The organism is Novosphingobium sp. AAP1 (assembly GCF_001295765.1).
In the GTDB taxonomy this organism is placed as follows: domain Bacteria; phylum Pseudomonadota; class Alphaproteobacteria; order Sphingomonadales; family Sphingomonadaceae; genus Novosphingobium; species Novosphingobium capsulatum.
The window spans coordinates 114,250-170,383 of record NZ_LJHO01000007.1; the positions used below are offsets into that span (position 1 = coordinate 114,250).

General features: G+C 65.8%; 54 protein-coding genes, 1 tRNA gene and 1 pseudogene (2 of these 56 running past the window's edge). 30 read left to right on the forward strand and 26 right to left on the reverse strand.

Going from position 1 to position 56,134, the window contains the following annotated elements; genetic code table 11:
• On the reverse strand, positions 1–670 hold the 5' portion of the coding sequence (gene cobS / locus IP65_RS14475) for a cobaltochelatase subunit CobS (protein ID WP_022677190.1). The gene continues 323 nt to the left of window position 1, outside the view; the window shows 670 of its 993 coding nt (coding positions 1–670); the start codon lies at positions 668–670; the stop codon falls past the left edge of the window.
• 202 nt (positions 671–872) lie between these two features.
• Here cobS and IP65_RS14480 point away from each other — a divergent pair, with 202 nt between their 5' ends.
• The 7 genes from IP65_RS14480 (at position 873) to IP65_RS14510 (ending at position 6,162) form a co-directional block, all read left to right on the forward strand.
• Positions 873–1,679, forward strand: a complete 807-nt coding sequence (locus tag IP65_RS14480; RefSeq protein ID WP_022677191.1) for a VOC family protein — start codon at positions 873–875, stop codon at positions 1,677–1,679.
• A 31-nt stretch (positions 1,680–1,710) separates the two neighbouring features.
• Entirely contained in the window at positions 1,711–2,247 is a 537-nt protein-coding gene (locus tag IP65_RS14485; protein ID WP_022677192.1) for a GFA family protein, read from the forward strand.
• A 212-nt stretch (positions 2,248–2,459) separates the two neighbouring features.
• A complete protein-coding gene (locus IP65_RS14490) occupies positions 2,460–3,599 on the forward strand; it encodes an acyltransferase (protein ID WP_022677194.1) in 1,140 nt (379 codons plus the stop codon).
• Positions 3,600–3,915: 316 nt separating this feature from the next.
• Positions 3,916–4,539, forward strand: a complete 624-nt coding sequence (locus IP65_RS14495; protein ID WP_158442000.1) for a calcium-binding protein — start codon at positions 3,916–3,918, stop codon at positions 4,537–4,539.
• 161 nt (positions 4,540–4,700) lie between these two features.
• Entirely contained in the window at positions 4,701–5,057 is a 357-nt protein-coding gene (locus IP65_RS14500) for a hypothetical protein (protein WP_022677196.1), read from the forward strand.
• Between the two features lie 5 nt (positions 5,058–5,062).
• Positions 5,063–5,269 carry a hypothetical protein gene (locus IP65_RS14505; protein ID WP_022677197.1) on the forward strand — a complete coding sequence of 69 codons (207 nt, stop codon included), beginning with the start codon at positions 5,063–5,065 and terminating at the stop codon, positions 5,267–5,269.
• A 155-nt stretch (positions 5,270–5,424) separates the two neighbouring features.
• The gene (locus IP65_RS14510; protein WP_022677198.1) at positions 5,425–6,162 is read left to right on the forward strand and encodes a bifunctional 2-polyprenyl-6-hydroxyphenol methylase/3-demethylubiquinol 3-O-methyltransferase UbiG; all 738 of its coding nucleotides are present in this window, start codon (positions 5,425–5,427) and stop codon (positions 6,160–6,162) included.
• Positions 6,163–6,183: 21 nt separating this feature from the next.
• Here IP65_RS14510 and IP65_RS14515 read toward each other — a convergent pair whose 3' ends face one another.
• Positions 6,184–6,774 carry a J domain-containing protein gene (locus IP65_RS14515; RefSeq protein WP_028658100.1) on the reverse strand — a complete coding sequence of 197 codons (591 nt, stop codon included), beginning with the start codon at positions 6,772–6,774 and terminating at the stop codon, positions 6,184–6,186.
• Positions 6,775–6,813: 39 nt separating this feature from the next.
• On the opposite strand from IP65_RS14515, the gene IP65_RS14520 reads away from it, so the two are divergent.
• Both IP65_RS14520 and IP65_RS14525 read left to right on the forward strand, forming a co-directional pair.
• Positions 6,814–7,086, forward strand: coding sequence for a BolA family transcriptional regulator (locus tag IP65_RS14520; protein ID WP_022677200.1), 273 nt, complete (start codon positions 6,814–6,816; stop codon positions 7,084–7,086).
• Positions 7,083–8,390, forward strand: coding sequence for a low temperature requirement protein A (locus IP65_RS14525; RefSeq protein ID WP_022677201.1), 1,308 nt, complete (start codon positions 7,083–7,085; stop codon positions 8,388–8,390). Before IP65_RS14520 ends, IP65_RS14525 begins: the two co-directional genes overlap by 4 nt.
• Here IP65_RS14525 and IP65_RS14530 read toward each other — a convergent pair.
• On the reverse strand, positions 8,381–9,487 hold the full coding sequence (locus tag IP65_RS14530) for a DUF2332 domain-containing protein (RefSeq protein WP_022677202.1): 1,107 nt from the start codon (positions 9,485–9,487) through the stop codon (positions 8,381–8,383). The genes IP65_RS14525 and IP65_RS14530 overlap by 10 nt on opposite strands.
• On the opposite strand from IP65_RS14530, the gene hisG reads away from it, so the two are divergent.
• The 3 genes from hisG to nusB are packed head-to-tail and all read left to right on the forward strand — an operon-like array spanning position 9,486 to position 11,895.
• The gene (hisG, locus tag IP65_RS14535) at positions 9,486–10,160 is read left to right on the forward strand and encodes an ATP phosphoribosyltransferase (protein WP_022677203.1); all 675 of its coding nucleotides are present in this window, start codon (positions 9,486–9,488) and stop codon (positions 10,158–10,160) included. The genes IP65_RS14530 and hisG overlap by 2 nt on opposite strands.
• Positions 10,160–11,449 (forward strand): histidinol dehydrogenase, encoded by a 1,290-nt coding sequence (hisD, locus tag IP65_RS14540; RefSeq protein ID WP_022677204.1) that lies wholly within the window; start codon positions 10,160–10,162, stop codon positions 11,447–11,449. Before hisG ends, hisD begins: the two co-directional genes overlap by 1 nt.
• Positions 11,446–11,895, forward strand: a complete 450-nt coding sequence (gene nusB, locus IP65_RS14545) for a transcription antitermination factor NusB (protein WP_054132157.1) — start codon at positions 11,446–11,448, stop codon at positions 11,893–11,895. The genes hisD and nusB overlap by 4 nt, the downstream gene beginning before the upstream one ends.
• Before the next feature lie 48 nt (positions 11,896–11,943).
• Here the strand turns inward: nusB and fghA are convergent, their stop codons facing one another.
• The 7 genes from fghA to IP65_RS14580 all read right to left on the reverse strand — a co-directional run bounded on the left by fghA (position 11,944) and on the right by IP65_RS14580 (position 20,679).
• Entirely contained in the window at positions 11,944–12,789 is an 846-nt protein-coding gene (fghA, locus tag IP65_RS14550) for an S-formylglutathione hydrolase (RefSeq protein WP_022677206.1), read from the reverse strand.
• Entirely contained in the window at positions 12,786–13,166 is a 381-nt protein-coding gene (locus IP65_RS14555; protein WP_022677207.1) for a VOC family protein, read from the reverse strand. The genes fghA and IP65_RS14555 overlap by 4 nt, the downstream gene beginning before the upstream one ends.
• 73 nt (positions 13,167–13,239) lie before the next feature.
• Positions 13,240–15,843 (reverse strand): HWE histidine kinase domain-containing protein, encoded by a 2,604-nt coding sequence (locus IP65_RS14560; protein ID WP_022677208.1) that lies wholly within the window; start codon positions 15,841–15,843, stop codon positions 13,240–13,242.
• A 63-nt stretch (positions 15,844–15,906) separates the two neighbouring features.
• Positions 15,907–17,316, reverse strand: a complete 1,410-nt coding sequence (gene astD, locus IP65_RS14565) for a succinylglutamate-semialdehyde dehydrogenase (protein WP_028658104.1) — start codon at positions 17,314–17,316, stop codon at positions 15,907–15,909.
• A 5-nt stretch (positions 17,317–17,321) separates the two neighbouring features.
• Complete coding sequence (locus IP65_RS14570) at positions 17,322–18,332, reverse strand: arginine N-succinyltransferase (protein WP_022677210.1); 1,011 nt, start codon at positions 18,330–18,332, stop codon at positions 17,322–17,324.
• A complete protein-coding gene (locus IP65_RS14575) occupies positions 18,332–19,552 on the reverse strand; it encodes an aspartate aminotransferase family protein (RefSeq protein ID WP_054132158.1) in 1,221 nt (406 codons plus the stop codon). Before IP65_RS14575 ends, IP65_RS14570 begins: the two co-directional genes overlap by 1 nt.
• 86 nt (positions 19,553–19,638) lie before the next feature.
• Positions 19,639–20,679: a DUF1338 domain-containing protein gene (locus tag IP65_RS14580; RefSeq protein ID WP_231627723.1), complete on the reverse strand. Its 1,041-nt coding sequence runs from the start codon at positions 20,677–20,679 to the stop codon at positions 19,639–19,641.
• A 96-nt stretch (positions 20,680–20,775) separates the two neighbouring features.
• Between IP65_RS14580 and IP65_RS14585 the strand changes: the two genes are divergently transcribed.
• Positions 20,776–21,681: a LysR substrate-binding domain-containing protein gene (locus tag IP65_RS14585; protein WP_054132159.1), complete on the forward strand. Its 906-nt coding sequence runs from the start codon at positions 20,776–20,778 to the stop codon at positions 21,679–21,681.
• Between the two features lie 14 nt (positions 21,682–21,695).
• Here the strand turns inward: IP65_RS14585 and parC are convergent, their stop codons facing one another.
• Positions 21,696–23,975: a DNA topoisomerase IV subunit A gene (gene parC / locus IP65_RS14590; protein ID WP_022677214.1), complete on the reverse strand. Its 2,280-nt coding sequence runs from the start codon at positions 23,973–23,975 to the stop codon at positions 21,696–21,698.
• Positions 23,976–24,080: 105 nt separating this feature from the next.
• Between parC and IP65_RS14595 the strand changes: the two genes are divergently transcribed.
• Positions 24,081–24,677: a type 1 glutamine amidotransferase domain-containing protein gene (locus IP65_RS14595; protein WP_054132195.1), complete on the forward strand. Its 597-nt coding sequence runs from the start codon at positions 24,081–24,083 to the stop codon at positions 24,675–24,677.
• Here the strand turns inward: IP65_RS14595 and IP65_RS14600 are convergent.
• Both IP65_RS14600 and IP65_RS14605 read right to left on the reverse strand, forming a co-directional pair.
• Positions 24,674–25,786, reverse strand: a complete 1,113-nt coding sequence (locus IP65_RS14600; protein ID WP_054132160.1) for an acyltransferase — start codon at positions 25,784–25,786, stop codon at positions 24,674–24,676. The genes IP65_RS14595 and IP65_RS14600 overlap by 4 nt on opposite strands.
• A gap of 110 nt (positions 25,787–25,896) precedes the next feature.
• The gene (locus IP65_RS14605; RefSeq protein ID WP_022677217.1) at positions 25,897–26,373 is read right to left on the reverse strand and encodes a cache domain-containing protein; all 477 of its coding nucleotides are present in this window, start codon (positions 26,371–26,373) and stop codon (positions 25,897–25,899) included.
• Between the two features lie 222 nt (positions 26,374–26,595).
• Between IP65_RS14605 and IP65_RS14610 the strand changes: the two are divergent.
• Positions 26,596–26,763: pseudogene (locus IP65_RS14610) on the forward strand (plasmid stabilization protein); the annotation flags it as partial.
• 36 nt (positions 26,764–26,799) lie between these two features.
• On the opposite strand, the gene IP65_RS14615 reads toward IP65_RS14610, so the two are convergent.
• Genes IP65_RS14615 through IP65_RS14630 form a run of 4 tightly spaced genes read right to left on the reverse strand, consistent with a single transcriptional unit; the run spans position 26,800 to position 30,381 of the window.
• Positions 26,800–27,402 carry an ABC-type transport auxiliary lipoprotein family protein gene (locus IP65_RS14615; RefSeq protein ID WP_022677219.1) on the reverse strand — a complete coding sequence of 201 codons (603 nt, stop codon included), beginning with the start codon at positions 27,400–27,402 and terminating at the stop codon, positions 26,800–26,802.
• 36 nt (positions 27,403–27,438) lie between these two features.
• Positions 27,439–28,377: an MlaD family protein gene (locus IP65_RS14620; RefSeq protein WP_022677220.1), complete on the reverse strand. Its 939-nt coding sequence runs from the start codon at positions 28,375–28,377 to the stop codon at positions 27,439–27,441.
• A gap of 3 nt (positions 28,378–28,380) precedes the next feature.
• The gene (locus tag IP65_RS14625; protein ID WP_022677221.1) at positions 28,381–29,259 is read right to left on the reverse strand and encodes an ABC transporter ATP-binding protein; all 879 of its coding nucleotides are present in this window, start codon (positions 29,257–29,259) and stop codon (positions 28,381–28,383) included.
• A gap of 3 nt (positions 29,260–29,262) precedes the next feature.
• Complete coding sequence (locus IP65_RS14630) at positions 29,263–30,381, reverse strand: ABC transporter permease (RefSeq protein WP_028658108.1); 1,119 nt, start codon at positions 30,379–30,381, stop codon at positions 29,263–29,265.
• Positions 30,382–30,508: 127 nt separating this feature from the next.
• On the opposite strand from IP65_RS14630, the gene IP65_RS14635 reads away from it, so the two are divergent.
• From IP65_RS14635 to IP65_RS14645, 3 genes are all read left to right on the forward strand, one after another.
• Positions 30,509–33,223 (forward strand): valine--tRNA ligase, encoded by a 2,715-nt coding sequence (locus IP65_RS14635; protein WP_022677223.1) that lies wholly within the window; start codon positions 30,509–30,511, stop codon positions 33,221–33,223.
• A gap of 131 nt (positions 33,224–33,354) precedes the next feature.
• Positions 33,355–34,101, forward strand: a complete 747-nt coding sequence (locus IP65_RS14640; RefSeq protein WP_022677224.1) for a 7-carboxy-7-deazaguanine synthase QueE — start codon at positions 33,355–33,357, stop codon at positions 34,099–34,101.
• 92 nt (positions 34,102–34,193) lie between these two features.
• Positions 34,194–34,556: a hypothetical protein gene (locus tag IP65_RS14645; protein ID WP_022677225.1), complete on the forward strand. Its 363-nt coding sequence runs from the start codon at positions 34,194–34,196 to the stop codon at positions 34,554–34,556.
• Between the two features lie 67 nt (positions 34,557–34,623).
• Here the strand turns inward: IP65_RS14645 and ssb are convergent, their stop codons facing one another.
• The 5 genes from ssb to IP65_RS14670 all read right to left on the reverse strand — a co-directional run bounded on the left by ssb (position 34,624) and on the right by IP65_RS14670 (position 38,841).
• On the reverse strand, positions 34,624–35,181 hold the full coding sequence (ssb, locus tag IP65_RS14650; RefSeq protein WP_022677226.1) for a single-stranded DNA-binding protein: 558 nt from the start codon (positions 35,179–35,181) through the stop codon (positions 34,624–34,626).
• A gap of 86 nt (positions 35,182–35,267) precedes the next feature.
• The gene (locus IP65_RS14655; protein WP_054132161.1) at positions 35,268–37,127 is read right to left on the reverse strand and encodes a ferrous iron transporter B; all 1,860 of its coding nucleotides are present in this window, start codon (positions 37,125–37,127) and stop codon (positions 35,268–35,270) included.
• Complete coding sequence (locus IP65_RS14660) at positions 37,124–37,369, reverse strand: FeoA family protein (protein WP_054132196.1); 246 nt, start codon at positions 37,367–37,369, stop codon at positions 37,124–37,126. The genes IP65_RS14655 and IP65_RS14660 overlap by 4 nt, the downstream gene beginning before the upstream one ends.
• Positions 37,370–37,481: 112 nt before the next feature.
• A complete protein-coding gene (locus IP65_RS14665; RefSeq protein WP_028658110.1) occupies positions 37,482–38,162 on the reverse strand; it encodes a COQ9 family protein in 681 nt (226 codons plus the stop codon).
• A 46-nt stretch (positions 38,163–38,208) separates the two neighbouring features.
• Positions 38,209–38,841, reverse strand: coding sequence for an ankyrin repeat domain-containing protein (locus IP65_RS14670; protein ID WP_022677229.1), 633 nt, complete (start codon positions 38,839–38,841; stop codon positions 38,209–38,211).
• A gap of 66 nt (positions 38,842–38,907) precedes the next feature.
• On the opposite strand from IP65_RS14670, the gene IP65_RS14675 reads away from it, so the two are divergent.
• From IP65_RS14675 to IP65_RS14700, 6 genes are all read left to right on the forward strand, one after another.
• Positions 38,908–39,558: an SCO family protein gene (locus IP65_RS14675; RefSeq protein WP_022677230.1), complete on the forward strand. Its 651-nt coding sequence runs from the start codon at positions 38,908–38,910 to the stop codon at positions 39,556–39,558.
• A gap of 3 nt (positions 39,559–39,561) precedes the next feature.
• Entirely contained in the window at positions 39,562–40,074 is a 513-nt protein-coding gene (locus tag IP65_RS14680; protein WP_054132162.1) for a YcgN family cysteine cluster protein, read from the forward strand.
• Entirely contained in the window at positions 40,071–40,814 is a 744-nt protein-coding gene (locus IP65_RS14685; protein ID WP_054132163.1) for a M48 family metallopeptidase, read from the forward strand. The genes IP65_RS14680 and IP65_RS14685 overlap by 4 nt, the downstream gene beginning before the upstream one ends.
• Before the next feature lie 63 nt (positions 40,815–40,877).
• Positions 40,878–41,366, forward strand: a complete 489-nt coding sequence (locus IP65_RS14690; RefSeq protein WP_054132164.1) for a hypothetical protein — start codon at positions 40,878–40,880, stop codon at positions 41,364–41,366.
• On the forward strand, positions 41,350–42,327 hold the full coding sequence (gene ribD, locus IP65_RS14695; protein ID WP_054132165.1) for a bifunctional diaminohydroxyphosphoribosylaminopyrimidine deaminase/5-amino-6-(5-phosphoribosylamino)uracil reductase RibD: 978 nt from the start codon (positions 41,350–41,352) through the stop codon (positions 42,325–42,327). The genes IP65_RS14690 and ribD overlap by 17 nt, the downstream gene beginning before the upstream one ends.
• 22 nt (positions 42,328–42,349) lie before the next feature.
• Positions 42,350–42,973 carry a riboflavin synthase gene (locus IP65_RS14700; protein WP_054132166.1) on the forward strand — a complete coding sequence of 208 codons (624 nt, stop codon included), beginning with the start codon at positions 42,350–42,352 and terminating at the stop codon, positions 42,971–42,973.
• On the opposite strand, the gene IP65_RS14705 is transcribed toward IP65_RS14700, so the two are convergent.
• The 3 genes from IP65_RS14705 to IP65_RS14715 form a co-directional block, all read right to left on the reverse strand.
• Positions 42,964–44,031 carry an NAD(P)H-dependent flavin oxidoreductase gene (locus tag IP65_RS14705; protein WP_369801295.1) on the reverse strand — a complete coding sequence of 356 codons (1,068 nt, stop codon included), beginning with the start codon at positions 44,029–44,031 and terminating at the stop codon, positions 42,964–42,966. The two genes, IP65_RS14700 and IP65_RS14705, sit on opposite strands and share 10 nt — an antisense overlap.
• Positions 44,031–45,206, reverse strand: coding sequence for an amino acid aminotransferase (locus IP65_RS14710; RefSeq protein ID WP_022678155.1), 1,176 nt, complete (start codon positions 45,204–45,206; stop codon positions 44,031–44,033). The genes IP65_RS14705 and IP65_RS14710 overlap by 1 nt, the downstream gene beginning before the upstream one ends.
• A gap of 122 nt (positions 45,207–45,328) precedes the next feature.
• Complete coding sequence (locus IP65_RS14715; protein WP_054132167.1) at positions 45,329–46,138, reverse strand: DUF1134 domain-containing protein; 810 nt, start codon at positions 46,136–46,138, stop codon at positions 45,329–45,331.
• A 322-nt stretch (positions 46,139–46,460) separates the two neighbouring features.
• Between IP65_RS14715 and IP65_RS14720 the strand changes: the two genes are divergently transcribed.
• The 6 genes from IP65_RS14720 (at position 46,461) to IP65_RS14745 (ending at position 54,787) form a co-directional block, all read left to right on the forward strand.
• Positions 46,461–46,553: transfer RNA gene (locus tag IP65_RS14720), tRNA-Ser, on the forward strand.
• A gap of 164 nt (positions 46,554–46,717) precedes the next feature.
• Positions 46,718–48,046 carry an integrase arm-type DNA-binding domain-containing protein gene (locus IP65_RS14725; RefSeq protein WP_054132168.1) on the forward strand — a complete coding sequence of 443 codons (1,329 nt, stop codon included), beginning with the start codon at positions 46,718–46,720 and terminating at the stop codon, positions 48,044–48,046.
• Between the two features lie 397 nt (positions 48,047–48,443).
• Positions 48,444–49,022: an RNA polymerase sigma factor gene (locus IP65_RS20910; RefSeq protein ID WP_231627725.1), complete on the forward strand. Its 579-nt coding sequence runs from the start codon at positions 48,444–48,446 to the stop codon at positions 49,020–49,022.
• Positions 49,015–50,004, forward strand: a complete 990-nt coding sequence (locus IP65_RS14735) for a FecR domain-containing protein (RefSeq protein WP_054132170.1) — start codon at positions 49,015–49,017, stop codon at positions 50,002–50,004. The genes IP65_RS20910 and IP65_RS14735 overlap by 8 nt, the downstream gene beginning before the upstream one ends.
• Before the next feature lie 98 nt (positions 50,005–50,102).
• Positions 50,103–52,676 carry a TonB-dependent receptor gene (locus tag IP65_RS14740; RefSeq protein WP_054132171.1) on the forward strand — a complete coding sequence of 858 codons (2,574 nt, stop codon included), beginning with the start codon at positions 50,103–50,105 and terminating at the stop codon, positions 52,674–52,676.
• Positions 52,670–54,787 (forward strand): Atxe2 family lasso peptide isopeptidase, encoded by a 2,118-nt coding sequence (locus IP65_RS14745; RefSeq protein ID WP_054132172.1) that lies wholly within the window; start codon positions 52,670–52,672, stop codon positions 54,785–54,787. The genes IP65_RS14740 and IP65_RS14745 overlap by 7 nt, the downstream gene beginning before the upstream one ends.
• Here the strand turns inward: IP65_RS14745 and IP65_RS14750 are convergent.
• Positions 54,784–56,134, reverse strand: the 3' portion of a protein-coding gene (locus IP65_RS14750; RefSeq protein ID WP_054132173.1) for an asparagine synthetase B family protein. It continues 392 nt past the right edge of the window; only the last 1,351 of its 1,743 coding nucleotides appear in the window; its start codon lies beyond the right edge, outside the window — the gene reads right to left on this strand; the stop codon is at positions 54,784–54,786. The two genes, IP65_RS14745 and IP65_RS14750, sit on opposite strands and share 4 nt — an antisense overlap.

A 56,134-nucleotide genomic window follows, 5' to 3' on the forward strand; every position in this document is an offset into this window, starting at 1 on the left:
CGACGACCAGGTTCCAGCGGTCCATCTGGCCCTGGTTGATCGCCTGCGTGCCGTGATAGAGGCCCGAGGTATCGCCCAGGCCCACAGTATTGGCCGTGGCGAACAGGCGGAAGAACGGATTGGGGCGAATCACCCGGTTCTGGTCGAGCAGGGTCAGCTTGCCTTCGGTTTCCAGCACGCGCTGGATCACGAACATCACGTCGGGGCGGCCTGCATCGTATTCGTCGAACACCAGCGCGGTCGGGGTCTGCAGCGCCCAGGGCAGCAGGCCTTCGCGGAATTCGGTCACCTGCAGACCATCGCGCAGCACGATGGCGTCGCGGCCGATCAGGTCGATACGGCTGATGTGGGCATCGAGGTTGATGCGCACGCACGGCCACTTCAGGCGCGCGGCGACCTGCTCGATATGCGTCGATTTGCCGGTGCCGTGATAACCTTGCACCATGACGCGGCGGTTGTAGGCAAAGCCGGCCAGGATCGCGAGCGTGGTATCGGGATCGAAGACATAGTTGTCGTCGGTATCGGGCACGCGCTCGTCGGCGGCGGAAAAGGCCGGCACGGTCATGTCGATGTCGATGCCAAACACCTCGCGCACCGAAACCTGGGTATCGGGCGCGGGCAGGACGGTGGTGGTGCCAGCGTGGGCCACGAGATTGGAAGTGTCGCTCATCATTTACCTGACTATCCGCGCGGGCGCCGCGCTGCAACATGCTTTGGCATGCGCTTTTGGCCCGTCTTGCATTTGTGCCGGCCGAGCCCATGCGCAGTGGGCCTGGGCGGCCAAGCTGCTATGCTGCCGCCCATAACGCGCGAATCGAGAGAATGATGCGTGGGCCGCGATCGACCGGCCAACCCGCAGGAGGGATGCCAGCATGCCCCAAGGCCTGTTCGTGTGGTACGAGGTGACAACCGACGCCCCCGATGCGGTGCGCGCCTTTTACGAAGGCGTGATCGGGTGGCGGATCGCCGATCCCTCGCCCGGCCACGAAACCGCCGCGATCGATTATCGCCATATCTACCGTGCCGATGGCGCCGGACAGGGCGGCATGCTGGTCCTGCGCCCCGAGATGATCGCGGCCGGCGCGCGCCCATGGTGGGTGCCCTACCTGATGGTCGATAGCGTGCCGGACACGCTGGCCGCGATCACGGCCGATGGCGCGCGCGTGTGGATGCCTCCCACGACCATTGCCGAGGGCACCTTTGCCATGGTGGCAGACCCTTGGGGCGCGCCGTTCTACCTGATCGATCCAACCCCGCCGCCGGGGCAAGACACGCCGCCACCGCCGGTCTTTGCACTGGACATTACCCAGGCAGTAACCTGGAACGAGCTGTTCACCACCGATCTGCCCGGCGCGCGGACATTTTATGCGCGGCATTTCGGCTTTACCTATCCCGATGCCATGCCGATGGGCGCCTTTGGCGATTACCAGTTCATCGCCCATCCCCTGCAGGGCCGCGTCGGGGCGATGATGGCCCGCCCCAGCGCCGATGCGCCGCTGGGCTGGCGCACCTATTTCCGCGTGGCAGACGTGCGCGCGGCTGCCCAGGCGGTGCGGGATCTGGGCGGAACGCTGGAAGGCGATGTGCACGAAGTGCCTGGCGACGACCTGATGATCCAGGCCCGCGATCCTGCCGGCGCCTTTTTCGGGCTGGTCTCGCGCAAGGCCGCCGCCGGATGACCTGGGCCCTCCCTGGGCAAGGCTGTACAGCATGAATGACGCGAATCCGAAGGCGCATGCGGCGCCAATCGCCGGCCCCGCCGATCCCTTTGCCACCGGCGGATGCCGTTGCGGCACGGTACGCTATGCCCTCGCGCGGGCGCCCTATGTGGTCCACTGCTGCCATTGTCACGAGTGCCAGGTACTGAGCGGCAGCGCCTTTGCCATCAATGCCGTGGTGGAGACAGAGTGCCTCACGCTGTTGGCTGGCACAGTGGCACCGGTCGCCGTGCCGACGCACAGCGGGCGGGGGCAGACGATCATGCGCTGCACGGCGTGCCAGACAGCGGTATGGAGTCATTATGGCAGCCTGGGGCAAAAGGCGGCCTTCGTGCGCGCCGGCACGCTCGATTCGCCCGCGCTGTGCCCGCCAAACGTGCACATCTATGTGCGCACCCGGCTGCCATGGATCACGCTGCCTGATGGCATTCCCGCGTTCGACGGGTTTTACGCCGGCCGCGATGTGCCACAGATCTATGGTGCAGAAGGCGCCGCCCGGCTGGCCACGCTGCGCGCCCGCCCGGAATAGGCGGCTGGCAGCAAAGGATATTCTACGCCGCAGCGCGCAATACGGTTTTCACTAAGCAGTAATCCGTATGAGTCCCCGTCGATAGTTTGGTTAATCATGCGTTAGTCACGATCACGCATGCCCTGCCCTTGCGGTGCACCGCGATATCGCGGCGCACCAATTCGGGCAGAAACGCCAGCGGGCCGCGCCCATTGGCAATGGGGGCACAGCGCATGAACACGGCCACGCAGCAGGCCCGGCAGAGCGGGCGCTATGCCCTGCTCGATGAGATGCGCGGCATCGCGGCGCTGGCCGTATGCCTGTTTCACATTGGCACGCGGGCCACGGGCATCCAGTTGTTTCCCAACGGCTATCTTGCCGTCGATTTCTTTTTCATGCTCAGTGGCTTTGTCCTCGCCGAAGCCTATGAGGCGCGCCTGGTTGCCGATGCACCGGATCGTGCACCCGTGATGGACTGGGCCGGCTTTGCCCGGCGGCGGCTGGTGCGGATGGCGCCGGTGGCGGTGCTGGGCGCCGGGCTGGGTGGGCTCTATCTCGTCGCGCGTTGCCTGGTTTCCCCTGATCGGTCCGATCCGCTGGACCAGGTGCTGCTGGCCAATGCCCTCAATCTGCTGATCCTGCCAAAGCTGTGGCATGGCGCGGCGACGGGGTGGGAACTGTTCCCGGCCAATGGCCCGCTGTGGTCGCTGTTCTTCGAAATCCTCGCCAATCTCGCTTGGGCAGCATTCCTGGTACGGCGCAGCACGGCGCTGCTCGCGGCCGGCGTCGCGCTCGCGGGGTTGGCGCTGATTGCCTGCGCGCTGCGCCATGGCACACTCGATCTGGGCTGGCAGGCCAGTTCGCTGGACGGCGGTCTGGCCCGGGTCTGCTTCGGGTTCGGCTGCGGCCTGCTGCTCCACCGCTTGCGCCACGCGCTCCCGGTAATGAACCGGGCCGCCGCAACCTTGGCCGCGCTGGCGCTGGTCTATGCCCTGGCGCTGCCGGTGCAGCACCTGCCGTGGACGTTGTTCATGGCCATGGCCTTTCTGCCCTGCGTGCTGGTGGTGGCGGTGGCAGCCGGCAGCCATCGCGCCATGCCCGGCGGCACCTGGCTGGGCCGTATTTCCTATCCGCTTTATGGCATTCACGTGCCTCTGCTCGCCATCGTATCGGGCGCAGCCAAGCGCATGCTGCAGGGTGAGCCGCTGGGCGCCTGGGGCATTGCCCTGGTCCCGCCCCTGCTGCTCGCGGCCTGGCTGGTGCTCACCCGCATCGACGAGCCATGCCGCGCCGCGCTCTCGCAGTGGTTCGATGGCAAGGCGCGTTCGGCACGGCAAACGACAACCGTGCGCCAAGGCTCAACCTGGGGCTGATACAGGGAGGCGCCGCGCAGATTCAAACTTGCTCCAGATTGAACCGGTCTTGCCGCTGTTACCGCGTGAAAGCGCCAATATGAACGGGAAACACCGGCACGTTGCACCGCAATATCGCGTTATAACCAGGCAGGATCGGCAGCGATTCACACCTTGGCCGCCAGGGTGTTTGTGCAATTACCCATAAGACAAGTCAGGTCGCAATCATGACTTGCGTGGCCGAGGAACGCCTCTGTTCTTCCCGACCACACAGTATCCTCGCAAAATACTTGTGGATCAAATTTCCGCCCACACGGTGGAATGAAGGAGAATGAACATGGCAGTGATCAATGGCACCAGCGGCGATGACACCATCGCCGCGCCCAAGGGCAACAACATCATTAACGCCGGGGCTGGCGACGACGTTGTCACCGGCGGCTCGGGCAAGAACATCATCAGCGGCGGCGATGGCAACGACGTGCTCTACGGCGGCGGCGGCAACGACGCGATCTATGGTGGCGACGGCAACGACATTCTCAAGGGCGGCGGCGGCAAGGACGCGCTGACCGGCGGCGCGGGCGCAGACCAGTTCGTGTTCCGCTCGGGCGAAGGGTTTTCCTCGTTCGCGTTCACCGGCGGCCATGGCGTCAACAGCGTCTACCAGTGGGTGACGGTCGAAGATCTCAACTTTGCCGATCACGACGTGGTGCGCATCACCGGGTTCGACAGCATCTTCAACGCCATCGGCCTCACCGTGAAGGGCACCGGCTCTGCCTATATCGATTCGCAGGACGACGTGAACAAGCTGGCCGCCTACCTCAAGGCGCATCCCGATGCGGGCACCTATTTCGTCAACACCAGCGGGTTCGACGGCACCACGTTCGTCCTCAACGATGGGCTCGGCCATCAGCAGGCCCTCACGCTCAGCCACATCATCGCCGACGATACCGTCGCGATCTGATCGCCCCGCGCTGGGGCATACCGCCCCGGCTGCGTGTCACCCTTGCGCCCTGCCATGGCTTGCCACGGCAGGGCGTTTTTTCTGGCAAGCGGGCCACTTGGCGCGCTATCCCTGCGGCTTGGGCCGCCACCTTGGCGTGCCGAACATGGGGACCAAAAGCGATGAGCGTGTTCGACAGCATCCTGGGCCAGGTAAGCAGCGCGGTGGACGTGAAGAACCTGGCGGCAAAGCTGGGCATCGATCCCGCTCAGGCCGAAACCGCCATCGCCGCCTTGGCCGCGGGCCATCAGGCCAAGGGCGACACCATCGAAACCGCAGCTGCCAATACCGGACTTGATGCTGGCCTGCTGCAGCAGATCGTCGGCCACATCGGCGGCGAAGGCGCACTGTCACAATTCGCCACGATCCTGGGTGATCATCCCGATGCGCTGGGCCAGGTCAGCAAGTTCCTCGACAAGGATGGTGACGGCAACCCGCTCAACGACATCGCCGGCCTGGCCAAGGGACTGTTCAGCTAAATCCCATGATGGATACTGTTCTTTCCCTGCTGGTGCTTGCCACCGTGGCGCTCGTCGGTGGCGCAGTGTTTTTCTGGCGCCGTGGCGAGCGCAAGCGGCCAGCCCTGATGCTCGGCATGGCATTCCTGATCGCGGCCGATCTCGCCGTCTGGCTTACCCCGGTCGCCGGCGGCCCGTCGCTGATCGAAGTGGCTCACCAGGCACCGGATTGACGACAATCCCGCCCTGCGTCGGCTAACCTTTATGTGTTCCCGCCAAGATTGAAGCCTTTGCGGTGTGTTATTCGTTCAATCCCAAAGATTTTCTTTTGCACAAAGCGCAACTTGGGCCAGTGTCCCGAAACTGATTTTGGGGGCACAGTACAAAGATGCGATTGCTGTTTCGGTCACGTTCCAAACCGCAACCCAGCCATTCGATTCGCGATTACCAAAGAGTGGTGCGAAAGAAGCTGAAGGCCATGCCACAAGAGCGCTCCCTTGCTCTTGCCCAGGCCATCGGCGCAGAAACGATGGAAAATTTCGTCGCACAGGGCGATGGCCATGTCGCGGTGTTGCGCCATTACGGCCTGCGTGACGGCATGGCCATTTATGATCTGGGCTGTGGCTGCGGGCGAACCGCCCAAGCACTGCAACGCTCTGGATGGCAGGGCGACTATACCGGCGCCGATGTCGTTCCCGAGCTTTTGCAGGAGTTGCAAAGGCAGTGCCCCACCTATCAGGCCATCATCAATTACAAGCCAACGATCGTGGCGCCGGATTCATCGTTGGACATGACTTTCAACTGGTCGGTCTTCACACATCTTTATCCAACCGAATCATATCTTTATATCGAAGATAGCTTTCGTGCGCTCAAACCTGGCGGCAAACTGGTGTTTTCATTCCTGGAATTGGCCGAACCGGCCCATGACCGGATCTGGAATGCCTGCGTGGATCGCGTGCGCCGTGGGGAACGCGCGGAACAACTGGATTGCTTTTTGCACCGGGACTGGATCGCCCGTTTCGCCAAAGACGTGGGTTTTCTCCCGCCTGTTTTCACCAGCGGCTTGGACGACAGCAACCACCCTGCTTTCTGGCAGGCGCTGGCCATGCTGGAAAAGCCGGCCTGAGCGCGTTTTCACAGCCAGCTACTAGCGAAACGCGGCCGATTGCCGCAGGTGATCATAGGCCGCCACCACGCGCTGCAGCTTATCTTCCAGGCTGCGATCGCCGCCATTGCGATCGGGGTGATAGCGCCGCACCAGATCGGCGTAGCGGCGGCGCAGGGTGTGGCGGTCGGCGTCAAAGCCCAGGCCCAGCGCTTCGTAGGCGGTGCGGTCTTCCGGGGTCAGGCCGCGCCGGGCCGCTTCCTGGGCGGCCTGGTGATCCATCTTGCGGGCGCGGGCACGCTGGGCAATGGCTTCGAGCGGATCGGCAAAATCGCCCCAGCGCGGCGCCTGATCGATGCCGGCGTCGGGACGGAACGCGCGGGTGTGGGTATCCCATCCGGCCAGCGGCGATTGCGCGGCCATGATTTCATCGGCACTCATGCCTTCAAAGAAATCATAGCCGGCGTTGAACGCGCGAATGTGGTCGAGGCAGAACCAGCGGTAATCGCCAGGCCCGTCAAACCCGGACGGGCGCACGCCGGGCGCACGGAATTCCCCCGGCGCATCGCACCCCGGGGCACTGCACTGGCGCCCGGTATCCGTGACGCGGCCATGGAACTTGTCATGCTTCACGCCATTGCACATGGTGCGTGCCAACCCGAAAGGAAAGAGATGACCGGCCCGATCGCCCAGGAAATTGAACGTAAACTTGTGGACGCGCTTGCCCCCACGCAGTTGGAGGTCATCAACGATTCGGCCAGCCACAGCGGCCATATGGGTGATGATGGCACCGGCGAATCGCACTTCACGGTGGAGATCGAAAGCGCCGCCTTTGCCGGCCTGTCGCGCCTGCAACGCCAGCGCTTGGTCAACCAGGCACTGGGCGATCTGCCGGGGCAGCGGGTTCACGCCCTGGCGATTCGCGCCCGCGCGCCGGGCGAATGAGCGAGCAGGCCAAGCAGGAAGCCGAGGCGATTGCCGAGGCTGGCAAGCCCGCCCCCAAGGCCGAGACCGATGGGGTGCCGGCGCCAGCCACGCTCTTGCGCAATCACGAGGGCGGACACGCCCCGGTCAGCTATCTCGAGCTGTTTTTCGACCTGGTCTATGTCTTTGCGGTAACGCAGCTTTCCCATCATGTGCTGCACCATATGGGCACGGCTGGCCTGGCAGAGGCACTGGTCCTGTTCCTGGCAGTATGGTGGGCCTGGATGTTCACCGCCTGGGCCGCCAACTGGACCAATCCCGAAAGGGGCCCGGTGCGGATCATGCTGCTGCTGTCGATGCTGGCCAGCCTGGGGCTGGCCGTGGCCATGCCGCGCGCATTCGACGCTGGCGGCGGTGGCGATGCCATGCTGTTTGCCGCGTGCTATTGCCTGGTGCAGATCGGGCGCAGCGGGTTTGTCGCATGGGCCATGGCCAAGAGCCGGCAGGAACATTGGCGTGGCAGCGGCGCGCGCAACATGATCCGCATCACCTTGTGGTTCGTCGCCTCGGCCCCATTATGGCTGGCCGGCGCGCTGGTCGATGCCCCGCTGGTGCGGCTGGGGCTGTGGGCGCTGGCGCTCACGGTCGATTACGGCGGACCGTTCATGGGCTTTGCCGTGCCCGGCATGGGCCGATCGCAGCCGGAAGACTGGGACATTTCCGGCAGCCACCTGGCCGAACGTTGCGCGTTGTTCATCATCATCGCGCTGGGCGAAGGCGTGGTGGTAACGGGCACCAGCTTTGCGCAGGAAACCGCCGACCTTGCCCGCAGCCTGGCCTTCGTGCTGGCCTTTGCCGGGTCTGCGTTGATGTGGTGGATCTATTTCGATCTGGGTGCCGAACGCGGCGCGCGGCACATTGCCCAGCATGCGCAGCCCGGCCGCGTGGCGCGCAGCGTCTATACCTATCTGCACATGCCGATCGTGGGCGGGATCGTGATCACCGCCGTGGCCGATGCCCTGCTGCTCGATGCGCCGCTGGCCGCGGCCAAGCTGCCGCTGGTTGCCACCCAGGCCGGGGGGCTGCTGGTGTTCCTGGCCGGCACCGGGCTGTTCAAGCGGCCATCCAGCCCGCACGGCAATTTTCCGCTGTCGCACTGGGTGGGCGGTGGCCTGCTGGTCGTGCTGGCGGCACTGACCCTGGCCTTTCCCCTGCCCGCGCCGGTGTTCGTGGGCGCCACGGTCTTGGCGCTGCTGGTGGTGGCGGTATGGGAATGGGCATCATACCATCACCACGGCAGCGCCCTGGCCGAGGATCAGGGCTGAAGCCATTCCACCCAGGCGCCATGGGCGTGGGCGGCGGCCAGACACACCGGCGCGCCGCCATCGGGCCACAGCCGCACGGTCAATTCATGGCGGAACGTGGCACGATCGGTTTCCAGTGACAGCCAGGCCAGGCGCTGCCCCGGCGTGGCGCGCTGGCCGGCTGCTTCGATCCCGGCGGCAATGCGCGCTTGCGTGGCGGGCGGCAGATATTGCCAGACGATGGAATGATAGATCACTCGCGTGCTGTCTTGCGGCTGCGGCGCGGCCAGCACGGCATCGACATAGTCGGCCGCATCCATCGCCACCAGATCGGGCCGCCGTGCCTGCGCCAGGGCAATTGCCGCGTCCAGCCGCGCAATGCGCTCGGTCATCTCGGCCCAGACATAGCTCTTGAGCCGCAGCGCCTGCTCGGGATCGGCCAGATCGATCGGCGCGCGATCGCATCCGGCGATCGCCAGTACCTCGACCGGAACTTGCGGCGGCCGCCCGGTGCCGCGCCATTCGGGCGCGAGATGCAACGGCGAATCAGCCGGGCCGGCCTGCGTGCCACCCAGATCGAAGGCAAAGCGATCCATCATCGTGTTGACGCCGGCGCTCGCGCCCAACTCATGCAGCACGAAGCGCGGACCCACCCGTGCCGAGAGCCACAGCAGCCCGGCCATGATCGAGGCCGAACGCCCCGCTTCGTTGGTCTGGGGTGGCCCGTCGAGCCAGGGCAGCAGGCGGGTGGCAAAGCGATCCACCAGATCGCCGACCAGCGCATCGATCATGGCCTGGTCGGTCAATTCCCCGCGATAGACCGCGGCGAGCCGCATGTCGGCACCGGTCAGCACCAGGTTGTGCAGCCCACCGGCCAGGCGCAGCGGCAGCGCGTCTTCCAAGGGCTTGCCCGGCCAGGCCGCCATGCGCGCGCCAACCGCACCGCCCGATGCCAACAAGGGCAATTGGGCCCGCACCACCCGTCCCGTGGCCGGGGCGCCATTGGCCGCAGCGTGGTCTGCCTGCCAGGCGATGGCCTGTTCGACAGAAGCGATATCCATGATCGACGCCATGAGGTTGCCCTTTTCCCGCGCTTGCCATAGGGGCGAAAGCGTCATGACCACCGCCACCCCGCTCGTTTTCGCCCTGCCCAAGGGCCGCATTCTCGATGAAGCGCTGCCCTTGCTCGAACAGGCAGGCGTGGTGCCCGAGGCCGCGTTCTTCGACAAGTCCTCGCGCGCATTGTCTTTTGCCACCAGCCGGGCCGATGTCACGCTGATCCGCGTGCGCGCGTTCGACGTTGCCACGTTCGTCGCCCATGGCGCCGCGCAGGCCGGCATCGTGGGATCCGACGTGATCGACGAGTTCGACTATGCTGATCTCTACGCGCCGGTTGACCTCGATATCGGGCATTGCCGCCTGTCAGTGGCAGAGCCGGTCGGCGGCCTGGGCCAGGGCGATTGGCAGCGCGAAAGCCATGCCCGCGTCGCCACCAAGTATCCCAACCTCACTCGCCGCCATTTCGAAAAAATGGGCGTGCAGGCCGAAGTGGTGAAGCTCAATGGCGCAATGGAACTGGCGCCATCGCTGGGCCTGGCCAGCCGCATCGTCGATCTGGTCTCCTCGGGCCGCACGCTCAAGGAAAACGGCCTGGTCGAAACCAGCCAGATCATGCAGATTTCGGCGCGGCTGATCGTCAACCGCGCTGCGCTCAAGACCGACAGCGCCCGCCTGGGCGCGTTGGTCGATGCGTTCCGCACGCAAGTTGCCGCACGAAAGGCCGCCGCCTGATGCTTCGCCTCAAGACGACCGATGCCGATTTCGCCACGCGCTTTGCCCGGCTGGTAAAAGACCGCCGCGAGAGCGACGAGAACGTCAGCCGCGATGTGCAGACGATCATCGAGGACGTGCGCCTGCGCGGCGATGAAGCCGTGGCCGAATATACCCAGCGCTTCGATGGCCACCTGCCGCAGGGCGATGGCTGGCGTATCGATGCCGCCACCTGCCGCGAGGCGTTCGATGCCTTGGCGCCCGATCTGCGCGCCGCGCTGGAACTGGCCGCACAGCGCATCCGCACCTATCACGAGGCACAACTTCCGCAGGACCGCGACTATACCGACGCGGCCGGTGTGCGCCTGGGCGCCAAGTGGCGCGCGGTGGATGGGGCCGGGCTCTATGTGCCGGGTGGCCGCGCCGCCTATCCCTCGTCGCTGCTGATGAATGCCATCCCCGCCAAGGTGGCGGGCGTTGGCCGGCTGGTTGTCACCACGCCCACGCCCAAGGGTGAGATCAACCCGTTGGTGCTGGCCGCCGCGCACTTGGCCGGGGTGGACGAAGTGTGGCGCGTGGGCGGGGCGCAGGCCGTGGCCGCGCTGGCCTATGGCACCAAGACAATGCGCCCGGTGGACGTGATCACCGGCCCGGGCAATGCCTGGGTGGCCGAAGCCAAGCGCCAGCTTTACGGCGTGGTCGGGATCGACATGGTGGCCGGGCCATCGGAGATCCTGGTGATTGCCGATGCCAAGAACGATCCGCAGTGGATCGCTGCCGACCTGCTGAGCCAGGCCGAACACGATCCGGCCGCGCAGGCGATCCTGATCACCGACGATGCCGCCTTTGCCGATCAGGTGGTCGACATGGTCGGCGTGGAAATCGCCCTGCTGCCCACTGCCCGCGTGGCCAAGGCCAGCTGGGAAACCCACGGCACGGTGATCGTGGTGGAATCGCTGGACGAGGCCCCCGCCCTCGCCAATGCCCTGGCGGCCGAGCATGTGGAGATCGCCACTGACGATCCCGATGCCCTGTTTGCCCAGATTCGCCATGCCGGCTCGGTGTTCCTGGGCCGCATGACGCCCGAGGCGATTGGCGACTATGTCGCTGGCCCCAACCACGTGCTGCCTACTGGGCGCCGTGCGCGCTTTTCCTCGGGGCTTTCCGTGCTCGACTTCATGAAGCGTACCAGCTTCATTGCCGTGAGCGATGCTTCCATTGGCGCAGTTGGCCCGGCGGCCATTGCGCTTGCCGATGCGGAAGGGCTTGCCGCCCACGCCCGCTCGATCGAACTGAGATTGGGAATATGACGAATAGCAAGGGCCAGGCCCGCTCTGCCGCGCGGCTTGCCGCTGTCCAGGCACTGTACCAGGTGGATATGGAAGGCACCGAGCTGCGCTTCCTGCTCGACGAGTTCCACCAGCACCGGCTGGGCGCGGAAATCGAAGACGTGGAATATGCCGCGGCTGACGTCGAATTCTTCGATGACGTGGTCAAGGGCGTGATCGCCCGCCGCGAGGAAGTCGATGGGCTGATCCAGGGCCGCCTGGCCCAGGGCTGGTCGCTGGCCCGCCTCGACAAGACCATGCTGCAGATCCTGCGCTGCGGCACCTATGAATTGCTGGCCCGCACCGACATTGCCGTGGGCACGGTGATCAGCGAATACCTCGACGTGGCCCACGCCTTTTTCGACGCGCGCGAGGCCAAGTTTGCCAATGGCGTACTCGACGCCGTGGCCAAGGACGTGCGCAAATAATACGCCCGTCCCCTCCCCATCGCCGATGGGGAGGGGGTGCAGGGCAATTTACAACCGCTCTGCGTGCCAGCGCAGGTGATCGTCCATGAACGTGGAAATGAAGTTGTAGCTGTGGTCATAGCCCGGCTGCAGCCGCAGCGTGAGGTCAACGCCCGCCGCTTCGCACGCCGTGGCGAACAGGTCGGGCCGCAATTGCTCGGCCAGGAAGCCATCGGCATCGCCCTGGTCGATCAGGATGGCCCCCGCCGGGCGCTTGCCGTCTTCGACCAGCGCGGTGGCATCATGCGCGCGCCATGCGGCACGATCGTCACCCAGATAGCCGCCCAGCGCCTTGTGGCCCCAGGGCACCTGCCCCGGCGCCACGATCGGCGCGAAGGCCGAAAGCGACTTGAACGTTTCGGGATAGGTCAGCCCCAGCGTCAGCGCACCATGACCGCCCATCGAGTGGCCGGTGATGCCCATCCGCGCGATATCAACCGGGAAATGCGCGGCAAGCAGGGCCGGCAATTCCTGCGAGACATAGTCCCACATGCGGTAATGCGCGGCGTAAGGCTCTTGCGTGGCGTTGACGTAAAAGCCCGCGCCCAGGCCAAAGTCGTAGGCACCGGCGGGATCGTCAGCTACGTCCTCGCCCCGCGGCGAGGTATCGGGCGCCACGAAGATCAGCCCGAGTTCGGCGCAGAGGCGGCGATATTCGCCCTTGTCCGTCACGTTGGCGTGGGTGCAGGTCAGGCCCGAAAGATAGAGCAGCACCGGCAGCTTCGCCCCAGCCTGCGCCTGGGGCGGCACGAACACCGAAAAGGTCATCGGCGTGGCCGTGGCGGCCGAGGCGTGCTTGTACACGCCCAGCACGCCACCATGGGCCTTGGTGGTGGAAACCGTTTCCAGCGTCATTGCACCACGCCATAGTTGTGCAGCGCGCAGATCTTGTGGCCATCGGGATCGCGCAGATAGGCCAGATAATAGGGGCTGCCCTTGCGCACGCCCGGCGGGTCTTCGCAGGCGCTGCCACCATGGGCGATGCCGGCGGCATGCCAGGCGTCGGCCTGTTCCGGAGTCATGGCAAAGCCCACGGTAAAGCCGTTGGCGCACGTCGCCGGCTCGCCGTCGATCGGCTTGGTCAGGATGAAGATGCCGCCGTTGTGCACATAGATCAGCCGCCCCTTGGGATCGACGATGCCCTGGGGCCCACCGAACGTGGCGAAGGTGGCATCGTAAAAGGTCTTGGCACGGTCGATATCGTTCGTGCCGATCATCAGGTGGCTGAACATGGGCGTCTCTTCTCCCGGTGCAGCGCCCCATGCGCCGCCTCGCGCGGGGTGTGCCCGGCCCGGCCCCTGCCGGTCAAGTGCCCGCGTGGGGTGATCGCCGCACGGCTTGGGCCTGGCCCACGGCAGCACGCAATTCCTTGAGGCCATAGGGCTTGTTGATCACCGGCACGCCGGGCCAGCGTTCGTTGCCAATGCCTTCGCCATAGCCGGTGGCAAAGGCAAAGGGCACACCCAGTTCGGTCAGCCGATCGGCGATCGGCGCGCTGGTATCCACACCCAGGTTGAAGTCCAGCAGGGCAAAGGCAAACTCGTTCCGCTCCAGCAGGCGCAGCGCATCGCGCACGGTCGGCGCGGTGCTGACCGCCGCCGCGCCCAGTTCGCGCAGCGCGTCTTCGCCATCGAGCGCGATGATCATGCTGTCTTCCACCAGCAGCACGTTGCAATCGTCCAGCGGCGTGGTCGCCCCGCCCAGGCTGATCGGCGTGGGACCGCTGTGCCGCGCCGCCGTTACCCCCGCCACACAGTGTTCAGGCAGGGTGAAGCGGGCATGCACGCCCGGTTCCAGATAGGCGATGTTGGCCGTGCCACCCAGGTCATAGGGGATCGAGCGTTCGATGATCGTGCTGCCAAACCCACGCCGGGTGGGTGGCGCCACCGGCGGGCCATCGCGTTCCTGCCAATCGAGCACCAGCCCGCCGCTGCCGTCACGCTCCCACGAAATGTGCACCGTACCCTGCCCAGCGAGCGCGCCATACTTCACGGCATTGGTCATCAATTCGTGGATGACCAGGGCAATCGTGACGTAGGCGGTGGGATAAAGCAGCACGTTCTCGCCCTGCGCCACCACGCGTTCGGATTGCGCGCGCAAATAGGCGCCGGCTTCCACTTCTACCAGGTCAGCCAGCCGCGCCGGCCCCCAGCGATCGGCGGTGATCTGGTCATGCGCGCGGGCGAGCGAGCGGATGCGATCATCGAGCGTGACGATAAAGCCCGCCACATCGGCGGCGCCATCGCGGGTCTGCGCGATCAGGCCACGGATCAGCGAGAGGATATTGCGCACGCGGTGATTGAGTTCGGCAATCAGCAGTTCCTGCCGTTCCGATGCGCGGGCGCGCTCCACCCCGGCGGTTTCCGCCAGGCGCACCAGCACTTCCAGCATGCCCACGCGCAGCGCTTCGGCCACGCGGCGCTCGGCCGGAGTAAACGGCTGGCACGTGCCCTTTACCAGTTGCGCCCAGGCCTCGAAACTCTTGCGCGGGGTCAGGCGCGGGCCGTTGGGGCCGTGCACCATTTCCTTTTCAGGCTTGCCGCCCCAGCGCACCTCGCGCAGGCGTTCTGCCCGGAACAGCACGATATAGTCACGCGGCTCGCGCGACAGCGGAATCGCCAGCATGCCGGCCGCCACATCGGCGTGATCGGCCGCGGCTGGCAGCAGCTTGGAAATCGTCTCGGTGGCAAAGACCTGCCCGGAAGAGACCCGGTTGAGCAGGCGCACGATGCTGTCGAACTGGTCGTCATTGGGAGTCAGCCCCACCAGCGAGGTCTGCCCGCGCACATGCACGCCGATGCCATCGGCGGGAATGGCATCGCCGATCACGTCGGCCAGCCACTGCGGATTGTCGAGCAGGTCATTGTCCTGCGCCACGGTGGCCAGCAAGCGATCGGTAACGGCGCGACCGCGCGCCTCATACTCGCGAGCCTGGGCGTTTTCCCGCGCGTCGAGCATGAGCGAGAACATCTGGCCAAACAGTTCGGCCGCGCTGCGTGCGGCCATGCTGGGCAGGCGCGGGGAATAGTGATGGCACGCAAACAGCCCCCACAGCTTGCCGCCCACCACGATCGAGATCGACAGCGACGCGCATACGCCCATGTTGTGCAGGTATTCGATGTGGATTGGCGACACTGCGCGCAGCACGGACAACGACTGGTCCAACAGCAGCCCATCGGGATCGCGCTGCGGCACCAGGGGCACCGGTGTAGACCCAACGTCAGCGATCACGCGAAAGGTATTGCGCAGATAGAGCTGGCGCGCCTGGGCCGGAATATCGCTGGCGGGATAGTGCAGCCCCAGGAAGCTGTCGATGCCATGCCGCGCGGATTCAGCGACGACCTCGCCCGATTCCTGCGCATCGAAGCGATAGACCATGACCCGGTCAAACCCGGTGATCGCCCGCACCTGGCGCGCGCCTTCCCGCAGGAACGCGGGTAGGCCTTCCACCTGTTGCAGCCGGCCGATCATGCTGCGCACCACCGAGGTCGCCTCGATCGGCTCCAGCGCTGCCGGCTCGGCCTCGATCACGATCTCGCGGCCGGCGAAATGCAGCGCCACGTCGAACGGCGGCTGCCCAGCCAGCAATGGCAGGGCAAAAATCCGCTCTACCGCATCGGCGCCACGCAGCGTGGTCAGCCGGTTGCGGATGGTGTGGATTGCCTCGCGGTCTAGCAGATGGGTAAGCGGCTGGCCCAGCACGTCGTGCGCGGCCATGCCGGTGAACTGTTCGATGTTTTCGGAAACACGCGCAACCATCCAATCGGGCGTGATGGCGACGAGAAATCCAAAGGGCTGAATGATGCCCAGGATATGGATCGGCTCGCGATCGCAATTGCTGAGATCTACAGCAAAGGCTTCCGCCTGCTCGGCAGGAACCTGGCCGTTCGATTCAGTATGGTGGGTCATCCGTAGCGCAGATAACGCACCATGGGAAAAAAGGTGCCGAAAATATTCGGCACCTTTTGCAATTTATGACGGAATGCCCGGCACCGGCTGTGCCGCGATCGCCGGCGCCTCGAAACTGGCCATCGGCCAGGCGCAATAATCCGCGGCGTAATAGGCGCTGGGGCGGTGGTTGCCACTGTCACCCAGCCCGCCGAACGGCATGTTGGCCGCAGCGCCCGTGGTCGGGCGATTCCAGTTGACCACGCCGGCACGCACCATCAGGCGGAACTCGTCCCACAACGCGGGATCGGCCGAGACCAGCCCGGCCGACAGGCCGAACGCGGTGTCGTTGGCACTGGCCAGCGCGGCGGCGAAATCGGCCACGCGCCGCACGCTCAACACCGGGGCAAAAACCTCACGATCGGGCACGGCCAGGCCGGTCACATCGAGGATCACCGGTGCAAAGAATGCCTCGCGCCGTCCTTCCTGCACGGCTTCGGCGAGGATCGGCCGGGCACCGGCGGAGACCAAGTCTGCCACGGCCGCCCGCGCGGCGCGGGCCTGGGCATCGCCCACCAGCGGGCCCATGAAAGCCTCGCCCGGCTCGTCCCATGCCGCGATCGGCAGGCGCTGCGCCAGGTCGACCAGCGCCGCGATCACTGCGTCACCCCATGCCCCCTCGGGCAGGATCAGACGCCGTGCGCACGAGCAGCGCTGCCCGCTGGTCACGAAGGCCGAATGGACGATGAGGCTGGCCACCGCCGCCGGATCGCCATCCCAGGCCACCAGCGGATTGTTGCCGCCCAGTTCCAGCGCCAGGATCACATCGGGGCGATCGGCAAACTGGCGGCGGAAGATCTGCCCGGCGGCGGCAGAGCCGGTGAACAGCAGCCCATCGATCCGCCCCTTGAGCAGCGCCTCACCAGTTTCGCGCCCACCCTGCACGATATTGAGCACGCCATCGGGCAGCCCGGCTTCGCGCCACAGGCCCACCATGGCAGCGCCGGTGGCCGGAGTCAGTTCCGAAGGCTTGAACACCACGGTATTGCCCGCCAGCAGCGCGGGCACGATGTGCCCGTTGGGCAGGTGGCCGGGGAAATTGTAGGGACCAAGCACGGCCATCACGCCGTGCGGACGATGGCGCAGGGTGGCGCTGCCGAACGGCATATCGGCGCTGCGCGAACCAGTGCGTTCGGCTTGCGCCGCGATCGACACCGCCACTTTGCCGGCCATGGAGGCCTGCTCGGCGCGCGTTTCCCACAGCAGCTTGCCGGTTTCGGCGGAAATCAGCTCGGCCAGCGCCGGGCTGGCCTTGACCAGCGTGGCATAACGCTCGGCAATCGCCACGCGCTCTTCGAGCGGGGTACGTGCCCAGGCCGGGAACGCGGCACGGGCCTTGGCCAGCGCAGCAGCGCAGGCCGCCTCGTCTGCCACTTCGCCTTCCCACACCACGCGGCCATGGGCCGGATCGAACGACTGGAGCCTTTGGGTCACGGCAATCAACTCACGATCAGAGGGTCACCCGGGCGAATGCCCAGGGCGGCCAGGGTTGCTTCGGGAACGACCAGGGCATCATCGGTGATGCGGGCCGGAGTCAGCGTGGCGCGGAACGTGGCAAGGCCGGGCACCGCCACCAGATGCAGCCGCTCGTCGGCCGCCGGTTCCACCACGCCGGCCGCTGCCGGCAGGGTCTGCGCATTGCGCACGGTGCGGATCTGGTCGCGCGGCGCCGTCACGGTGGGGCCACCATCGAAAATGTCGATCAGGCCCGAACGGGTAAAGCCTTCGTCTTCCAGCATCGCCAGCGCGCGCGCGCCGTGGCGATGAACCTTGGCGATTGCCTCGCGCGCGGCGGGATCGACCAGTTCGAGGTAGATCGGGTGGCGCGGCGCCAGATCAAGGATGAACTGCCCGTCGGTCGCGGTGATCATGCGATCGGCATCCTCGAACGGCAGGCGAAAGAACTTGGCGGCGATGCCGTGCCAGAACGGGCTTTCATCGCGCTCGTCGAACCAGCCGCGCAGTTCGGCCATGATCGTGGCGGCAAACAGATCACGGTTGGCACCGATCAGCGCATAGCGCGCCCGGGCCAACAGCGATCCCGCCCCGCCCTGCCGCTTGCGCGGGCGCAGGAACAGCGATCCCACTTCCGACGATCCGGTGCATTCGTTGACCAGCACCAGCGCCTGGTGATCGAACCGCGTGCCGGTTGCCGACGAATACTGCGCCAGGGTCATCACCCGGAATGAAAAGTGCGGCCGGTCGAGCCCTACCGCGCCCTTGATCCCGGCCACGCCCTCGATCACGCCGGTTTCGGTGTCTTCGAGCATCAGCGTGTACCAGGCGTGCTGCGGCGACACTTCCCGCGCAAAGCTTTGCGCGGAAAGCGCCAGCCGCTCGGCCAGCACGGCGCGGTCTTCGGGCAGGCTGGTAAAGCCCTTGCCCGAAAGGAACGCCAGATCGAGCAGCGCATCGATATCGGCCGGCCCGGCCGGCCGCACCACCAGCATCAGGCGGCCACCGCGCTGGCAGCGTCGACCTGGCCCCAGCCGCGTGCACGCGCATCAGCCAGCGTGGCATCGAGGCGGGACAGCGCCTCGTCCACTTCCTCTGCCGTGATCAACAGCGAAGGCAGCATGCGCACGCAGTTTTCGCCGCCGCCGGCCACCAGCAGGCCGTGCTCGCGGGCCAGGGCCATGACCTCGCGGTTGTTGGCATGAAGCTTGAGGCCCATCAGCAGCCCCTTGCCGCGCGTTTCCACGATCTGATCGGGATAGCGCGCCGCCAAGGCGGCAAAACCGGAATAGAAGCGATCTGACATCGCGCCAACATGCGCCAGGGCAGCGTCCTGCGCAATCACGTCGAACACGGCCAGGCCCACGGCCATGGCCAGCGGATTGCCGCCAAAGGTGGTGCCATGCACGCCGGTGACCATGCCGCTCGCCGCCTCGGCGGTAGTCAGGCAGGCGCCGATCGGGAAACCGCCACCCAGCGCCTTGGCAATCGCCATGATGTCGGGCTCGGCGCCCGGGAACCACTGGTGGGCAAACAGCTTGCCGGTACGGCCCATGCCGCTTTGCACTTCATCGTGGATCAGCAGCACGCCGTGCTCACGCGTCAGGCGGCGCAGTTCCAACAGGAATTCGCCCGACAGCGCGCGGGCACCGCCCTCGCCCTGCACCGGCTCCACGATCACGGCCGCCGTGGTGGGGCGGGCAATCGCTTCGGCGAGCGCGGGCAGGTCATCCACCGACATCTGGTGGAAGCCGGGCAGGCGCGGGCCGAAGCCTTCGAGATAGGTGGGATTGCCCGAGGCGTTGATGGCCGCATAGGTGCGCCCGTGAAACGAGCCGGCAAAGCCGATCACGTCGATCCGCTCGGGATTGCCCTTGGCAAAGTGATAGCGGCGCGCGGTCTTGATCGCGGCTTCAACCGCCTCGGTGCCGGAATTGGCGAAATAGACCAGATCGGCAAAGGTGGCGCCGGTCAGCTTTTCCGCCAGTTCTTCCTGGCCGGGAATGCGGAAGATGTTGGAAACATGCCACAACTTGTGCGCCTGCGCGGTGAGCGCGGCGACCAGCCCGGGATGGGCATGGCCCAGGCTGCACGTGGCGATCCCCGCCACGCAATCGAGGAAACGGCGGCCATCGCGCGCTTCCAGCCACACACCTTCACCACGCTCCACTTCGATCTGGGCACGAGCATAAAGCGGCATCAGGGCTTGAGACATGACGATTTCTCCCCGCAATCGAGATGCGGAACTGGTGTTGTTGTTATGAATGAACCGCCCCCGCGCCATGGCACGGGGGCAAACTCTCAGGCGGCGGCCGTCATCTTGAAGATGCCGGTGGCATTGCCGCTGTCAAAGGTAAGGTCGAGCTTGCCCGTGGCCGGATCGGCCCGGCGCGTGATGAATTCGAAGAACGAGCCCGGCACGGTCTGCGCCGTCAGCGTGCCATCCTCGGCGCGGAAGGAACGCTTGACCTGGGCCGCGCGCAGCGCGGTCTGCCGCACCCGGCCCGAGGCGGAAACCTCCACCTTGTCCTTGATGCTGCGGCCTGCCACGCGCTCGCCCTGCGCGGTTGCCTCGACATCGGCAACGCGATCGGTCACGTGGTTGAAGGCATTGCCTTCAGTGGCGATCCAGGCGGCCTCAGCGCTTTCGGCGCGCAGGATCTCATAGTCGCTTTCGAACGGCACCGGGTGCTGGCGATCGAACAGGCCCATCACCACCTTGAGGGCGGCCACGGCATCGTCCTGCGGCACGCTGCCACCGGCGGCAAAACGCGACAGCACCTGCGCCGTGGCGGCATCGAGCCGATCGAGCGCCGGGCCGAACACGCGCACCGCCGCCTTGGCAAAAGCGGGCGAGAACTGATCGACGTGCAATTCGCTGACAAAGAACTGCGGCATGGTTTCGGGCAGCTTGGCATGGCACCACACATGGCCGGTCATCTTGAGACGCGGCAGCGGATAGATGCCCACTTCAACATAGCCGAGCGGTTCAAGCACGCGGCGGAACGCTTCCACCCCCTGCGGCATGGCGCAGCGCGCGCCCTGCGGCAGCAGCACCGTGCGCAGCGCGCCGTGATCAAGCACGATGCGGCGGCCCTGGGCCACACATTCGTCCACATATTCGGCGCCTTCGGGCACGCGCTTCAAAAGATCGGCAAAGAGCACGAGATTGAGCGCCTCGGCAAAACGCAAGGCGTCGATACCGTTGACCGGGGCATGACCACCGGTGGGCACCATCGGGGCGGCCAGCGCACGAATCTTTGCCGCAGCCGCATGACCCAGGACATTTTCAACAAGATCCGCAGCACCGGTTTGTTCGATGGTTGCCAAGTTCTGCATCATGCGCTCTTTCGATCTAATATCGTCCCAAGCCGCAATTTATGATAGGAAAGCCGGGTATCAAAACGGGTAAGCATCATCTGTTGATCGGGTTTTGGAATGAGTGAATCACGCCGCGAGCTTCCCTCGATGACCGCGCTGGCCTGCTTCGTGGCCGCCGCGCGCGAAGGCGGCTTCTCTCGCGCTGGCGCGCAGCTGGGCCTGACGCAAAGCGCAGTCAGCCGGCAGATCGCGCTGCTGGAAGAAAGCCTGCAGACCCCGCTGTTCCAGCGCCACGGCCGCCGCGTTACCCTGAACGAGGCCGGGCGCGCCTACGCGGAGGATATCGAGCCTGCGCTGCGCCGCATCCGCATGGCCACCGCCAAGGCCATGGACCGGGGCAGCCGCCGCGACCTGACCATCGCTACCCTGCCCAGCTTCGGCATGCGCTGGCTCGCCCCGCGCCTGCCCGGCCTTACCGCGCGGCACCCCGAACTCACGGTGAACTTCGCCGCGCGCTCGTTTCCGTTCGACTTGCGCGAGGAGCGGTTCGATGCCGCGATCCACTTTGGCGCCGCCGATTGGGACGATGCCGAGATGATCCCGCTGTTCACTGAACAGGCGGTGGTGGCCTGCGCGCCATCGTGGCTGGCGGCCGAAGGGGTGCATGAGCCCGCCGATCTCCTGGGCAAGCCGCTGCTGTTCCAGATCTCGCGCCGCAACGCCTGGAACCGCTGGTTCGCCCTCGCTGGCATCGATGGCCTGCCGCCGCTCAAAGGCGCGACCTTCGAACACTTCCTGATGCTGGCCCAGGCCGCCGCCGCCGGATCGGGCGCCGCTCTGCTCCCCCGCTTCCTGATCGAACCGGAACTGCAATCAGGCGCGCTCGTCACCCCGTTCGCCACCGCACTGGTCGACGAGGGGCAATACTACCTCGTCCTGCGCCCCGACTGGCGCGATCACCCCGGCCTCGTCAAATTCCACGACTGGCTGGTCGACGCGGCCAAGGAACAGGGCGCGGCTTAAACGCCCGTACCTGCCTAGAACGTATTATCCCGCGGGAAGCCAACAGGTGGCAAACGTCCGGCGGCGCCGCGGGCGACCTTCCAGGGGAGGAGGTCCTTTTCCACGCGGGTGCGGCCGGTTTCGCCGCCCATGGCCCAGGTCAGACCGTCTTCCAGCTTGAGCGTGATGGCGTCCGACAAGCCGCCATCGCGATAGCGTTGCAGCGTCACCCCCTGCCCCTTGGCCAGGATCGGTACTTCCGACAGGGCAAAGATCACCAGCTTGCGGTTTTCGCCCACCACGGCGACGTGATCGTGTTCGGGCGCGATCTCGCGCACGATCTTGAGGCTGACGCCGGGCTTGGTCGATACCACGCCGCGCCCCTTGCGGGTTTCGGCCAGCAGTTCGTCCATCTCGGCGGCAAAGCCGCGCCCGGTATTGGCGGCCAGCAGCAACTGGCCCTTGGGGCGATAGACCACCAGCGCCATGATATGCGCATCGGGATCGATATCGACCATGGTGCGGATCGGTTCGCCAAAGCCGCGCGCGCCGGGGAGCTTGTCGGCGCCGAGCGTGTAGAACCGCCCATTGTCGAGCGCGACCAGCAGCTTGTCGGTGGTCTGCGCGTGCAAGACCCAGGCCGGGCCATCGCCTTCCTTGAACTTGAACTCAGTATCGAGCGGCAGGTGGCCCTTGGCCGCGCGAATCCAGCCGCGCGCCGAAAGCACCACGGTGACCGGCTCCTTCTCGATCATCGCATCCATTGAAAACTCGCGCGTCGGCGCGGCTTCGGCAATCGTGGTGCGGCGGCGGCCCAGCGCGGTTTCCGGGCCATATTCCTTGCGCAGCGCCGCCAGTTCACGCTTGAGCCGGGTGCGCTGGCGCGCGGGGCTTTCCAGCAGCTTGTTGAGATCGTCCTGCTCGGCCAGCAGCGCGTCGTGCTCGCGGCGCAGTTCCATCTCTTCCAGCTTGCGCAAGCTGCGCAGGCGCATGTTGAGGATCGCCTCGGCCTGGCGATCGGTCAGGCCAAACTCGGCCATCATCACCGGCTTGGGCTCGTCCTCGGTGCGGATGATCTCGATGATCCGATCGAGATTGAGATAGGCAATGATATAGCCTTCGAGCAGTTCGAGCCGCGCGGCGATCTTGTCCAGCCGGTGCTGCGTGCGGCGCAGCATGATGTCGATCTGGCTGACCACCCATTCCTGCAACAGCAGTTTCAGGCCCAGCACGCCCGGCGTGCGCTGCGAATCCAGCACGTTGAGGTTGAGGCCAAAGCGCGTTTCCAGGTCGGTCAGCCGGTAGAGCGATTCCTTGAGCAGCTCGGGATCGACATTGCGGCTCTTGGGCACAAGCACGATGCGGATGTGCTCGTCGCTTTCATCGCGCACGTCTTCCAGGATCGGCAGCTTCTTGTCGCCGATCAGGGCAGCGATCTGTTCGATCAGCTTGCCCTTCTGCACCATGTAGGGGATTTCGGAAATCACCAGCTGCCACTGGCCGCTGCCCAGCCGCTCGATCCCGCTGCCTTCCCAGGCGCCATCCTCGGTCCGGCCGGTCGAAAAGCGCCCGCGCACGCGGATCGAACCGCGCCCGGTTTCATAGGCAGCCGAAATCGCCGCCGGGCTATCGACCACCACGCCCCCGGTGGGAAAATCGGGGCCGTGGAACACCTCCATCAACTGGGCATGTTCGGCGTGGGGATTGTCGATCAACATCAGCGTGGCATCGACGATCTCGGCCACGTTGTGGCTGGGAATGTTGGTGGCCATGCCCACGGCAATGCCGCTGGCACCATTGGCCAGCAGGTTGGGGAACAGCCCGGGAAAGATTTCCGGTTCCTGCTCCTCGCCATTGTAGGTCGGCAGGAAATCGACCGTGCCTTCGTCGAGCCCGGCCATCAGCCGGATCGCCGTCGCGGTCAGCCGCGCTTCGGTATAGCGATAGGCCGCCGCGTTATCGCCATCGATATTGCCGAAATTGCCCTGCCCCTCGACCAGCGGATAGCGCAGCGCGAAATCCTGGGCGAGGCGGACCATCGCGTCATAGACGCTGGCATCGCCGTGCGGGTGATACTTGCCGATCACATCGCCCACCACACGCGCCGATTTCTTGAACGCGCCGTTGGGATCGAGCTTCAACTGCCGCATCGCCCACAGCAGGCGGCGGTGCACCGGCTTCAAGCCATCGCGCAGATCGGGCAGCGATCGCGCCGTGATCGTGGACAGCGCATAGACCAGGTATCGCTCCGACAGGGCGGAGTCGAAGGGGGCATCGACGATAGCGTCGAACGGATCTTTGAAATCATCGGCCATGGCCGAATCCGTGTAGCAATACCGTGAACAAAACGAAACCTCCGGAACTGTCATCACGGCGGGCCATTGTGGGCAAGTATCCCCCCGATTTGACGGAGAATGACCATGGCCAAACGCGTGCTGATCCTAGCCACCGACGGCTTTGAACAATCCGAACTGCTTGAACCGAAAAAGGCGCTGGAAGCGGCTGGCATCGAAACCACCGTGGCCAGCCCCAAGACTGGCTCGATCAAGGGCTGGAACCACACCGACTGGGGTGAAAGCGTCAAGGTGGACATGCGCCTCGATGCCGTGGAAGCAGATGACTTCGACGCCCTGCTGCTGCCCGGCGGCCAGATGAACCCCGATGCGCTGCGGCTCGAATCCCGCGTGATCGAGCTGGTCGAGGAATTCGACGACATGGACAAGCCGATCGCGGCGATCTGCCACGGCCCCTGGCTATTGGTGGAAGCCGACATCATCGATGGCCGCACGGTAACGGGCTGGCCCTCGATCCGCACCGACCTGGAAAATGCCGGGGCCGATGTGGTGGACCAGGCCGTGGCGATCGACGGCAACCTCATCACCAGCCGCAAGCCCGATGACATCCCGATGTTTGCCCAGGCGCTGATCGATGCGCTGGAGGAAGACGAGGAAGAAGAGGACGAAAAGGGCTGGGAGGAAGAGGAAGAAGGCCTGCTGGAAGACGAAGACGAAGACTAACGCTGCAAGGCCAGACGCCCGCCGCTGAGCCATTGCGCCAGCGGCGGGTTGATGGCCACAAGCAGCCTGCCCAGCAAGAGCGTGGCGCCCAGCGCCAGCAGTGGCTGGGCCAGCAGGAACAAGGGATAGGCCGGCGCTCCCAGCGGGCCAGTCAGGCGGCCGATGGCAGGGCCAGCGCACCAGATCAGGATCAGGTGGCAGCAGAACAGCAGGAACATCGCCGGCTCCAGCCGCAGCAGCACGCCCCCGGCGCGCGTGCCAGCGAGGCGCCAGGCCAGCGCCCAGAAGCACAGCGCCGTGGCGCCGCGCATGGCCAGATCGACCGCTGCCATCAGCAAGGGCGAGGCCAGCCCCTGCGCTTCGCCATAGAGTTCCAGCCAGATTTTTACCCCTGATAGCACCAGATAGGGTGCCAGGATCAGCACCAGCGGCGCGCCGGCAATCCGCGCAGCCGCATCGTGCCGGCGCACCAGCATGCCCAGGACAAAGAAACCCAGGATGGAGGGGCGCTGCAACAGCGGGAAAACCGGCGGCGCCAGGCTCCACGCCAGGGCGGCAACCGCCACCACCGCCAGCGTGCGATCGCCCTGCCGCACCAGCAGCGGCGCGGCGAGCAGGCAGACGAACAGATCGCGCAGGAACGGCATCTGCACGTTGATCTCGTTCGGGTGGGCAAGGCCGGTCAACTCGTTGGCCAACCAGCCCCACGACGTGGGCTGCGGCGCATAGAGCAACCCAAGGTAGGCAGCGCCCGATACCACGACGATGGCAATGGCATTCCATGCCAGCATCGGCACGACCACGGTGCGCGCCTTGCCGGCAAGGAATGCCCGCGCGCCGCGCCGCGCCAGCGACGGGCCCACCAGCCAGCCCGACACCAGGCTGAGCAGCGGCACCGACGAGCGCGCCAAGAGTTCGATCAGGCCCCAGCGCAACAGGCCCTGCGGCGTGTGGTCGAGCGCGGTCAGCGCCGGGCCATAGAGCCCGGTCCAGGCGTGGACATAGACAATACCCAGGATGCACAGCACGCGGGCCAGGCCGATCGCACGCGAAGTGCGGACACGGGTATCGGCAAACGACTGGCTTTCCTGGAACACGGGCGCTGACATCCTTGCATCGACGCCCCGCCACGCGATGAACGCGGCGGGGCCGTGGATGTCAAACCCGTCAGGCGGCCAAACGTGCCCCGCACGCGGCCAAGCCCGATCAGCCCTGGTTATCAGCCGGCATAGTACCCCACGCCAACGATATGGTCGCCCACGCGCTGAACCAGCGAGCGCTTGTGCTCCACCCGGTTGTCCACACGGTTGAGCCAGACATAGTCCACCCGACCGCCGTCCTTGGCCTTGGCGAGCGCGATCATGTCCTGCACGAAGGGGCGGCCTTCGGCATCGGTCATGGCGCTGGCATCGCTGCCAGCAAGCTTGGGATCGGCACCCGACGCTTCATAGCGGCCGGTCATACTGAACACGAAAACGTACAGCTCACGGGTGTGGAACGGGCCGTTGGGATCGTTGAATTCGGCAAAGGCCTTGGGCGCGCCAACGCCTTTCACTTCGGCCACCGCGCGTGAGAGCAGCGCCTGGGCATCGGCCGATCCGGCATGGGCGGCAGCCTGGGCCGGCACGGACGCCAGCGGCACGGTAACACAGGCCATGGCACAGGCCAGGATCAGGCGGGGAAACGTGGGCAACATTGGTCGAGCCTCCTTGGACGCATGGGTCAAACGCCCCGGAAGGAACGCCGCGCGGCGGACTATCGCGCGATCCCCCTTGGGTGAGGCCGGATGTGCCATGCGCTGGCGGCGGTGTCGGTGCGATAGATCAATTGGCGCAAATTTGCCGGAACCATCGTGCGCGCCACCCCTTGATCAGGAACTGGCAGACAGTGCCGATGACTTTGGCCCAGGAGAACGACGATGCCGCAAGGCAGCAAAGACGCCTATACCGACAAGCAGAAACGCAAGGCGGAGCACATCGAGGAGAGCTATGAAGCGCGCGGCGTAGAACCCAAGGAAGCCGAAGCGCGCGCCTGGGCCACCGTCAACAAGCAGGACGGCGGCGGAAACAAATCGGGTTCGGGCCGCAAGCACGGCTGACCACAGCCGCGCCCCGGCGCCCGATCATCCCAGCCAGTCGACCACCTGGCGCGCCACATCGTTGGCGGCCTGGTTCAAGGCCGGGCCGATGGCGGCGGCATCATCGCTGACATTGGGCACGCGCGCCTCGAACCGGCGGGTTTCGATCTGCCCGCCAGGTGCTTCCTTCACGGCGTCAAAGCGCACCACGGCGCTGTGGCTCGGCAGATCATAGCCCATGGCCAGCAGGCGGCCCGAAAGCCGCTGCTGCCACTGGTCGATATCGCTTTCCACCACCAGGCGGCCGCCCTTGGCGCGCAGGGTTTCGGCGATCAGGTGCTGCAACTGGCGCGCCGGGCGTTCGACCCACTGTGTCTTCTTGATGTAAGCCACGTTGCTGGCATCGATCTGCACTGGCACGCGCAGCACCGAGACGCGCGCATCGGCCGAAGGCTCCATCACCACGACAGACTTGGCCAGCGTGCCCGAGGCGCCCTGCCCGGCTTGAACCGTGGCATCAGAGCTGAGCGCCAGCAGCGTGGCAGGCGCCTTGCCACCGATGCTGACACAGCCCGACAGGCTGAGAGCGGCCACCAGCAGCGCACCGATGGCCGGGCGCGAGGCGGGGATGAGCGGGCGAAACGGCATGTCAAATTCCCCCAGTGGAGAGCAATGGCGCAACGATCAGTGCTTGTAGTCGGGCAGCTTGGGGCTGCCGACCACGCTGCTGACGCCGCGATCGTTGATGCGATCGGTCAATTCACGCAAGGACCGGGTGGTGGCCTGAAGATCGCGCAGCGCCGCATCGGCTGCCGGCAGCGTCTGCTGGTCAAACCGCTTGAGCCCAGGCTGCGCCGACTTGGCCGTATCATTGAGCGCATCGGCCGCCGCCTGGGCAGACTTTAGCGTATCGCGCAGCTGCTTGGCCAGACCATTGCCCTGGTCGTTGAGCAGATTGTCGGCCGAGCCGGCAACCTTTTCAAAGGCCGACAGCGTATAGGTCGCCTGGCGCAGCGTCGATTGCAGTTCGGCCAGGGTGCGCTGCACCTGCGGGGAGGCATCGGCCAGATTGGCGGTCATCTTGTCGGTATGCGCCAGGATGTTCTCGATCGACTTCTGGTTCTTGTCAGACAGCACCATGGTGAGGCGCTCGGTCAGGGTGGCCAGGCGCTCCAGCAGCAGCGGCGCGTTGGACAGGATTTCACCCAGGCCCGAACGCTTGGTCGGGATCACGGGCGCCCCTTCCGGCCCAGGCTGGTCGATCGGCGGCGCGCCCTTGACGGCGCCGGCCAGCTGGATCGTGGAAACGCCGGTAAAGCTGCCCTGGATGCTGGCAGTGGTGCCCATCAGGATCGGCACGCGCTTGTCGATGGCGATGCGCACGCGCACGAACTCGGGGTCTTTCTCCCACAGTTCGATGTCTTTGACCTGGCCCGAGGGCACGCCCGAAAACGACACTTCCGATCCCTTGGCCAGGCCATCGACCGATTGCTTGAAGAAGATGTCGTATTCGTTCTGCGCGTTCTGGTTCAGCCGCGCGATCCAGATCGTGAGCACCGCCGCGCCGATCAGCAGCAGCAGCGTGACGGCCCCGACCCAGATATGGTTTGCCCGCGTTTCCATCGCTTATTCCTGTTCCATCGCGGAGGTGGCCGCCTCGGGATTGGGTTTTACCACATGGGCCGCTTCGCGATCTTGCGCATCCTTGGCCGCCCGGCCGCGCGGTCCGTTGAAATATTCCTGGATCCACGGGTGATCCAGCGCCAGCAGTTCGGGGATCGTGCCCACGGCAATCACCTTCTTGTCGGCGAGCACTGCCACCCGATCGCAGATTTCATAGAGCGTATCGAGATCGTGGGTGATCAGGAACACGGTCAGCCCCAGGGTTTCCTGCAGGCTGCGGATCAGGGTATCGAACGCGGCAGCCCCGATCGGATCGAGCCCGGCGGTCGGCTCGTCCAGAAACAGCAGTTCGGGATCGAGCGCCAGCGCGCGCGCCAGGCCAGCGCGCTTCTTCATGCCGCCCGAAAGCTCTGACGGATACTTGCTGGTGGCATTGGCCGGCAGGCCCGACAGCAGCACCTTGTAGCGCGCGATTTCGTGGCGCAGTTCGTCGGTGATCTCGGGATAGAACTCGCGCAGCGGCACCTCGACGTTTTCCGCCACGGTCAGCGTGGAAAACAGCGCCCCGCCCTGAAACAGCACGCCCCACTGGCTGCGAATATCGATATCGTCATCATCGCGCGCGTCGGTGATCGAGCGGCCGAGCACCTCGATCGAACCTTCCTGCGGGATCTGCAGGCCGATGATCGAACGCATGAGCACCGATTTGCCGGTGCCCGAGCCGCCCACCACGCCGATGATCTCGCCCCGCTTCACGTCGAGATCGAGACCGTCGTGGATCACATGGTCGTCAAAGCGATTGACCAGCCCGCGCACGCGGATCGGGTAATCGCCTTCGAATTCGTCGGGGATCGGCGCCAGGTGCGCCTGGGGATCATGCATGGCTCACCCCCAGCCGATCTTGGTGAAGAACACCGCAAAGAAGGCGTCGAGCACGATCACCGTAAAGATCGCCAGCACCACGGCAGAGGTGGTGCGCGTGCCCACTTCCTCGGCATTGGTCTTGACCTGCATGCCCTGGTAGCAGCCGGCGAGCGCGACGATCAGGCCGAACACCGGCCCCTTGACCAGCCCGACCCACACGTCGTGGATCGGCACCACTTCCTGGATGCGCGCCAGGAAGGTGAGGAACGGAATGCCCAGCGACACCGAGCCCAGAAACGCGCCGCCGATGATGCCCAGCACCGACGAATAGATGCCCAGTAGCGGCAACATGATCATCGTCGCCAGAATGCGCGGCAACACCAGCGCCTCGGTCGGCGAGACGCCGATCGTGCGCATGGCGTCCACTTCCTCGGTCAGCTTCATCGTGCCCAGCTGCGCGGCAAAGGCCGATCCCGATCGCCCGGCGACCATGATCGCGGTCATCAAGATGCCCAGCTCACGCAGGGTCAGGCGGCCGACGAGGTTGATCGTATAGATTTCCGCGCCAAACTGCTGCAGCTGCACCGCCCCCTGCTGCGCGATCACCACGCCGACCAGGAAGCTCATCAGCCCGACGATGCCCAGCGCGTTGACGCCCACCAGTTCCATCTGGTGCACCAGCGCCAGCCCGCGAAAGCGGCGCGGATGGCGCAGCGTCATGCCGATCGCCGAAATCGCCTGGCCCAGAAAGCCGATGATCTGCAGGAACCCCACCGCCAGCGCGATGACCATCTTGCCGACTTCATCGGGCACCCGCTCGATCAGGGGCAGGCGCGGGGCGCGGATGCTTTCGCGGTTCTCGTCGGTCTTGCTGATCGCGTTGATCAGCCGTTCGGCCTCGTCGCGGCAATTGACGATCTTGGCGCCGAGCTGCTGTGACAGGCGCCACACCGTCCAGGCGCCAACGGTGTCCATGCGTTCTACGTCGCTGACATCGATCTCGTCCACCGGATCGGCGATCTGGCGCAGGCGCCGATCGACCAGACCCAGGGAAGATACCACCATCGGGCCGCTGAAGTGCAGCACATTGCCGCCACCGCCCTGGCCCGGCTCTATCGTGAAATCGGCTAAGGCTCTCATCCTGCCCACTTCATGGGCGAAAATGGAGGGGGCGACAAGTGCATCACGTGCGGCGAAACGCAGGAAGCGGCTTTTCCGTTCCCGCCGCCGCTTGCGATAGCGGGCGGCAACTGGCAAGGCGCCAGCCATGAGCGAGACCATTACGCAGCAGGAATCGGGCCAGGACCAGCTGGCCAAGACGTTCGAACCGGGCGCTATCGAGGCGCGCTGGTATGGCCATTGGGAAGGCAAAGGCCTGTTCCGCCCGGAACGCCCCGATGCCACCCCGTTCACCATCGTGAACCCGCCGCCCAACGTAACCGGCTCGCTCCATATCGGCCATGCGCTGGACAACACGCTGCAAGACATCGTGATCCGCCACGAACGCCTCAAGGGCAAGGACGCGCTGTGGGTGGTGGGCACCGACCACGCCGGCATCGCCACGCAGATGGTGGTGGAACGCCAGCTGGAAGCGAACCAGGACAAGCGCACCAACTACACGCGTGAGCAATTCGTCGACAAGGTGTGGGAATGGAAGGCGGAAAGCGGCGGCACCATCACCCGCCAGCTGCGCCGCCTGGGCTGCTCGATGGACTGGGGCCGCGAGCAGTTCACCATGGACCCGCACTTCACCCGCGCGGTGGTCAAGGTCTTCGTTGACCTGCACAACCAGGGCCTGATCTACCGCGACAAGCGGCTGGTCAACTGGGACCCCAAGCTCAAGACCGCGATTTCCGACCTGGAAGTGGAAACGCGCGAGGTGCAGGGCCATTTCTGGCGCTTCCGCTATCCGCTCGCCGATGGCGTCACGCTCGACAGCGGGGCCGATCATATTGTCGTTGCCACCACGCGCCCGGAAACCATACTGGCCGACATGGCCGTGGCCGTGCACCCCGACGACGAACGCTACAAGAGCGTGATCGGCAAGCATGTCTTGCTGCCGCTGACGGGCCGGCGTATTCCGATCGTGGCGGATGAACACGCCGATCCGGCGCTGGGCACCGGTGCGGTGAAGATCACCCCGGGGCACGATTTCAACGACTTCGAAGTGGGCAAGCGCGCCGGAATCGAAGCGCGCGACATGCTCAACATGCTCGATGCCGAGGCCAAGGTGGTGCAGACCGACGATGGCCTGATCCCCGACGCATTCGTCGGCCTCGATCGCTTTGACGCGCGCAAGGCCGTGGTCGAGGCGCTCAAGGCAAAAGGCCTGCTCGTGCCCCATGTCACCAAGGACAAGGAAGGCAACGAGACCGAGCACGACGCCGAACCGCGCACGATCCAGACGCCCTATGGCGATCGCGGCGGCGTGGTAATCGAACCCTGGCTGACCGACCAGTGGTATGTGAATGCCGAATTCCTTGCCCGCAAGCCGATCGAGGCGGTGCGCTCGGGCGCCATCGAGATCGTGCCCAAGTCGTGGGAAAAGACCTTCTTCAACTGGATGGAAAACATCCAGCCCTGGTGCGTCTCGCGCCAGCTGTGGTGGGGCCACCGCATCCCGGCGTGGTACGATGCCGATGGCAAGGCCTATGTCGCGGAAACCGAGGAAGAGGCGCAGGCCCTTGCCGGCAACAAGCCGCTCACCCGCGACGAAGACGTGCTCGACACGTGGTTCTCGTCCGCCCTGTGGCCGTTTGCCACGCTGGGCTGGCCCGACGATACCACGCTGGTGCAGCGCCACTATCCCAATGACCTGCTGGTCTCGGGCTTTGACATCCTGTTCTTCTGGGATGCCCGCATGGCCATGCAGGGCCTGCACTTCATGAACGAAGTGCCGTGGAAGCGGCTCTACCTGCACGGGCTGGTGCGCGCGGCCGATGGGCAGAAGATGTCCAAGTCCAAGGGTAACGTGGTCGACCCGCTGGGCCTGATCGACAAGTACGGCGCCGACGCGCTGCGCTTCTTCATGGCGGCAATGGAAAGCCAGGGCCGCGACGTGAAGATGGATGAGAAGCGGGTGGAGGGCTATCGCAACTTCGCCACCAAGCTGTGGAATGCAGCGCGCTTTTGCCAGGCCAACGGCATTGCCGCCTCCACCACGCTGGAAGCCCCGCAGGCGACCAGCGCGGTCAACCGCTGGATCGTGGGCGAAGTGGTGGAAACCGTTGCTGCGCTCGACCAGGCGATGGCCGACCTGCGCTTTGATGCGGCCGCCAACACGATCTACCACTTCGTGTGGGACACGTTCTGCGACTGGTACATCGAACTGATCAAGGGTTCGTTCGACGATGAAACCCGCGCCGTGGCCGGCTGGGTGCTCGACCAGATCCTGGTCATGCTCCACCCGTTCATGCCCTTCGTGACCGAAGAGCTGTGGCACGCGCTTGGCGCCCGCGACAACGAATTGATCGTGGCCCGCTGGCCCGCGCCACAGGCCAGCGTCGACGCCGATGCCAAGGCCGAGGTCGAGTGGCTGATCGCGCTGGTTTCCGCGCTGCGCACCGCCAAGAACGAACTGGGCATCGCGCCCGGCGCCCGGCTCGATGCCTATCTGGCTGCGCCGAGCGAACGCACCGCCGCGATCATCGCCGCCAACCCGGCCGCGATCGAACGCCTGGCGCGTCTTTCGGCAATCCACTTCGCCCCGGCCCCTGCGGGCGCTGCCATGCAGATCGTAGCCGGTGACGCCACGCTGGTCGTGCCGCTTGACGGGATCATCGACATCGCCGCGGAAAAGGCCCGCCTGGAAAAGGCCCTGGCCGCCGCGCAAAAGGAAGCCAAGGCCCTGGAAGGCCGCCTGGGCAACCCGTCATTCGTCGAACGCGCCAAGCCCGAAGCGGTAGAAAAGGCCCGCGCCGACCACGCCCACCACAGCGCGGAAAGCCAGCGCCTGGCCGCTGCCTTGGCGCGGCTGGGGTAACAAACCATCGTGCTGTGCCTCGCACCACCCCCAACCCCCTCCTCTGAAGAGGAGGGGGCCATGACCTCGGTGCTCCCCCTCCTCTTCAGAGGAGGGGGGCGGGGGGTGGTGCGAAGCCACCAGCAACGCCCATGACCATCGCCCTTGCCACCACCACCCCCGGTGAGCCGGAAATCTTCGCCTCGTTGCAGGGCGAAGGGCCATCGGCGGGGCGACCGTCGCTGTTCATCCGCCTGTCGCGCTGCAATCTGGCCTGCCAGTGGTGTGACACGGCCTATACCTGGCGGTTTACCGGCGACAACCGCCCGCACCGCGATGACCAGGCGTTCGCGCGCAGCACCAACCAGCTGATCCTGCCCGAAGACGACGTAGTCGCCCGTCTGCTGGCCTTTCCGCAAGACCGCGTGGTGGTAACCGGGGGCGAGCCGCTGTTGCAGGCCGCCGCGCTGGCCCGTGTGCTGGCGGCGCTCAAACAGGCGCGGCCCGGCCTGCACGTGGAGATCGAGACGAACGGCACGGTTGCCCCCACGCCCGCGATCGATCCGCTGATCGACCAGTTCAACGTCTCGCCCAAGCTGGCGCATTCGGGCAACCCGGCCGATCTGGCGCTGATCCCCGAACGGCTGGCAGCCTGGGCGGCCGACGCGCGCGCGTTCTTCAAGTTCGTGGTGGCCAGCCCGGCAGATGGTGACGAGGTCGCCGCGCTGCAGGCCTGCTACGGCATCCCCGGCGAGCGCCTGTTCGTGATGCCCGAAGGCACCGACAGCGAAACCCTGCGCAGCCGCGAAAAGTGGCTGTCAGCGCTCGCCCTGGAGCAGGGCTGGCGCATGACCGACCGGTTGCACATTCACCTCTACGGCGACACGCGCGGAACCTGAGACCAACTGCGGAACCATTCGTCGCAAGCGCTCTGCCCGCCGGTTCCCCACCTTGCTATGCCTTTGCCGGGATACGCAAAGGGACAAGAACCATGAGGGTCACTCCACTACTGGCTGCGGCGCTGATCGCCGCAGCGCTGCCTGGTGCAGCACGCGCCGATGATCCGGCTGATCCGTCGATGCGCAGCAGCGCCGCGCGGATGCGCGACCATGAGGCGATCCGCCGCATGAACCAGGCCCAGCTGGACTATGTGCGCCAGCGCGATGCCCGCTGGGCCCGCGAATATCGCCAGCAAGCCTCGCGCAGCCAGAGCAACGGCTATGGCGCGGGATATGGCTATGACAATGATGGCGGCTATGCCCAGGCGCAGGCGCAATACCAGCGCGACCTGGCCGCCTGGCGCCAGGCTGTGTCCGATTGCCGCGCCGGCTATTACGACGCCTGCGGCCGCTGACGCCGGCATAAAAAATCCCCCTCCTTGAACCAAGGAGGGGGCCGGTCATCGCGTACAGATGGCGCGATCAGAACGGGATATCGTCGTCCAGATCGTCGGCGAAGCCGCCGCCGCCGCCACCCTGGTTCCAGGTGCTGCCGCCGCCCGAGGACGACCCGCCGCCAAAGCCACCGCTGCCACCACCACGCGAACCGCCGCTGCTCGAGCCGCCGTCGTTCCAGCCGCCTCCGCCAGAGCGCTGACCGCCGCCACCACCACCGCCGGCACCGCCCTGCGGGCCGTCGAGCATTGTCAGCGCGCCGCCGATGCCGGCCACGACCACTTCGGTGCTGTAACGGTCATTGCCGCTCTGGTCCTGCCACTTGCGGGTGCGCAGCTGGCCTTCGATATAGACCTTGCTGCCCTTGCGCAGGAAGCGCTCGACCACGCCGATCAGGCCATCGCCGTTGATCACGACGCTGTGCCATTCCGTGCGCTCCTTGCGCTCGCCGGTGTTGCGGTCCTTCCAGTTTTCCGAGGTGGCAATGCGCAGGTTCGCAATCTTGCCGCCGTTCTGGAACGACTTGATCTCCGGGTCGGCCCCCAGGTTGCCGATCAGAATGACTTTGTTGACGCTGCCTGCCATCGAATCTCGTCCCTATGGAATTCAGTCGCGCCTGATAGCGCAAGGGAGCATGGCAATGCACGCCCCACAGCAAAGATTTCTGCGGATCAACCCAATCCGAACGCCACGGCAGTCCAATAGGTGATCCCGGCGAAGATATAGGCCAGCGCAAAGAGATAGCCCAGCATGAAGCCAGGCCACTTCCAGCCGTTGGTTTCACGCCGGGTCACCGCAATGGTCGACATGCACTGCGGCGCAAAGACGAACCACGCCAGGAACGCCAGCGCGGTCGCCAGGCTCCAGTGGTGCTTGAGCTGGTCACCCAGGGCGCGGCCCTGCGCGTCCTCGTCGCTGTTGTCCACGGCATAGCTGGTGGCGAGCGAGGACACCGCCACTTCGCGCGCGGCCATCGACGGGATCAGGGCCAGCGCGATATCGCGGTTGAAACCGATAGGTTCGACCACGACGGCCAGGCCATTGGCAATATGCCCGGCGATCGAGGCATCGACCTGGCTCTTGCCCGGCTCGGCGCGTGGGAAGTTGAGCAGCAGCCACAGGACCACCGTCACGGTAAAGATCATCGTACCGGCGCGGCGCAGGAATACCCAGGCCCGCTGCCACAGGCCCAGCGCCAGATCCTTGACCGTGGGCAGCTGATACTTGGGCAGCTCCATGATGAAGCCAGAGGCCGCGCCCTTGGTGATCGAGCGGCGCAGCACCAGCGCCACGACCATGGCGCCAAGGATACCGGCAACATAGAGGCCGAACAGCACCAATCCCTGCAGGCCCACGCCCGGCAGCACCCGCGTGTTGGGAATAAAGGCGGCGATGATCACGGCATAGACGGGCAGCCGCGCCGAACAGGTCATCAGCGGGGCAATCAGGATCGTGGTCAGCCGGTCCTTGGGATCGGTGATGCTGCGCGTGGCCATAATGCCGGGAATGGCGCAGGCAAAGCTCGACAGCAGCGGGATGAAGCTGCGCCCGGACAAGCCCACGCCGGCCATCATGCGGTCCATCAGGAACGCGGCGCGTGCCATATAGCCGGTCGCCTCCATCACCAGGATGAAGAAGAACAGGATGAGGATCAGCGGCAGGAACACGATCACCGCGCCCACCCCGCCAATGATCGCGTCGGCCAGCAGATCGCGCAGCAACGAGGCGGGCAATTCGCTGCGCACCAGATCCTGCAGGGCAGAGGCGGCGCCATCCAGCCCGTCTTGAAACGGCTTGGCCCAGGTAAACATGGCCTGGAACACCACGAACAGCAGGGCAAAGAGCACCGGCGGCCCCAGCCAGGGGTGCAACAGCACCCGGTCCATGCGCGCATGGATGCGATGGCGCGCGGTTTCGGAAAGCGTGGCGCCCTGCGCCATCTGCCGCGCCAGCAGGCGGCGTTCGGGCAGCGTCACATGCACGCGCGCCGCCGGGGTTTCATCGCCAGCGGCGGTGTCGCGCGCCACGGCGATGGCCGCGGCCAGCTCGGCCAGCCCCTTGCGCCGCACCGCCACGGTTTCGATCACCGGCACGCCCAGTTCGGCGGACAGCGCGGCGGCATCGATCGTCAACCCGTCGCGCGCAGCCAGATCGACCATGTTGAGCGCGACTACGGTGGGCCGGCCCAGTTCCAGCACTTCCTGGGCAAAGACCAGATGCTGTTCGAGGTTGGAGGCATCGAGCACGATGACCAGCACATCGGGCCGCACCTGGCCCACCTGCTCGCCCATGATGACCTTGCGGGTCACTTCCTCGTCAGGGCTGGTGGCGGCAAAGCCATAGGAACCGGGCAGATCGACCAGTTCGACCGGCTCGCCACTGGGCAGCAGCAGGCGCCCGGCCTTGCGCTCCACCGTGACGCCTGGATAGTTGGCGATCTTCTGGCGCGCGCCGGTCAGCGCATTGAACAGCGCGGATTTTCCGGCATTGGGATTGCCCACCAGCGCGGCGACAAATGGCCCCCTGCTCATGCCGCCAACTCTTCCACCTGCATCGCGCGGGCATGGATGCGGCGCAGCGCCACGGTCATCCGCCCGATCTCGATCGCCAGGGGATCGCGGCCCAGGAACACCCCGCGATAGGCAAGGCGCACCTGCGCCCCTTCGTCAAAGCCCAGCGCGCGCAGGCGCTGCGCCTCTTCAGGCACCAGCGCGGCCCAATCGACCGAGGCGATTCGGGCATCGTGGCCCAGCGGTAGTTCATCGAGCGTCACAGCAGCCCCGCTGCCATAGCCCAGCCGCTTATGCAAGTCGTTCGCAAGAAGATTGATCGCGATCAATTCATCAAACGGCCTGGCGGCACGCGCGAATGGGTGAGCGGCGGGGTCAGCGGGCGGGATAGCGCAGCCGGCCAAGCAGGCGCACCGGGCTGAACCGCTCGCCCTCACGCTTGAACAGGCCGGCTTTCAGCTTTTCAAAGCGCATCACGCCTTCGATCCGGCGATCGAGGAACGCGCGCGTGTCGGCATGGTCCTCGCTGCGATCCTCGGCAAAGACGGCCAGCGTGGCGGCATAGAGCGCGGCCAGCGTCGCGCGCTTGCTGTAATGGTTGAGATCGGTGGCGGTATCGCCCGCCAGGCGCCACATGGCGTCCGCGCTGTGCCAGCCCAGCTTGAGCGTCTGAGCGCTGTTGCGCGGGCGGGCCATCTCGATCAGGGCGCGGCGCAGCGCCTCTTCCATGCCCGACAGGGCATCGAGGCGGAACTGCACCAGGCGGCGGATACGCTCGCGAATCTTGAGTGTGGCCAGTTCGCTGGCCGGCAAGGCACGCGCCATGTCGGCATCGATCCGCGCAATCCAGGCGGCGATCATGGTCATCGCCGCGCCGCTTTCACCCACGCCATAGGCCAGGCGCGCCACCGCGGGATCGAGCCCAACGGCGAGCGCGGCACTATCAACCGCCGCGCCGGTCCAGCCGTCGAACATCGCCGCTTCGGCCACCAGCGGCGCCAGTTCGATGCGCAGCTGATCGAGATCGAGCGTTTCCAGCGTGGCCGCATCGGGCATGGCGATCATGGCAAGTCTCCGGGTTGGAACATCAACGCATCAGTGATCAGAACGTGGGGCCATAGGTTTGCGCCGCCTTGCCGGTCTGGCGCTTCTTGGCGGCGGCCTCAAGCTCGTCGGAAATCGCCTCCGCATGGTCGAGCGTGGCATAGTCGCGGGCCGATCGGCCGGAATTGTCGGGCCGATCGGGGTTGGCGCCGGCCTTGAGCAGCGCGCGCACCATGGCGAGGTTGTGGCCGTGAACCGCCGTGATCAGGGGCGTTTCGCCGGTGTTGTTGGGATCATCCACCCGCGCGCCCACCGAAATGAGGAAGTCCACGCCTTCCAGGAAATTAAGGTTGGCGGCCACCACCAGCGGGGTGACGCCCTTGTTGTCGCGCGCGTTGACGTTGGCACCCTTGCCCACCAGGAACTGCATCCACAGCAGGTCGCGCCGCTGCGTCACGATATGCAGCGCGGTTTCGCCGGTCGATACGTCCTTGGTGTTGACGATCTGGCTGGCAGGATTTTGCAGCGCCTCGTTCACCTTGTCGCCGTCCTTCTTGCGCACGGCATCGAGGAACTTGTAGCTTTCCGAGAACTGGGCCAGTGCCGGGCCGGCCGGCAGCAGCACCGCAGCAGGCGCCAGGGCGCACAGGGCAAGAGCGATGCGGCGCGAATTGGCCCTCTTGATCGACACGGCTGCATTCCTCCTCTGGCGTGGCCACGGTGCACGTGGCCCTTGCAAGCGCGCTGTTAGCAGAGCATGAACCGCCACGCCATGGATCACCCCTCGTTCTTGCCGATTATTGCCCGCAAGTGCCTGTCGGCACTGGCGCTGGCCACCGCCCTCACCCTGCCGCTGGCAGCCTGCAGCAGCGGTGCGCCGGCATCGGATGCGCCGCTGGCCGGGGCGCAGCTGGGGGGCGATTTCACTTTGGTGAACGAAGCCGGCAAGACCGTGCATGCCGCCGATTTCGCCGGCAAATATACCGTGTTCTATTTCGGCTATACCTATTGCCCCGATGTCTGCCCGCTCGACACCGCCAACCTGATGCAGGGCTATCACGCCTTTGCCAAGGCGCACCCGGACAAGGCAGCCCGCCTCGTGCCGATCTTCGTCTCGATCGATCCGGCCCGCGATACGCCGCAAGTGCTGGCGCAGTTCACCGGCAATTTCGGCAAGGAACTGGTCGGGCTTACGGGCAGCGCCGACCAGATTGCCACCGTAGCCAAGGAATTTGCCGTCTATTACCAGAAGCGCGCCGCACCCAAGGGCGCCGCGCCACAGGCCTATCTGATGGACCACAGCCGCGCGGCCTATCTGATGGGGCCCGATGGCAAGCCGATCGCCCTGCTGCCGGTGGAACAGAACGGCGAGGCCGTGGCCGCCGAACTGACGCGCTGGGTGCGCTGAGACATGGCCACGCCCCCCAATACCGGCGCGCCGCAGGACCGCTTCTGGGATCGCCCGATCGAAACGCTATCGCGCGATGAATGGGAAGCGCTGTGCGATGGCTGCGGCAAGTGCTGCCTGCACAAGCTGGAAGACGAAGACACCGGCGAAGTCTATCACACCAACGTCGCCTGCCGCTTGCTCGACACCAAGACCGCGCGCTGCAGCGACTATCGCCACCGCCGCGCCATGGTGCCCGATTGCCTGCGGCTCACCCCGCGCCTGGTGGCGCAAGTGGCCTGGCTGCCGGCAACCTGTGCCTATCGCCTGCGCGCCGCCGGCGAGCCGCTGCCCGCTTGGCACTACCTGGAAAGCGGCGATCGCCAGGCCGTGCACCGCGCCGGGGTTTCGGTGGTGGGCAAGGCGATCAGCGAAGTGGTGGCCGGCCCGCTGGAAAACCACATCGTCAGCGATGTGGAATGGGATGGCGACGCGCCTGGCAGCCCGCGTGCGCCGATCGGCTTTCGCCTGCCGTGATCGACTGGCTGCGCCGCGCTGCCGAACCGGAAGCGGCCCAGGCACCTGCGCCGGTGGTCAACGTGGCCGGCCGCGCCCTGGCCGTGGAAGTGCGCCGCCTGCGCCAGGCCCGGCGGATGACCTTGCGGCTGGCGCCCGATGGCAGCGCCGCACGCGTCTCGATGCCCACCTGGGCACGCACCGCCGATGCCCTGGCCTTTGTGCGCGAGCGGGCCGATTGGTTGGCCGCCCAGCTCGATCGCCTGCCGCCGCCGCTGGACCTGGCGCCGGGTTGCACCCTGCCCTTTCGCGGCGACGTGCTCACGGTGTCGTGGGACACCCGCAATCCGCGCCGCCCGGTGGTGGACGACGGCGCCTTGCTGGTGGGCGGCCCGGTGGAGCAACTGCCCGCGCGGGTGCAGCGCTGGCTGGCGGCAGAGGCGCTGCGGCTGTGCACCGCAGACCTGGCGCACTATTGCGCGCGCGCCGGCGTGGCCGTGCCGCCGCTCGGGCTGTCGAGTGCCAAGCGGCGCTGGGGCAGCTGCGCGTCCGATGGCACGATCCGCATCAACTGGCGCCTGATCATGGCGCCTGATGCCGTGCGCCGCTCCGTCGTGGCGCACGAGGTCGCCCACCTTGTCCATTTCGACCACAGCCCGGCATTCCATGCCCTGCTCGCGCAGCTGTTCGAAGGCAGCGTCACGGCCGCCAATCGCTGGCTCAAGGCCGAAGGGCGCGGGCTTTATCGCCTGTTTGGCTAGGGCGAACCGGCAAAACCGGCGACTCATTTGCCATCCGTCGTTCCGATCCCTATCTGAGGCGCAATGAAAGGCTTTTTCCGCAATGTCTCCCCGCTGCGCGCAGTGCGGGATTTCTGGCAAGTGCTTGGCGCGCCCAGCGAATACCGCACGCGCGCGCTGATTATGGCCGGGCTGGTGACAGGGGGCATCTTCTACCTGATGACCCAGCAGGAAGGCCGTGGCCTGCCGCGCCCGCCGACGATCATCTATTTCGAATCCTGGCGCGCCGATCGCAGCGATGCCGATATCATCAAGGGCAATATCGCCGCCCAGAAGCAGGCCGACGCCGAGGAAGCCGCCGAAGAGCAGCGCCAGGAAGACATCCGCAAGATGTACAAGGCGGTCGGCGCCGCTACCGGCATCGACACGCAAAAGATGTATGACGACGGCACCAAGGAACGTGCCGCCGAAAAGAAGGCCGAGGCCGAAAAGAACGCCGCGCTCTATCGCCAGATCACGGGCAAGCCGGTGCCGACCGTACCCACGCCCGCGCCTGATGCAGCCAAGCCCTGAAGACGATGCGCGCTGGCTGGCAACGGCCGCCGCGCTCTCTGCCCGTGGCCGCCCGCTGAGCGCGCCCAACCCCGCCGTGGGCTGCATCATCGTGCGCGCCGGCCGCATGATCGCGCGCGGTTGGACCCAGGCTGGCGGCCGTCCTCATGCCGAAGCGATGGCGCTGGCCTCGCTCAGTGGCGATGCACGCGGCGCCACCGTCTATGTCAGTCTTGAACCTTGCGCACATGCCTCTGCCCGCGGACCGGCCTGCGCCGATCTGCTGGTGGCCGCCCACCCGGCGCGGGTAGTGGTGGGGCAAACCGATCCCGATCCGCGCACCGCTGGCGCCGGCATCGCGCGGCTGCGCGCAGCGGGCATTGCCACCGATCTCATGCCATCCGCGTCCTGTGCGACGGCGCTGGCCGGCTTCCTGCTGCGCACCACGGCGGGCCGCCCGCACGTCACTCTCAAGCTCGCACTGACGCTCGATGGCGCGATCGCGCTGGCCAACGGACAAAGCCAGTGGATTACCGGGCCAGAGGCGCGCGCCCATTGCCATGCCGAGCGCGCGCGGGCCGACGCCATCCTGGTGGGCGGCGGCACGCTGCGCGCCGATGTTCCTCGGCTCGATGTGCGGCTGCCAGGGCTGGAAGCCCGCAGCCCGCAGCGCTGGGTCTTGACCCGTGGCTCCGCGCCGCAGGGTTGGCGCGCCGCGGCCGATATTACCGCGCCCGGCGCCTTTGGTGATGCGCAGTGGTTGTTCGTCGAAGGGGGCGCGGGCGCTGCCGCCGCGTTCCTCAAAGCCGACATGGTCGATCGCCTGCTGCTCTATCGCGCGCCGATCCTGGTTGGCCCCGGCCTTGCCGCTGTGGGCGATCTCGGGCTGGAAACCCTCTCCGCCGCGCATGGCCGATGGGACATGGGCCCCGCATGCCGGCTTGGCAGCGACACCTTCACCGTCTACCACCGCCGCCGCTAACGCATAAGGAAAGCCCAGCGCAATGTTTACCGGGATCGTCACCGAAGTGGGCAACGTGATTGCCATTGCCGACAAGGGCGACAAGCGCGTGACGATCTCCTGTGCGATGGACCCGGCGCGCATCGCTATCGGCGCCTCGATCGCCTGTTCGGGTGTGTGCCTCACCGTGGTGGAAAAGGGCGGCGTTGCCGGTGAGGCCTGGTTTGCCGTCGACGTTTCGGGCGAAACCATCAGCCGCACTGCCCCGGCGCAATGGCAGGCCGGCGCACCGGTCAACCTGGAGCCGGCGCTGCGGCTGGGCGATGAACTGGGCGGGCACATCGTGACCGGCCATGTCGATGCCTTGGGCGAGATCGCCAGCATTACCCCCGAAGGCGGTAGCCTGCGCGTGATCATTACCGCCCCGCCTGCCCTTGCACCCTATGTCGCGCCCAAGGGCTCGATCACTGTCGATGGCGTGTCCCTGACGGTGAACGAGGTGGCCGATCAGAGCGACGGCACCTGCCATTTCGCGCTCAACATCATTCCCCACACCGCGCAGATCACCACGCTGGGCCAGTTTGCGCCCGGGCGCCAGGTCAACCTCGAGATCGATGTTCTGGCCCGCTATCTGCAGCGCATGCAAAGCCTGTCGCGTCAGGCCTGAGCCATCTCGCGCAACAGTTGCGCCACCAGGTCTGCGGCGGGCATGGCCCGCGCCTGGGTCACGCCGCTGCCGGCCCATTGCGCGCCAAAGCCGTCTTCGCCGTGCGACTGGGCGGCGGCATCCAGCGCCTTGCCGGCGGCATAGGCACGGGGATAATCGGGCACCGGTGGCAGGTTGCCCAGCGCGGTAAAGCGATTGGCCAGGCACCGCGCCGGGCGACCGGAAATGGCGCTGGTCATCACCGTGTCGCGCGCGGCCAGCAGCGCCGCGCGATAGCCCGGCCGCGCCGAGCCTTCCGGGCAGGCTACAAACGCGGTGCCAAGTTGCGCGGCCATCGCGCCATCGGCCATCGCCGCGTGGATGCCTTGCCCAGTCATGATGCCACCGGCCGCCACCACCGGCAGCGCGGTTTCGCGGCGCACGGCATGCACCAGGTCACGCGTCGCTAGCCTGGCATCGGGCGCTGCAGGATCGAACATGCCGCGATGGCCGCCGGCCTCCCAACCCTGCGCAATGATCAGGTCAAGCCCCGCATCGGCGATCGCGCGGGCCTCGGCCACGTTGGTCGCCGTGGCCGCCAGCACGCACCCTGCGCCACGCAGGGCCGCCAGCATATCGCCGGCAGGCAGCCCAAAATGAAAGCTGACCATCGGCGGCGCCAGTTCCACCAACAGCGCCTGCATGGCCGCATCGTCGGCAAAGCTGCGATAGATGGTGGCCAGTTCTTCGGGCGGCTGCGCCCCGAACGCGGCGAATTGCGGCGCCAGCGCCGCGCACCAGGCTGCCTCGCGCACGGTGTCGACGCGCGGCGTGGCATGGACGAAAACATTGACGTTGAATGCAGCGCCACTGGCGGCACGCAGGGCGGCGATCATGGCGCGTGCGCCGGGCGCATCTGTGGCGCCGACCGCGATCGAGCCCAGGCCCCCGGCATCTGACACCGCCGCCGCCAGGGCCGGCGTGGATACACCCGCCATCGGCGCCTGGATCAGGGGAATGCGCAGGCCGAGGCGCTGCCACAGGTGTGTTGCAGCATCCCGGCCCGCCATCGGTTGCATCAGGCCGTTGCGACGTCGCGCAGGGCTTCGATGAACTGGGCGATGTTGCCCGTCGTAAGGCCGGCGATGTTGATACGGCCAGTACCGGCCATATAGACACCATGGCGCTCGCGGATCGTCAGGATTTGCTCGCTCGACAGCGGCAGCATCGAGAACAGGCCGTTCTGGGTGCCCAGCACGTCCATGGCGATCGGGCCAACCTGGCCGGCGGCGGCCAGCTGGTCACGCACCCAGCGCATGCGGTCGCGCATTTCGTCCAGCTCTGCCAGCCACATCTTGGTCAGTTCGGTGTCCGACAGGACCAGGCGCACGGCAGCCGCACCATGATCGGGCGGCATCGACCACGATGCGCGGGCAATGGTGGCACCGTTCGACATGGCCTTGGCCAGGGCGTCCTTGTCTGCCGTCACGGCATAGAAGGCGCCAACGCGATCACGATAGAGGCCAAAGTTCTTGTCGCACGAATAGGCGACCAGCGCCTCGGGCACGGCGGCAAGCACCTTGCGCAGGCCATAGGCATCGGCTTCCATTCCCTCGCCCAGGCCCTGATAGGCCAGGTCGATCAGCGGCAGCACACCCTTAGCCGCCAGCAGCGGAGCGATTTCGTCCCACTGCGCCGGGGTGTAATCCACGCCGGTGGGGTTGTGGCAGCAGCCGTGCAGCAGCACCAGATCGCTCGCTTCGGCCTCTTCCAGCGCGGCCTTGAGCGCGGCCAGATCGGCGGTGCCATCGGCGGCGGTGTGCTTGAAGGTCTTGAGTTCGAGCCCGGCGGCGGCCACGATCTGGGCATGGTTGGGCCACGAAGGGGTACCCATCCACACGCGCTTCACGCCCGCGCGCTTGGCCACTTCGATCGCCAGCCGCACCGCGCCGGTGCCGCCTGGCGCCTGCATGCCGTCTACCTTGGCGGCATCGAAATCGGCGCCAAACACATAGGGGACCAGCGCGTTGACAAAGCCCATGTCGCCTTCAGGGCCAAGATAGGCCTTGGAGTCCTGCTCGTTGAGCAGCTTGGCTTCGGCGGCCTTGATCGCCTTGAACACCGGGGTTGCGCCATCGGCGGTGCGATAGACGCCCACGCCAAGGTCGATCTTGGTATCGCGCGGATCGGCATTGTGCAGCTTGATCAGCGCCAGCAAGGCATCGGCCGGTTGCGGAGCCAGGTTTTCGAGCATGGGGATTTTCTTTCACGGCTGACTGAAAGGAACGCCGCCCCCATGCCGCCGCCAGCGCCCCGGCGCAAGAGGGTTTGCACCCCGCCGCGCCAAGGCGTCAGACGATCAGAATGGCATCCCCCTTAGAACGGCATCCACGTCTGCTTGCGGCTGAACTTCATGTAGCCCGCGTTGATGCCCAGGCGCAGGCCCGCGCCCATGCGCACCGGGATCAGCACCACATCACCGCGGCGCAGATAGCTGACATTGAAGCCGCCGATCAGGTAGGCCTGCCCCTCGCCCGCGCCAAAGCGATGGTACATGTCGGCCGTGTCATAGAGATTGTAGACCAGCACAAAGGTATTGCCGGCATTGGCCCCGGCATCGAATCCCACCGAAGGCCCGGTCCAATAGACCGGCATGTCGCCCTCCACCTTGTGGTGCAGCGTGCCCGAGCCATAACGCAGCCCGACCACCAGTGCGCCACCGGCTTCACGCCCGGTGATATAGCCCACCGGCTCACCCTGCTTTTTCAGGATGTCGCGGATCATCATGGCCAGGCCTTTGGCGCCCTTGCCGAACACGCCCTCGGCCGCGCCGATCAGATCGTCTTCATGCCACGATTGCCCGGCAGCGCCCGGCTGGGCACCGGCAGTGCCGGCCGGCGGCGGGGCAGCGCCCATCGGCGCCGGGCTCGCATAGGGTGCGCCGCTTGCCGGCGGTGTCGCTGGCGGCGGGGTGTAGGGCGCTGGCGTGGCGGGGGCTGGGGCCGCGTTGGGTTGCACCGGCGTGGCGCGCGGCGCGGCCGGCGTGGTACCGGGCTGCGGCGCCAGATCGCTGTCGATCGCCGAATTGGGATCGATCGTCTGAACCTGCGCCTGGGCCAGCGGGGCGGCAAGCAGGGAAAGACCCGCCAGCCCCAGGGCCAGGCGATAATGGATGGCACGCTTCATCTTGTTTCCCGTCCCCTAACTGCGAACGCCGATTGCGACAGTGACCCGGCTCAATGGTGGTTCGACATGGCGCCAAGGTGGCGCCACGGCAATCCGATTGTTTCCATCCGCCACAGGTTCGCCCCGCGACAATGAACGGGCGATGAGCCGAGTCGAAATTGCGCCCAACCGGCCACGCACCGCGCCAGCCAGCCGAAAGGGCGGCACCACACCGCCACACAAAGCTGTCCACAGCCCCTGCGCCATCCTGGGGAAAAATCACAAGACAGCGCTTGCCCCGCCCCACAACCCCCGTTATAGGCCGCCCTCGCCGCTGCGATCCGGAGACGTGGGTGAGTGGCTGAAACCAACGGTTTGCTAAACCGTCGTACTGGTAAATCCGGTACCGAGGGTTCGAATCCCTCCGTCTCCGCCAGGCCCCCGTTCCCAGGGGTCCCCAGAAGTCCACTGGGATTGACAAAACCCTTATAAAATCGAGGATTTCCCGCTTCGGCTCGTTCCTACCGGTTCGTGCCCCTCCGCTGGTCGTGGGGTATGAAAACGGGGTATCGGGTCTCAGAAATGGGGTATCCGAACGCCATGTTGAACGACGCCAAAATCCGCGCGGCAAAGCCCGGGCCAAAGGCCTATAAGCTTGCGGATGCGCACCAGCTTTATCTTTACGTTTCACCCCAGGGCGCGAAGCTCTGGCGGATGAAGTTCAAATTCGACGGGAAAGAGAAGACGCTGTCCCTGGGGCCCTACCCCCTCGTCAGCTTGATCGCGGCGCGGGAGAAGCGGGACGACGCGCGTCGGCTGCTCGCCGAAGGCCTGGACCCCACGGTCGAGAAGAAACTCAAGATCAAGGCCAATGTCGAGGCTTCGCGCAACACGTTCGAGAAGGTCGCGCGGGCCTGGCACGAGATCAATGCTCCGCAATGGGCCAAGGTTCATGCCGCCGACGTCATCCGGTCGCTGGAGCGGGACATCTTCCCGGCCATCGGTTCGTTGCCGATCACGGCGATAACGCCACCCAAGATATTGGAAGTGCTGCGCGCCATCGAACAGCGCTCTGCCATCGAGACAGCCAAGCGCGTGCGGCAGCGGATTTCTGCGATCTACGCTTATGCGATCGCCAGTGGCATTGCCCAATCCGATCCTTCCGAGAAAGTTGGCGCCGCGCTAAAGCCGATGCCCAAGAAAGGGCGCCAACCCGCGATTACGGATATTGCCGAACTGCGCCGGATGCTGGCGAAGGTGGACGATGACTTCGCGCGGCCCATTACACGCCTCGCGCTTCGCCTGATCGCGCTGACGGCAGTGCGCCCGGGTGAACTGCGCGGTGCAATGTGGTCGGAGTTCGAAAATCTCGATGGCCCACTGCCCCTCTGGCGCATTCCGGCTGCGCGCATGAAGGGTGACCGGGACCGCAAAGACGAAGCTGGGGGTGATCATCTGGTGCCCCTCGCAACCGAGAGCGTTGCCGTGCTGCGCGCGGCGTGGAAGTTGAGCGGTCGCGGCGAACTGGTTTTCCCAGGCAATCGTCAAGCCCATCGCCCGATGAGCGAGAACGCCTTGGGGTATTTGCTCAACCGGGCGGGGTATCATGGCCGCCATGTACCCCATGGCTTCCGCGCCGCCTTTTCGACGATCATGAACGAATGGGCCAAGACACATGGGCGGCCCGACGATCGCGAGGTCATCGATCTGATGCTGGCGCATGTCCCGACCAACAAGGTCGAAGGCGCTTACAACCGAGCGGCCTATATGGAACGGCGGCGGGAACTCGCGACCATCTGGGCAGGACTGGTTACGCGTGGGCTGATCGAGCCAGACGCCCTACTCCCGCTTCCCAGCAAACTTAGCCCGTTCAAACGATCGGCCCCATCATCAACGCCGGTCCGACCGATGCTGCGCCTGGTAAAATGAGCCCTTGAGCCCTGTCCTTTCCTACCGCGAGCTATCGCGATCCTACAGGAACTCTCACCAAGCACAGTCTAGCCGGGCATTGTGGCAAAGACCGCCTATGATTTTGAACATGAGCGCTTTTTCCGGGGCTTGCGTCGGCGCGATCGTGCGGTAATCTGTGCGCGCGCCATGGTTGCATGGCGCCGAGGCGTGAGAACCTCGTGCGAGACGAAATCGATCCGCCATCACCAGGCCGGGTGGCCGACGCGCATGTCCAAGCCGTTCGCGGCTAAAGGCGTTGGCGCATGTGCTCGTGCATGTTCTCAACACCCGGCTTTTGCCGGCATCGCCTCGCCAGAAGCGAGGAGATGCGACCGATGCGATCCACAGCCGGGATTGGCGCCCTGCGCCGCACACCATGCATCTTGGGCTAGGGCTTGCGTGCTTGCCGCTCGAGGAAGGCGAGCCACTGCCGCCCACCCATGATCGCGTGGCGTCGACCGAGACGACTGTCGAACACCTTTACCGCAGTGAACGGCCTGGCCTCCTGCGTTTTCTCCACCGTAGGGCGACTGTCGAACGCACAGAAGACGTCGTCCAGCAGATCTTTACGCGAATCGTTGCACGCACCGCGACCGAAAAAATATCGCTCGAGGCACCGGGCGCCTATCTGCGCCAGGCGGCCCGCAATCTCCTGCGTGATGAGGCCCGCGCGGCGGCTCGAACGCATCATGCCCAACATGTGTCGATCGACGATGTGGAAATAGGCAGTGGCGATCCGATCGCTGCCCTCGAAGCGCGCGACGACCTCGCGCGGATCGAACAGGCCGTGCTTCGACTCAAACCGCTGACCCGGCAGATATTTCTCGCTTGCCGCCTCGATGGGTATAGTTACGCGGAAATCGCGGAACAGACAGGGCTGAGCGTGCGAGGCGTGGAAAAGCAGATGAGCCGGGCGATCAAGCAACTCGGGCGACACCTTCGTCATCATGACTGACGCCTCCGATCCGATTCCCCGCCGGATTCATGATGCTGCCGGTGACTGGTTGCTGCGCCGCCAGCAGCATGGCTCGCCAGAAGTCGAGCGCGCATTTGCCGCCTGGATTGCAGCCGACCATCGCCACCAAATCGCCTATGTTCAGATCGAGCAGCAATGGAGAGACAGTGAGAGACTTGCTGCCAGTGCCGTCGGCCAGACTCGAAAGCTGATCCGCGCACCTTTCCTGATGCGGCACAGCACCCATGTAGCGGCCGCCAGTCTCGGCGTTGTCGTCCTTCTTGGAGTCGGAACGGCAAGCTGGGTGCGATACGGGGCGCCTTTCGCGCTAATTTCCCCGGCCCAAGCGGCAACTTACGAGACCGCACTCGGCGAAATCAGGACGGTATCGCTGCCCGATGGGTCGCAACTCACCCTCGATACCGCAACGCGCGTGCGCGTGACCCTTTCCGCCCATGAGCGGCGCATCTCGCTGGAGCAAGGTCGCGTGCGCTTTCGTGTTGCGCCCGATAGCCGCCGCCCCTTTACCGTCGCGGTGCCCGGCGGCGCAGTTGCGACCGGCAGCAAGCTGTTCGACGTCAGCCTGGCAAGCGGGAGGCCAGTCGTCACAGTGCTCGAGGGGCAGGTCATACTTCCCCATAGTGCCGATGATGCTTCCCGACCGGGCCGCCCCCTTGCTGCGGGACAGTCGCTCGACCTGACCGATCCGGCCCGGCCCCATGCTGTACCAGCCGGCGAGACCCAGTGGACTTCCGGCATGCTGGCACTCGACGGCACGCCGCTGGGTGACGCAGTCGCAGCCATCAACCGCTACAACCGCCGCCAGTTGCGCCTGGCTGAGCCTGATCTGGGTCGCTTATCCATCACTGGCGCGTTCCAGGTGCGTGATCCGGAAGCGTTTGCGCAAGCTGTTGCGGCCACGTTCACGCTTGGCATCGACCGATCTGATCCAGGCATTATCGTTCTTCGACCACCACAGTAGGGCATTTTTTGCGTCGTTGAAAAAATCTGTCGGGGGTTTTCGGTCCCCGGCGTCTCCCCGCCAACCAGCCACGTCGTGGCCAGGGGGGAGACAGAAAAATGGTACGACTTCATAGCAAATGGCCGCTGGTCGACAGCATTGTCGCCGTGGCGCTGCTCGCGGGCCCTTCGGTCGCACAAGGTGAGGAAGCAGAGCGCCGCAAGTTCGACCTGCCGGCGCAAGGACTTGGCCAAGCGCTCAAGACGCTGGCCCTGCAATCACGCGTCACGGTCGTGGCCGACGCCAAGGTCTTGAGCGACAAGCAGGCTCCGGCGCTGCGCGGTGTCTACACCGTCGAGGAAGCGCTGCGGGTCTTGCTCGACCGATCGGGTCTGACCTACACCCGCATCGATGGTGGATTTGCCGTCCGCCAGAGCCGCGCCAGCGGCGCTGCCAGCTCGCCAGGCGAGCCGCAGGACATCGTCGTCACAGGCAGCCGGCTGCGCGGTGCCGCAATCGCGTCCCCGGTCGTGCGGATCGGGCAGGACGATATCCGCAATTCGGGTCAGGCTGACTTGGGCGATGTCGTCCGTCGCATCCCGCAGAATTTTGGCGGCGGGCAGAACCCGGGCATCGGCATGAACGTGCCGGAAGCCAGTGGCGTCGACATAGGGGGCGGATCGGCGATCAATCTACGCGGGTTGGGCAGCGACGCGACATTGACGCTGCTCAACGGCCGCCGCCTTGCCTACACGGCGGTCCGGCAGAGTATTGACGTTTCGGGCATTCCAGTTGCCGCAGTCGACCGCATCGAAGTCGTGCCGGATGGCGCTTCGGCAATCTATGGCTCCGACGCGGTCGCCGGTGTCGCCAACGTTATCTTGCGTCGCGACTACGACGGCCTGGAAACCAGCGCCCGTCTCGCCGGAACCACGGACGGCGGCGACTTCCAGCAACAATATGGCGCTTTGGCGGGACGCCAATGGGCCTCGGGCGGGCTATTTGCGGCCTATGAATATGGCAGCAACACTGCAATCCGCGCGAGCCAGCGGTCCTATGCGGCCACGCGCTCTCCCGGCCTCGACCTGTTTCCGGCACTGCGCCATCACAGCGTTGTAGCCAGCGGTCACCAGGACATGGGCGGCGGCCTGACCTTCTCGGTCGATGGGCTCTACAATGTCCGATGGAGCGACCTTACTTTCCCGACAGTGGCCGGCGGCGATCTTGACCAGGGCAAGGCCACCTTCTCATCAGTCGACAAGTCTTTGGGCATTGCTCCCACGCTAACGCTCAACCTTGCGCACGGCTGGCAGATCGCGCTCGGTGGAACCTACGGAAAAGAACGGGTCGACTTTCATCAAGTCGAATGCGCCTTGTCCGTCTGCAGCGATTCCGGTCCAAGCTTCTATCGGAACACCGCCAAGTCGATCGAAGTCAATGCCAATGGCGATCTGTTCAGGCTGCCCGGCGGCATAGCCAAGATCGCCATTGGTGGTGGCTATCGCGGTGTCGGTTTCATCCGGTATGGCGGGGCCGGGTTCGCGGCGAACACCAGCGCAACGCGCGACAATATGTTCGCTTTCGGCGAATTGAGCCTGCCCCTGATCGGCCCTGGCCAGAATCTGCCCCTGGTCAACATGCTCGATGCCAGCGCCGCCCTGCGCTATGAGCGCTATCCCGGCATCGGTCAGGTCGCCACGCCCAAGCTTGGCCTGTCATGGGCGGTGACCCCCGACATCAGCCTGAAAGGCAGCTGGGGCAAATCGTTCCGGGCACCGACGCTCTATCAGCAGTACCAGCCCCGCTCGGTATACCTGCTGCCACCTGCAGCATTGGGCGCGAGCGGAGCATCGGCCACCGCCGGGGCAATCCTCATTCTTGGCGGCAATCCCGACCTCAAGCCGGAAAAGGCGACAACCTGGTCCGCCACGCTTGCCCTGCATCCACGCGCGCTGTCGGGGGCCAGCCTCGAAATCAGCTATTTCAACGTGCGCTATCGCGATCGGATCGTGACTCCGATCACCCTGCTGGCCCAGGCATTGAGCAATCCCATCTACCAGAATCAGATCGCCTTGAGTCCAAGCGCGGCGGCGCAAGCGGCCACGATCGCGGGCGCTAGCACGTTCCTCAATGCGACCGGCGTCGCTTACGATCCGGCGAATGTGGTGGCCATTGTCGACAATGCCAATCTCAATGCCGGGCGCCAGCGGGCGCGTGGCGTCGATGTGCTGGCGAGCTACGATACAGCGCTGGCATCGGACCAGAAACTGCACCTCTCGTTCGACTTTGCCTATCTTGAAAGCGACCAGCAACTCAGCGTGGATCAACCGACCTATGACCTGGCTGGCACCATCTTCAATCCGCCGCACTGGCGCGGACAGGCCGCCGCCGCCTGGACCGGCGGAAACCTGACGCTGGCAGCCAATGCCAATTACACCGGCAGTGTCCGCGACACGCGGTCGACGCCCGCCGTGCAAATCGGCGCGATGACCACGCTCGACCTCACTGCGCGCTACCGGATCGATGCCGACGCACCGCTCGGCGGTCTCGCGTTCACGCTCTGGGTCCAGAACTTGTTCAACGCCAAGCCGGATCCGATCGCGACATCGCTTCCGTATGACACGCCTTACGATTCGACGAATTATTCGCCGGTCGGCCGGATGATCGCTTTCGGGATCACCAAGCAATGGTGAGCCCGACCCGTCGGGCCCATCTCGGCGTTGTGGTTTGCCTGCTGCTTCCCGGCGCAGCATGGGCCAACTGCGAAGACGTGCTGCCCGCCCAACGCGCCCCGCTCTCGTCGCGTCGCAATCTCACGGCAGAAGACCTCATCCAGCTCCGCGAGATCGGCGATCCCGATTCAGCGGTTTTCAATGGACCAAGTCCTTTCGCCGTTTCGCCCGATGGAGAAAGCGTCGCCTATATCGTCAACCGCGCCGACCTTGGGACGAACAGCTATTGCCGTGCACTGGTCGTAAGCCGGCGGTCAGGGTCTGGCCCGCCCCGCGTCCTTGATCGCGGCGGCGAGCTCATCACGATCATGGACGAACTGCGCGGCTTCTATGTTCCGAGCGGCGCTGCACGCACAATCGTTCCAATCTGGTCACCCGATGGAAGCGCAATCGCCTACCTCCGGCGCGACAAGGGCGTAACCCAGGCGTGGGTGGCCCAAGCCGACGGCAGCGGCGCGCACACGGTCACGCAATCGGCCGTCGATGTCGAAGCTGTGGCGTGGAGTCCGGACGGACGCCGCCTGCTTTACGGCACGCGCAAGGACGCGGCGGCCGTGCAGGCTGCGCTCGATCGTGAGGGCCAATCGGGCTGGCTCTACGACCGCCGCGTTTCGCCGGAGATTTCCGCGCGACCACTGGTCGCGGCCACTCCGGAGCTGGACACCCAAGCTGTCGATATGCAATCGCGCGTGGTCATGCCGACCGACGCTGCAGAACGATCGGCCGTAGAGCGGGCTGCGCCGCCTGACATGCCGGTCGATCCGCAAGCCGTCGGTGATGACGGTCGCAGGGCCTTTCTCGAACGTTCCAGCACGTCGCCGCTAACCCCGGCCCAGCTTGTCGTCGCGCATCGAGGCAGCATTCGCCGTTGCGGCGCCGAGGCCTGTGCCGGCGGGATTGTCGCGCTGTGGTGGCACGGTGCATCGGTGCTGATACTGCGTCGCGAGGGATGGGCCAAGGAAACCATGGCACTCTATCGCTGGCAGCCAGAGAGTGACCGCACCGAAACCGTGCTGCGCACCACGGCGGTCCTTCACGGCTGCGTCATCGCTGGAGCCGAACTGATCTGTACCCACGAGGACAGCACGACGCCGCGCAAGGTCGTCGCGATCGACACCGCAAACGGCCGGATGCGCACGATGTTCGATCCCAATCCCGAATTCGCCGCAATCCGCCTGGGCTCCGTGACCCGTCTCAAATGGCGCAACGATCTGGGCCTCGAGGCATGGGGTGATCTGGTCCTGCCCGCCGGACACAAGGCAGGCAAGAAACTGCCGATGGTCGTGGTGCAATACCACAGCGACGGGTTTCTGCGGGGTGGCACCGGAAACGACTATCCGATCTTCCTGCTCGCCCAGCGCGGGATTGCCGTGCTCAGCACCGAGCGGCCCAATTTCTTTGCGGCCGCCTTCCCGCAGCTTAAGACCTGGTACGAGATCAACGCCGCCAATCAGAAGGACTGGGCCGAACGGCGCAGCCTGCTCTCGTCGGTGCTGACCGGCGTCACAATGGCTGTGCAGCAAGGCGACATCGATCCCGCGCGCGTCGGCATCACCGGCCTGAGCGATGGTGCTTCGACCGTGGAGTTCGCCTTGATCAACTCCAAAGCCTTTGCCGCAGCGGCCCTGAGCACCTGCTGCATCGAACCCAATACGACCGCAACCCATGGTGGGATCGCCTGGGCGGAATGGTTGCGCGGAATGGGCTACCCGCCTGCGACCGACGACAACCCGGACTTCTGGCGCGCCATGTCGCTGGCGCGCAATGCAAAACGGATCGACACGCCCCTGCTCATGCAACTCGCCGACGACGAGTTCCGTCTGGCGCTCGAAGCCTTCGCCGCACTGCACGAGCAGAACAAGCCTGTCGAAATGTACGTCTATCCCGACGAGTATCACGTGAAATGGCAGCCGATTCACCGCCGCGCCGTCTACGAGCGGAACCTCGACTGGTTCGCCTTCTGGTTGCAGAACCAGGAAAATCCCGATCCTGCCAAAAGCGCGCAATATCGCCGCTGGCAGGCGATGCGCACGGGATCGCTGCCATCGCCTGCGCCGGAGCCGATTCGCTAGTCCTGCGCGCGCGCCCATGCTTCGGCGTCGAGCAATTCCATGACGCGCACGAAGTGCAGATCGCGAACCGGGCCGGGCAACGCGAGCACCTTGGCAAGCGCTTCTGTGTCGAGAAGGCCGAAATCGGCGAGGCGGCCGCCCAGCAGCATGTCGCGGATGGTCTGTCGCTGGCGGTCGAAGATTGTCGCGACAAAGCCGGTCGGCGTACCTTTCGAACGACGCGAGACGATGGCCTCGGGCAGATCGGGCGCGAAAGCGCGGCGTGCGATCGCCCTGTCCTGGCCGGAGGCAAGCCAGTGCCAGCTCGGAATGCGCAGACAAGCCTCGACCACAGGCTGCGAGACCAGCGGCGAGATGGCCCGCTGCGGGGCCTGTGCGTTGATCGCCTCCACCAGGTTCTGTGCCGGGACCAGCAAGGCAACATGGCTCGCCCTCCCTGGCAGGACACCGGGCGGCGGCAGCAGCCAAGGGTGCACATCGGCCGGGTCGATGATCGCTTTGGCTTTCAGCGAGAGGAACATAGTGGCCGGCTGCTGACGTGGTGCGGATGAACGCATCCAGGCGCGATAGGCCGCGCGCCAAGCCAGCTGCCATGTCCCAGTCTGCCCCAAGTCCCCAAGCGCTCGTGCAGCGTGCCAGAATCGGCTGTCCGGACCACTCGTGGCAAGGCAGTCCGCCAGGATCGCGATCGTCCGCGAGGCAAAGAAAACATTGTCGCCGCCCCCGCCATCGATGAGAGCATCAGCGCCGCAGCGGGCGGCGGCGTCGGCCGCGACCGCATCCTGCGCCTGGGTGAAGCAGCGATGCACGGGATAGGGCATGTGGGCGGCGCCGGAGCGACGCACATCGATGCGCTCGAGATCGAACGTGCCTGCCAGTAGCTCCATGCCAGCCGATTCAGCGACCATTTCGGCGTAGCGCCGCTCGTCGCTCGCCGCATCGTCGCCCACGAGGTTGAGCCCGACGACATGGGCGTTGCCGGCCCTCAGGCTGGTCGCCACTATGGCTGAATCAAGTCCACCAGACAGCAGCAGCACGACCCGGTCATGGCCGACAACACGAGCGCGCACGGCCCGCTGCACCGCGTCGCGCAGCGTTCCCGCTGCCAACGTGGCATCATCGATCACCTGGTCTCGATCAACAAAGTGCCACGGCGACCACAGTGTCGCGCACTTCACCCCATCCGCCGTGACGAGCAGGCGATCGCCGCCACGCAGTTCCCGCAGGCCATTCAGGCAGGTCTCACTGCGCCGCCATTCGGGGTAGGCGATATGACGTGCAAGCGCGCCGGGATCGACGGGAAAGCGGCAACCCAGCGCTGCGAGTAGGGCCAGATCGGACGCGACG

Coding starts and splice junctions, on each gene's coding strand:
- IP65_RS14480 (WP_022677191.1), top strand. CDS start 873: ATGCCCCAAGGCCTGTTCGTGTGGTACGAGGTGACAACCGACGCCCCC.
- IP65_RS14485 (WP_022677192.1), top strand. CDS start 1,711: ATGAATGACGCGAATCCGAAGGCGCATGCGGCGCCAATCGCCGGCCCC.
- IP65_RS14490 (WP_022677194.1), top strand. CDS start 2,460: ATGAACACGGCCACGCAGCAGGCCCGGCAGAGCGGGCGCTATGCCCTG.
- IP65_RS14495 (WP_158442000.1), top strand. CDS start 3,916: ATGGCAGTGATCAATGGCACCAGCGGCGATGACACCATCGCCGCGCCC.
- IP65_RS14500 (WP_022677196.1), top strand. CDS start 4,701: ATGAGCGTGTTCGACAGCATCCTGGGCCAGGTAAGCAGCGCGGTGGAC.
- IP65_RS14505 (WP_022677197.1), top strand. CDS start 5,063: ATGATGGATACTGTTCTTTCCCTGCTGGTGCTTGCCACCGTGGCGCTC.
- IP65_RS14510 (WP_022677198.1), top strand. CDS start 5,425: ATGCGATTGCTGTTTCGGTCACGTTCCAAACCGCAACCCAGCCATTCG.
- IP65_RS14520 (WP_022677200.1), top strand. CDS start 6,814: ATGACCGGCCCGATCGCCCAGGAAATTGAACGTAAACTTGTGGACGCG.
- IP65_RS14525 (WP_022677201.1), top strand. CDS start 7,083: ATGAGCGAGCAGGCCAAGCAGGAAGCCGAGGCGATTGCCGAGGCTGGC.
- hisG (WP_022677203.1), top strand. CDS start 9,486: ATGACCACCGCCACCCCGCTCGTTTTCGCCCTGCCCAAGGGCCGCATT.
- IP65_RS14530 (WP_022677202.1), bottom strand. CDS start 9,487: ATGACGCTTTCGCCCCTATGGCAAGCGCGGGAAAAGGGCAACCTCATG.
- hisD (WP_022677204.1), top strand. CDS start 10,160: ATGCTTCGCCTCAAGACGACCGATGCCGATTTCGCCACGCGCTTTGCC.
- nusB (WP_054132157.1), top strand. CDS start 11,446: ATGACGAATAGCAAGGGCCAGGCCCGCTCTGCCGCGCGGCTTGCCGCT.
- fghA (WP_022677206.1), bottom strand. CDS start 12,789: ATGACGCTGGAAACGGTTTCCACCACCAAGGCCCATGGTGGCGTGCTG.
- IP65_RS14555 (WP_022677207.1), bottom strand. CDS start 13,166: ATGTTCAGCCACCTGATGATCGGCACGAACGATATCGACCGTGCCAAG.
- IP65_RS14560 (WP_022677208.1), bottom strand. CDS start 15,843: ATGACCCACCATACTGAATCGAACGGCCAGGTTCCTGCCGAGCAGGCG.
- IP65_RS14570 (WP_022677210.1), bottom strand. CDS start 18,332: ATGCTGGTGGTGCGGCCGGCCGGGCCGGCCGATATCGATGCGCTGCTC.
- IP65_RS14575 (WP_054132158.1), bottom strand. CDS start 19,552: ATGTCTCAAGCCCTGATGCCGCTTTATGCTCGTGCCCAGATCGAAGTG.
- IP65_RS14580 (WP_231627723.1), bottom strand. CDS start 20,679: ATGATGCAGAACTTGGCAACCATCGAACAAACCGGTGCTGCGGATCTT.
- IP65_RS14585 (WP_054132159.1), top strand. CDS start 20,776: ATGAGTGAATCACGCCGCGAGCTTCCCTCGATGACCGCGCTGGCCTGC.
- parC (WP_022677214.1), bottom strand. CDS start 23,975: ATGGCCGATGATTTCAAAGATCCGTTCGACGCTATCGTCGATGCCCCC.
- IP65_RS14595 (WP_054132195.1), top strand. CDS start 24,081: ATGGCCAAACGCGTGCTGATCCTAGCCACCGACGGCTTTGAACAATCC.
- IP65_RS14600 (WP_054132160.1), bottom strand. CDS start 25,786: ATGTCAGCGCCCGTGTTCCAGGAAAGCCAGTCGTTTGCCGATACCCGT.
- IP65_RS14605 (WP_022677217.1), bottom strand. CDS start 26,373: ATGTTGCCCACGTTTCCCCGCCTGATCCTGGCCTGTGCCATGGCCTGT.
- IP65_RS14615 (WP_022677219.1), bottom strand. CDS start 27,402: ATGCCGTTTCGCCCGCTCATCCCCGCCTCGCGCCCGGCCATCGGTGCG.
- IP65_RS14620 (WP_022677220.1), bottom strand. CDS start 28,377: ATGGAAACGCGGGCAAACCATATCTGGGTCGGGGCCGTCACGCTGCTG.
- IP65_RS14625 (WP_022677221.1), bottom strand. CDS start 29,259: ATGCATGATCCCCAGGCGCACCTGGCGCCGATCCCCGACGAATTCGAA.
- IP65_RS14630 (WP_028658108.1), bottom strand. CDS start 30,381: ATGAGAGCCTTAGCCGATTTCACGATAGAGCCGGGCCAGGGCGGTGGC.
- IP65_RS14635 (WP_022677223.1), top strand. CDS start 30,509: ATGAGCGAGACCATTACGCAGCAGGAATCGGGCCAGGACCAGCTGGCC.
- IP65_RS14640 (WP_022677224.1), top strand. CDS start 33,355: ATGACCATCGCCCTTGCCACCACCACCCCCGGTGAGCCGGAAATCTTC.
- IP65_RS14645 (WP_022677225.1), top strand. CDS start 34,194: ATGAGGGTCACTCCACTACTGGCTGCGGCGCTGATCGCCGCAGCGCTG.
- ssb (WP_022677226.1), bottom strand. CDS start 35,181: ATGGCAGGCAGCGTCAACAAAGTCATTCTGATCGGCAACCTGGGGGCC.
- IP65_RS14655 (WP_054132161.1), bottom strand. CDS start 37,127: ATGAGCAGGGGGCCATTTGTCGCCGCGCTGGTGGGCAATCCCAATGCC.
- IP65_RS14665 (WP_028658110.1), bottom strand. CDS start 38,162: ATGCCCGATGCGGCCACGCTGGAAACGCTCGATCTCGATCAGCTGCGC.
- IP65_RS14675 (WP_022677230.1), top strand. CDS start 38,908: ATGAACCGCCACGCCATGGATCACCCCTCGTTCTTGCCGATTATTGCC.
- IP65_RS14680 (WP_054132162.1), top strand. CDS start 39,562: ATGGCCACGCCCCCCAATACCGGCGCGCCGCAGGACCGCTTCTGGGAT.
- IP65_RS14690 (WP_054132164.1), top strand. CDS start 40,878: ATGAAAGGCTTTTTCCGCAATGTCTCCCCGCTGCGCGCAGTGCGGGAT.
- ribD (WP_054132165.1), top strand. CDS start 41,350: ATGCAGCCAAGCCCTGAAGACGATGCGCGCTGGCTGGCAACGGCCGCC.
- IP65_RS14700 (WP_054132166.1), top strand. CDS start 42,350: ATGTTTACCGGGATCGTCACCGAAGTGGGCAACGTGATTGCCATTGCC.
- IP65_RS14705 (WP_369801295.1), bottom strand. CDS start 44,031: ATGCAACCGATGGCGGGCCGGGATGCTGCAACACACCTGTGGCAGCGC.
- IP65_RS14710 (WP_022678155.1), bottom strand. CDS start 45,206: ATGCTCGAAAACCTGGCTCCGCAACCGGCCGATGCCTTGCTGGCGCTG.
- IP65_RS14715 (WP_054132167.1), bottom strand. CDS start 46,138: ATGAAGCGTGCCATCCATTATCGCCTGGCCCTGGGGCTGGCGGGTCTT.
- IP65_RS14725 (WP_054132168.1), top strand. CDS start 46,718: ATGTTGAACGACGCCAAAATCCGCGCGGCAAAGCCCGGGCCAAAGGCC.
- IP65_RS20910 (WP_231627725.1), top strand. CDS start 48,444: ATGCATCTTGGGCTAGGGCTTGCGTGCTTGCCGCTCGAGGAAGGCGAG.
- IP65_RS14735 (WP_054132170.1), top strand. CDS start 49,015: ATGACTGACGCCTCCGATCCGATTCCCCGCCGGATTCATGATGCTGCC.
- IP65_RS14740 (WP_054132171.1), top strand. CDS start 50,103: ATGGTACGACTTCATAGCAAATGGCCGCTGGTCGACAGCATTGTCGCC.
- IP65_RS14745 (WP_054132172.1), top strand. CDS start 52,670: ATGGTGAGCCCGACCCGTCGGGCCCATCTCGGCGTTGTGGTTTGCCTG.